This window comes from Halopseudomonas sp., assembly GCF_038130085.1.
Classification (GTDB): domain Bacteria; phylum Pseudomonadota; class Gammaproteobacteria; order Pseudomonadales; family Pseudomonadaceae; genus Halopseudomonas.
The window spans coordinates 1-42,726 of record NZ_JAYPMU010000025.1; the positions used below are offsets into that span (position 1 = coordinate 1).

38 protein-coding genes, 3 tRNA genes and 2 pseudogenes are annotated in these 42,726 nt (G+C 58.5%); 14 read left to right on the top strand and 29 right to left on the bottom strand.

Annotation, left to right across the window (positions count from 1 at the left end):
- Positions 1-62: 62 nt before the first annotated feature.
- Positions 63-149: pseudogene (locus tag AAFM31_RS15170) on the bottom strand (co-regulatory protein PtrA N-terminal domain-containing protein); the annotation flags it as partial.
- A 211-nt stretch (positions 150-360) separates the two neighbouring features.
- Between AAFM31_RS15170 and AAFM31_RS15175 the strand changes: the two are divergent.
- Positions 361-1,038, top strand: coding sequence for a heavy metal response regulator transcription factor (locus AAFM31_RS15175; protein ID WP_341708763.1), 678 nt, complete (start codon positions 361-363; stop codon positions 1,036-1,038).
- 2 nt (positions 1,039-1,040) lie between these two features.
- Positions 1,041-2,417: a heavy metal sensor histidine kinase gene (locus AAFM31_RS15180; protein ID WP_012018612.1), complete on the top strand. Its 1,377-nt coding sequence runs from the start codon at positions 1,041-1,043 to the stop codon at positions 2,415-2,417.
- 399 nt (positions 2,418-2,816) lie between these two features.
- Here the strand turns inward: AAFM31_RS15180 and AAFM31_RS15185 are convergent.
- From AAFM31_RS15185 to uvrB, 11 genes are all read right to left on the bottom strand, one after another.
- A tRNA-Pro gene (locus AAFM31_RS15185) sits at positions 2,817-2,893 on the bottom strand.
- Between the two features lie 77 nt (positions 2,894-2,970).
- Positions 2,971-3,330, bottom strand: a complete 360-nt coding sequence (locus tag AAFM31_RS15190; RefSeq protein ID WP_083727851.1) for a MerR family transcriptional regulator — start codon at positions 3,328-3,330, stop codon at positions 2,971-2,973.
- Positions 3,311-3,613, bottom strand: a complete 303-nt coding sequence (gene ihfA / locus AAFM31_RS15195; protein ID WP_083727852.1) for an integration host factor subunit alpha — start codon at positions 3,611-3,613, stop codon at positions 3,311-3,313. The genes AAFM31_RS15190 and ihfA overlap by 20 nt, the downstream gene beginning before the upstream one ends.
- 5 nt (positions 3,614-3,618) lie before the next feature.
- Complete coding sequence (gene pheT / locus AAFM31_RS15200) at positions 3,619-5,997, bottom strand: phenylalanine--tRNA ligase subunit beta (protein ID WP_341708764.1); 2,379 nt, start codon at positions 5,995-5,997, stop codon at positions 3,619-3,621.
- A 36-nt stretch (positions 5,998-6,033) separates the two neighbouring features.
- Complete coding sequence (gene pheS, locus AAFM31_RS15205) at positions 6,034-7,050, bottom strand: phenylalanine--tRNA ligase subunit alpha (protein WP_341708765.1); 1,017 nt, start codon at positions 7,048-7,050, stop codon at positions 6,034-6,036.
- 107 nt (positions 7,051-7,157) lie between these two features.
- On the bottom strand, positions 7,158-7,514 hold the full coding sequence (gene rplT, locus AAFM31_RS15210) for a 50S ribosomal protein L20 (protein ID WP_341708766.1): 357 nt from the start codon (positions 7,512-7,514) through the stop codon (positions 7,158-7,160).
- A 32-nt stretch (positions 7,515-7,546) separates the two neighbouring features.
- Positions 7,547-7,741: a 50S ribosomal protein L35 gene (gene rpmI / locus AAFM31_RS15215; RefSeq protein WP_083727856.1), complete on the bottom strand. Its 195-nt coding sequence runs from the start codon at positions 7,739-7,741 to the stop codon at positions 7,547-7,549.
- 61 nt (positions 7,742-7,802) lie between these two features.
- Positions 7,803-8,354 carry a translation initiation factor IF-3 gene (infC, locus tag AAFM31_RS15220; RefSeq protein ID WP_341708794.1) on the bottom strand — a complete coding sequence of 184 codons (552 nt, stop codon included), beginning with the start codon at positions 8,352-8,354 and terminating at the stop codon, positions 7,803-7,805.
- Positions 8,351-10,276, bottom strand: a complete 1,926-nt coding sequence (gene thrS / locus AAFM31_RS15225; protein WP_341708767.1) for a threonine--tRNA ligase — start codon at positions 10,274-10,276, stop codon at positions 8,351-8,353. The genes infC and thrS overlap by 4 nt, the downstream gene beginning before the upstream one ends.
- Positions 10,277-10,455: 179 nt before the next feature.
- Positions 10,456-10,532: transfer RNA gene (locus AAFM31_RS15230), tRNA-Val, on the bottom strand.
- A gap of 168 nt (positions 10,533-10,700) precedes the next feature.
- Positions 10,701-12,710 carry an excinuclease ABC subunit UvrB gene (gene uvrB, locus AAFM31_RS15235; RefSeq protein WP_341708768.1) on the bottom strand — a complete coding sequence of 670 codons (2,010 nt, stop codon included), beginning with the start codon at positions 12,708-12,710 and terminating at the stop codon, positions 10,701-10,703.
- Between the two features lie 347 nt (positions 12,711-13,057).
- Between uvrB and AAFM31_RS15240 the strand changes: the two genes are divergently transcribed.
- Positions 13,058-14,260 carry an amino acid aminotransferase gene (locus tag AAFM31_RS15240; RefSeq protein WP_341708769.1) on the top strand — a complete coding sequence of 401 codons (1,203 nt, stop codon included), beginning with the start codon at positions 13,058-13,060 and terminating at the stop codon, positions 14,258-14,260.
- A 76-nt stretch (positions 14,261-14,336) separates the two neighbouring features.
- Positions 14,337-14,412: transfer RNA gene (locus AAFM31_RS15245), tRNA-Asn, on the top strand.
- A gap of 47 nt (positions 14,413-14,459) precedes the next feature.
- On the opposite strand, the gene AAFM31_RS15250 is transcribed toward AAFM31_RS15245, so the two are convergent.
- Both AAFM31_RS15250 and AAFM31_RS15255 read right to left on the bottom strand, forming a co-directional pair.
- Complete coding sequence (locus AAFM31_RS15250; protein WP_341708770.1) at positions 14,460-15,059, bottom strand: FMN-dependent NADH-azoreductase; 600 nt, start codon at positions 15,057-15,059, stop codon at positions 14,460-14,462.
- Positions 15,060-15,162: 103 nt separating this feature from the next.
- Positions 15,163-15,483 (bottom strand): 3-phosphoglycerate kinase, encoded by a 321-nt coding sequence (locus AAFM31_RS15255; RefSeq protein ID WP_341708771.1) that lies wholly within the window; start codon positions 15,481-15,483, stop codon positions 15,163-15,165.
- Between the two features lie 99 nt (positions 15,484-15,582).
- On the opposite strand from AAFM31_RS15255, the gene AAFM31_RS15260 reads away from it, so the two are divergent.
- From AAFM31_RS15260 to AAFM31_RS15270, 3 genes are all read left to right on the top strand, one after another.
- The gene (locus AAFM31_RS15260) at positions 15,583-16,473 is read left to right on the top strand and encodes a LysR family transcriptional regulator (protein ID WP_341708772.1); all 891 of its coding nucleotides are present in this window, start codon (positions 15,583-15,585) and stop codon (positions 16,471-16,473) included.
- Between the two features lie 67 nt (positions 16,474-16,540).
- Entirely contained in the window at positions 16,541-17,380 is an 840-nt protein-coding gene (locus AAFM31_RS15265) for an alpha/beta hydrolase (RefSeq protein WP_341708773.1), read from the top strand.
- Between the two features lie 14 nt (positions 17,381-17,394).
- Positions 17,395-17,961 carry a peptidylprolyl isomerase gene (locus tag AAFM31_RS15270; protein ID WP_341708774.1) on the top strand — a complete coding sequence of 189 codons (567 nt, stop codon included), beginning with the start codon at positions 17,395-17,397 and terminating at the stop codon, positions 17,959-17,961.
- 3 nt (positions 17,962-17,964) lie between these two features.
- On the opposite strand, the gene AAFM31_RS15275 is transcribed toward AAFM31_RS15270, so the two are convergent.
- Positions 17,965-19,089 (bottom strand): GNAT family N-acetyltransferase, encoded by a 1,125-nt coding sequence (locus AAFM31_RS15275; RefSeq protein ID WP_341708775.1) that lies wholly within the window; start codon positions 19,087-19,089, stop codon positions 17,965-17,967.
- Positions 19,090-19,224: 135 nt separating this feature from the next.
- Between AAFM31_RS15275 and ada the strand changes: the two genes are divergently transcribed.
- From ada to AAFM31_RS15300, 5 genes are all read left to right on the top strand, one after another.
- Positions 19,225-20,292: a bifunctional DNA-binding transcriptional regulator/O6-methylguanine-DNA methyltransferase Ada gene (gene ada, locus AAFM31_RS15280; RefSeq protein WP_341708776.1), complete on the top strand. Its 1,068-nt coding sequence runs from the start codon at positions 19,225-19,227 to the stop codon at positions 20,290-20,292.
- A complete protein-coding gene (locus tag AAFM31_RS15285; protein ID WP_341708777.1) occupies positions 20,285-21,196 on the top strand; it encodes an AlkA N-terminal domain-containing protein in 912 nt (303 codons plus the stop codon). The genes ada and AAFM31_RS15285 overlap by 8 nt, the downstream gene beginning before the upstream one ends.
- A gap of 285 nt (positions 21,197-21,481) precedes the next feature.
- Positions 21,482-22,084: a hypothetical protein gene (locus AAFM31_RS15290; RefSeq protein ID WP_341708778.1), complete on the top strand. Its 603-nt coding sequence runs from the start codon at positions 21,482-21,484 to the stop codon at positions 22,082-22,084.
- A gap of 155 nt (positions 22,085-22,239) precedes the next feature.
- Positions 22,240-23,145, top strand: a complete 906-nt coding sequence (locus AAFM31_RS15295; protein WP_341708779.1) for a YihY/virulence factor BrkB family protein — start codon at positions 22,240-22,242, stop codon at positions 23,143-23,145.
- Positions 23,146-23,272: 127 nt separating this feature from the next.
- Positions 23,273-24,469 carry a serine hydrolase gene (locus AAFM31_RS15300; RefSeq protein WP_341708780.1) on the top strand — a complete coding sequence of 399 codons (1,197 nt, stop codon included), beginning with the start codon at positions 23,273-23,275 and terminating at the stop codon, positions 24,467-24,469.
- Between the two features lie 211 nt (positions 24,470-24,680).
- On the opposite strand, the gene AAFM31_RS15305 is transcribed toward AAFM31_RS15300, so the two are convergent.
- The 12 genes from AAFM31_RS15305 to AAFM31_RS15360 form a co-directional block, all read right to left on the bottom strand.
- Positions 24,681-25,391: a DUF2057 family protein gene (locus AAFM31_RS15305; protein WP_341708781.1), complete on the bottom strand. Its 711-nt coding sequence runs from the start codon at positions 25,389-25,391 to the stop codon at positions 24,681-24,683.
- A 167-nt stretch (positions 25,392-25,558) separates the two neighbouring features.
- Complete coding sequence (locus AAFM31_RS15310) at positions 25,559-26,608, bottom strand: porin (protein WP_341708782.1); 1,050 nt, start codon at positions 26,606-26,608, stop codon at positions 25,559-25,561.
- A 255-nt stretch (positions 26,609-26,863) separates the two neighbouring features.
- On the bottom strand, positions 26,864-27,628 hold the full coding sequence (locus tag AAFM31_RS15315; RefSeq protein WP_341708783.1) for a putative DNA-binding domain-containing protein: 765 nt from the start codon (positions 27,626-27,628) through the stop codon (positions 26,864-26,866).
- Positions 27,625-28,461, bottom strand: a complete 837-nt coding sequence (locus AAFM31_RS15320) for a DUF692 domain-containing protein (protein WP_341708784.1) — start codon at positions 28,459-28,461, stop codon at positions 27,625-27,627. Before AAFM31_RS15320 ends, AAFM31_RS15315 begins: the two co-directional genes overlap by 4 nt.
- A 3-nt stretch (positions 28,462-28,464) precedes the next feature.
- The gene (locus AAFM31_RS15325; protein ID WP_341708785.1) at positions 28,465-28,701 is read right to left on the bottom strand and encodes a hypothetical protein; all 237 of its coding nucleotides are present in this window, start codon (positions 28,699-28,701) and stop codon (positions 28,465-28,467) included.
- Between the two features lie 139 nt (positions 28,702-28,840).
- Entirely contained in the window at positions 28,841-29,077 is a 237-nt protein-coding gene (locus AAFM31_RS15330) for a zf-HC2 domain-containing protein (protein WP_341708786.1), read from the bottom strand.
- A complete protein-coding gene (locus tag AAFM31_RS15335; protein WP_341708795.1) occupies positions 29,071-29,682 on the bottom strand; it encodes an RNA polymerase sigma factor in 612 nt (203 codons plus the stop codon). Before AAFM31_RS15335 ends, AAFM31_RS15330 begins: the two co-directional genes overlap by 7 nt.
- On the bottom strand, positions 29,682-30,803 hold the full coding sequence (locus AAFM31_RS15340; RefSeq protein WP_341708787.1) for a beta-ketoacyl-ACP synthase III: 1,122 nt from the start codon (positions 30,801-30,803) through the stop codon (positions 29,682-29,684). Before AAFM31_RS15340 ends, AAFM31_RS15335 begins: the two co-directional genes overlap by 1 nt.
- A gap of 14 nt (positions 30,804-30,817) precedes the next feature.
- The gene (locus AAFM31_RS15345; protein ID WP_341708788.1) at positions 30,818-31,786 is read right to left on the bottom strand and encodes an alpha/beta fold hydrolase; all 969 of its coding nucleotides are present in this window, start codon (positions 31,784-31,786) and stop codon (positions 30,818-30,820) included.
- A gap of 23 nt (positions 31,787-31,809) precedes the next feature.
- The gene (hrpA, locus tag AAFM31_RS15350) at positions 31,810-35,715 is read right to left on the bottom strand and encodes an ATP-dependent RNA helicase HrpA (RefSeq protein ID WP_341708789.1); all 3,906 of its coding nucleotides are present in this window, start codon (positions 35,713-35,715) and stop codon (positions 31,810-31,812) included.
- An 83-nt stretch (positions 35,716-35,798) separates the two neighbouring features.
- A complete protein-coding gene (gene fadD1, locus AAFM31_RS15355; protein WP_341708790.1) occupies positions 35,799-37,487 on the bottom strand; it encodes a long-chain-fatty-acid--CoA ligase FadD1 in 1,689 nt (562 codons plus the stop codon).
- Between the two features lie 259 nt (positions 37,488-37,746).
- Positions 37,747-39,432, bottom strand: coding sequence for a long-chain-fatty-acid--CoA ligase (locus tag AAFM31_RS15360; protein WP_341708791.1), 1,686 nt, complete (start codon positions 39,430-39,432; stop codon positions 37,747-37,749).
- Positions 39,433-39,679: 247 nt separating this feature from the next.
- Between AAFM31_RS15360 and AAFM31_RS15365 the strand changes: the two genes are divergently transcribed.
- Both AAFM31_RS15365 and AAFM31_RS15370 read left to right on the top strand, forming a co-directional pair.
- Positions 39,680-40,636 carry an alpha/beta hydrolase gene (locus tag AAFM31_RS15365; RefSeq protein WP_341708792.1) on the top strand — a complete coding sequence of 319 codons (957 nt, stop codon included), beginning with the start codon at positions 39,680-39,682 and terminating at the stop codon, positions 40,634-40,636.
- On the top strand, positions 40,623-41,093 hold the full coding sequence (locus AAFM31_RS15370; protein ID WP_341708793.1) for a MaoC/PaaZ C-terminal domain-containing protein: 471 nt from the start codon (positions 40,623-40,625) through the stop codon (positions 41,091-41,093). The genes AAFM31_RS15365 and AAFM31_RS15370 overlap by 14 nt, the downstream gene beginning before the upstream one ends.
- Before the next feature lie 71 nt (positions 41,094-41,164).
- Here the strand turns inward: AAFM31_RS15370 and AAFM31_RS15375 are convergent, their stop codons facing one another.
- Together AAFM31_RS15375 and AAFM31_RS15380 are read right to left on the bottom strand one after the other, a co-directional pair.
- The gene (locus AAFM31_RS15375) at positions 41,165-42,343 is read right to left on the bottom strand and encodes a VWA domain-containing protein (protein ID WP_088275120.1); all 1,179 of its coding nucleotides are present in this window, start codon (positions 42,341-42,343) and stop codon (positions 41,165-41,167) included.
- A gap of 14 nt (positions 42,344-42,357) precedes the next feature.
- Positions 42,358-42,726: pseudogene (locus AAFM31_RS15380) on the bottom strand (ATP-binding protein); the annotation flags it as partial.

Genomic DNA, 42,726 nt, shown 5'->3' on the forward strand with positions numbered 1-42,726 from the left:
GGGGCCTTCTCCGCCTGGATCAGCACGGCTTCTGCTTTGTCGCGCATCTGCTGGATGCGCTAGAATACACGGTCGCTGCCCCCTTCGGCCCAAGCCATGGAAGACAGCAGTAGCGAACCAACCAGAAGCAAAGGTTTCAGCGATTTCATGGGCAGTCTCCATCAGTGCAAACTATGGCCGGCACCTCTGCTTTGCTTTTGGTCTGTCGAGGGCCGAGAGCACAACCTAGTACTCATGCTTGCACCCTAGACAAGCCACCCTGTCAGTGAGCTGAAGTCAGAATTACATTTTCGTAAGCTTCTGGTTGGGGCCGCGGTTTGCCTGCAAACTCAGGCCACCCGACTTTTGGAGTCTGCACACATGAAACTACTGGTAGCTGAAGACGAACCCAAAACCGGTACGTACCTCCAGCAAGGTCTCACCGAGGCTGGGTTCAATGTCGACCGGGTTATGACCGGTACAGATGCCCTTCAGCATGCACTTAGCGAAGCCTATGACCTGCTAATTCTGGATGTAATGATGCCTGGGCTGGACGGTTGGGAAGTGCTGCGCATGTTGCGCGCAGCAGGAAAAGACGTCCCCGTACTGTTCTTGACGGCACGCGATGGTGTGGAAGACCGCGTTAAAGGGTTGGAGCTGGGTGCGGACGACTACCTGATCAAGCCATTTGCTTTCTCAGAGCTTCTGGCCAGGGTCAGAACGCTGCTGCGTAGAGGCAATGACTCACCCACGCAAACAACGATGAAAATTGCCGATTTGGAAGTCGATCTGATGAAGCGTCGCGCCATCCGCGGCGGTAAACGAATTGACCTGACCGCGAAGGAGTTTTTACTGCTGGAACTGCTACTGCGCCGGCGCGGCGAGGTGCTCCCGAAGTCGCTGATTGCCTCTCAGGTTTGGGACATGAATTTCGACAGCGACACCAATGTCATTGAGGTTGCGGTACGCCGGCTACGCGCAAAAATCGATGACGATTTCGATCTCAAGCTGATTCATACCGCCCGCGGCATGGGATACATGATGGATGCTCCGGAGTGAATATGAAGCACCTTTCGCTGACCGCACGCATGAGCCTGATGTTCATGTCCGCGGTAATTGCAGTCCTGACGGTAGCAGGGCTGAGTTTCAATATGCTCAGCCAGCACCACTTCAAGATGCTGGATCGGCAGGCCCTGGTGGAGAAACTCGAATCCGCCAAACATATCCTCAACAATGCTCGCGGTGAAGCGAGCCTTTCGGAAGAATTACCGCAGTTGCGAGCTTTGCTGGGAGCCCATCAGGATCTGGCCGCCACTATCCTGGCCAGTGACGGTTCTGTACTGTTTTCCGACCCCAGAGCAGTCGAAGTACCTGAGCGTTTCAGACGTGCAAATGAGCAGAGCATGTGGGAGTGGCAGAACGGCCAACACATGTACCGTGGCATGACGGAGCAAATCTCGGTAGCCGATCAGGCTGAGCCGCTCACTGCGTTGCTGATTCTTGACGTCACCAATCACACACACTTTTTCGACACGCTGCAACGATGGTTTTGGATTGGATTGGTCATCAGCGCCCTGTTCAGTGCCGCACTCGGCTGGGTGGTTGCTCGCAGCGGCCTTAGGCCTCTGCGGCAAGTCACTCATGTGGCCTCCGGGATGTCCGCTCGCTCGTTACAGGAGCGAATCCCTCTCGAACCAGTGCCGCGGGAACTTCAGCAACTGGTTCTCTCCTTCAATGCGATGTTGGCTCGGCTAGAGGATGCCTTCGTTAGGCTCTCCAATTTTTCGGCCGACATTGCCCACGAGCTACGAACTCCAGTCAGCAATCTGATGACCCACACCGAGGTCGTGCTGAGTAAAAAACGCGATATCAATGCCTATGAGGAGAATCTGTACTCCAACCTGGAGGACTTGAAGCGCATGTCTCGGATGATTGATGACATGCTGTTCTTGGCCAAGGCTGATAATGGCCTGATCATCCCCGAGCAGGCCAGGATCGAACTGGCTGACGTAGTCTTCAAGCTGTTTGACTACTACCACCTTCTGGCCGAAGAGCGCGGCATTGAGCTATCGCTCACAGGCAAAGGCCAAGTGCTGGGAGATCGGCTGATGCTTGATCGCGCGCTATCCAACTTGCTGTCCAATGCGCTGCGCTACACGCCGGCGGGACAGACAATTTCGGTTCTGATCCGCGAGACAGAGGACTCCACTACCTTCAGTATCGAGAACCCAGGGGACACAATCAGCTCAGAGCATCTAGAGAAGCTCTTCGACCGCTTTTACCGGGTTGACCCCGCTCGGCGAGAGGGCAGCCCGAGCAACGCCGGGCTCGGGCTTGCAATCACCCGATCCATCATTGAGGCTCACAAAGGCCGCATCTGGTGCACCTCAGCGGCTAGCCTCACGGGCTTTCACATCGAATTGCCCCATCCCAGATAATGCCGGTCTGGCGGTAAGTAGGCTACAGCTAACCGCTAGCCCAACTTGACAGGGTGGGTGCAGGTGCAACTCGACTGAGCGCAGATTGCATTCGCCATCCAGATAGGTAACGAGCGGTGAGCTGACACAAGAGCACCCCATTCGCTCTCGGGTAGCAGCTCATGAAGTTTGGAAACTGCATCCCCCGCGCTTGCCTCGCCAAGCCAAACCAATGCTCGGATGGCGTCCCCCGCTCCAGTAGCGCCAAGCACGTCAGGTTGCCGGAAGCCCTCACAGCCTAGCCAATCTCAATTGGCAACCAATTGGCAACCAGAAAGATAAAAATAGCACTAGCATCAAAAACCTACAGGCATAAAAAAATCCAGTCACCGTTAAGTGGCTGGATTTTCTAGGTTTTTTTGGTCGGGACGGAGTGATTCGAACACTCGACCCCTTGCACCCCATGCAAGTGCGCTACCAGGCTGCGCTACGCCCCGACGATGCTTCGGTTTGTCTGCCGAAGCGGGTCGCATGATACATTAACTCCCTGAAATGAGAAAGTTTTTTTTCCGTATCAGCGAACCCGAAGAACGTTGAGCACTTCCTCCAGCTCGGCGATAGTCTGACGAATCAGCTGCTTGTACTGAGTAAGATCTTCACGGGCTTCTTCACCAGACAGGCGCTGACGCGCACCACCAATTGTGAACCCCTGATCGTACAAAAGCGCCCGAATCTGACGGATCATCAGCACGTCCTGCCGCTGGTAGTAGCGTCGGTTACCACGACGCTTGACCGGCGACAGCTGAGGAAACTCCTGCTCCCAATAACGCAGAACATGGGGTTTTACTGCGCACAACTCGCTGACTTCACCAATAGTGAAGTAGCGTTTACCGGGAATCGCCGGTAGCTCGTCGTTATGGCTGGGTTCCAGCATACGCTTCTACTCGTGCCTTGAGTTTTTGTCCCGGGCGAAAGGTCACTACTCGCCTGGCGGTGATAGGTATTTCTTCACCTGTCTTGGGATTACGGCCGGGGCGCTGACGTTTGTCGCGAAGGTCGAAGTTGCCGAATCCCGACAGCTTGACCTGCTCATTGGTCTCGAGTGCATTACGAATTTCTTCGAAAAACAGTTCGACCAACTCTTTGGCTTCGCGCTTATTGAACCCTAACTCTTCGTACAGCCGCTCAGCCATTTCCGCTTTTGTCAGAGCCCCCATTTCACCTATTTCCTTAGTGTGGCGTTGAACCCTTGCTCCAAGGACTGCAGCACTCTGTCCATGACAGCATTCACCTCGTCATCAGTAAGAGTGCGCGACGAATCCTGTAACGTCAAGCCGATTGCCATACTTTTTCTATGAGGATCAATACCTTTGCCCTCATACACGTCAAACAACCTGAGGTTTTTGAGGTGTTCACCTGCCGCATCGCGGATGGCGGAGAGCAGATCCTGCGCCAATACCTCCCGGTCTACGACCAGGGCAATATCGCGTCTGACCTCAGGGTAGCGGGACAATTCCGCGAAGCGCGGCAGTTCACCCTGGCAGATTTTCGCGACTGCCAACTCGAACACAAAAACCGGGCCATTGAGATCCAGATCGGCTACAAGCTGCGGGTGCAGCGCGCCCATCAAACCGACTTCTTCATCGCCATTAAGAATGCGAGCTGACTGGCCCGGATGCAGTGCCGGGTGCTCAACCGGAGCGAAGCGGAACGTAGTGCCGGCGCCACTCTGCGCCAGAATCGCTTCCACATCAGCCTTCACGTCGAAGAAGTCAATTTTATCAGCCGCGTTGGCCCAGCCTTCCGGCAAGCGACTACCTGCAGCAATACCAGACAGCATGACTTCCTGCTGCAACCCATCAGCGGACGGGATGAAACGCTGACCACTTTCGAACAGGCGAACACGAGCCTGCTGACGATTCTGGTTGTACTGCACGGCCTTGCTCAAACCGGCCCACAGAGTGGTACGCATGACCGCCATGTCGGCAGAGATCGGATTGGCCAATGCCAGCGGCTCAGCGGCCGGGTCGAACAGTTTATTCAAGCCGGGCTCAACAAAACTGTAGGTAATCGCTTCCTGATATCCACGAGCCACCAACAAGCGACGCAACTGCGGCAGTTCACCTTGCGCTTCTGGACGCTGGGTCAGATTAAGTTCAGCCTTGGGCGCACTGACCGGCAAGCGGTTGTAGCCATACAGGCGAGCCAACTCCTCGATTAGGTCAATTTCCAGCTTGATGTCAAAGCGGTGACTCGGCACATCAACCAGCCACTGCCCTTCGCCGACTGCAGTTACAATCATGCCAAGACCGCGCAGATACGCTTCGACCTCTGCTGCCTCCATCGCCATACCCAGCATCTGAGTAATGCGATCAGCACGCAGAGTGACCTTTTCCAGCGATGGCAACGCTGCATCGTCAGCCTGCTCGACGACCGGACCAGCCTCACCGCCGACGATCTCCAGCACCAGAGCGGTGGCCCGCTCCATCGCTTCGCGCTGCAACTGCCAATCAACGCCGCGCTCAAAGCGGTGCGAAGAGTCGGTGTGCAGGCCGTAGTTACGCGCCTTGCCGGCGATCGCAATGGTGTCGAAGAAAGCACTTTCCAGGAACAGATCGGTCGTCTTGTCGCTAACGCCACTGTGCTCGCCACCCATGATGCCGGCCATGGCCAGTGGACGCTCGTGGTCGGCAATCACCAGCGTGTCGGACTTCAGGGTGATTTCCTGACCGTCCAGCAGAACGAGCTTCTCACCCTCTTCTGCCATGCGCACGCGAATGCCGCCCTTGATCTCGGCAAGGTCAAACGCATGCATCGGCTGACCAAGTTCGAGCATCACATAGTTGGTGATATCAACAACCGGATCGATACTGCGGATATCGCTGCGACGCAGACGCTCAACCATCCACAGCGGTGTGGGGCGAGACAGATCAACATTGCGCACAACGCGGCCCAGATAACGCGGGCACGCCTTAGCAGCCAGCAGCTCGACCGGGCGCACGTCGTCGTTGGCGGGCGCAACCGGAGCAACCTGAGGACGTACGACTTCTGCAGCGTAATTGGCTCCGACTTCGCGAGCCAAGCCCGCGATGGACAGACAGTCGCCGCGATTGGGTGTCAGGTCGACCTCAATAATGGCGTCATCCAGGCCAAGGTACTCACGTACGCACTGCCCTACAGGCGCATCAGCGGGCAGCTCAAACAGACCGTCGTGATCTTCCGAGATCTGCAGTTCGGCAGCAGAGCACAGCATACCGAAGGACTCGACACCGCGCAGCTTGGCCTTCTTGATTTTGAAGTCTTCGCCGAGCACGGCGCCGACCATTGCAAAGGGGATCTTGATACCGGCTCGCGCATTAGGCGCACCGCAGACCACCTGAAACTCCTCGCTACCGTTGCTGACCCGGCACACGCGCAGTTTGTCGGCGTCAGGGTGCTGCTCGGCCGCGAGAATCTCGCCGACGACAACACCGCTAAAGTCGCCCGCCGCAGCTGCAACGCTATCGACTTCCAGACCGGTCATGGACAGACGAGCAACCAGCTCATCACGGGTAACCTGCGGATTGACCCAGCTCCGCAGCCACTGTTCACTGAATTTCATTATCTATTCCTGCTATCCGAGGCTGTATGGAGGCGTTCAGCGGAACTGCGCAAGAAAGCGCAGATCGTTGTCGAAGAACAGCCGCAGGTCATTTACGCCATAACGCAACATGGCAAGACGCTCGACACCCATACCGAAGGCGAAGCCCTGATACTTCTCCGGGTCGATACCGGAGGCGCGGAATACATTCGGGTGCACCATGCCGCAACCCATCACTTCCAGCCAGCCTGTCTGCTTGCAAACGCGGCAGCCACTGCCGCTGCACATCACGCACTGGATATCCACTTCCGCGGACGGCTCAGTGAACGGAAAGAACGACGGACGGAAGCGTACTGCCAGTTCCTTCTCGAAGAACACGCGCAGAAACTCTTCGATGGTGCCCTTGAGGTCGGCAAAGCTGACCTCGCGATCGACCAGCAACCCCTCGACCTGATGGAACATCGGTGAGTGGGTCAGGTCGGAGTCGCAACGGTATACGCGGCCTGGGCAGACGATACGAATCGGCGGCTCCTGACTCTCCATGGTGCGCACCTGGACCGGTGAGGTGTGGGTACGCAGCAGCGTATTGGCGTTGAAGTAGAAGGTGTCGTGCATCGCACGCGCCGGGTGGTGACCCGGGATATTGAGCGCCTCGAAGTTGTGGTAGTCGTCCTCAACTTCAGGGCCTTCCGCGACGGCATAACCAACGCGGGTAAAAAAGGATTCGATCCGCTCCATGGTACGAGTGACCGGATGCAGGCCGCCGGTAGTCTGACCACGGCCGGGCAGCGTGACATCAACACGCTCGGCAGCCAGACGGGCGTTCATCGCCGCATTTTCCATCTCGGACTTGCGTCCGTTGAGCACGCTTTGAACCTGCTCTTTGGCCAGGTTGACCAGTGCGCCAACCTTTGGGCGCTCCTCAGCCGGGATGTTGCCCAGGGTCTTCATCACCTGAGTCAGCTCGCCCTTCTTACCAAGGTACTGAACGCGGATATTCTCCAGCGCAGCCACATCTGCAGCCTGTTTGATTGCCTCAAGTGCTTGTGCGACCAGGGCGTCGAGGTTTTCCATCAACACGTACTCCAGAAACAAAAATAGGGGAAGAGCTTTGAGGCTCTTCCCCTATCATTGACGTTGCCAGCCGCGCCCAAGGGCGCGGTGATTGTCGTAACGAGGGCTTAAGCCAGGCTAGCCTTTGCTTTTTCGACAATCGCGGTAAACGCCGCTTTTTCGTTCACGGCCAGATCAGCCAGAACCTTACGATCGATCTCGACGGACGCTTTCTTCAGACCAGCGATCAGGCGGCTGTAGGACATGCCGTTCTGACGAGCACCAGCGTTGATACGAGCGATCCACAGCGCGCGGAACTGACGCTTGCGCTGCTTGCGGTCACGATATGCGTACTGACCAGCTTTGATAACCGCTTGCTTGGCAACGCGGAACACGCGTGAGCGCGCGCCGTAGTAACCTTTAGCCAGCTTGAGAACTTTCTTGTGACGCTTGCGCGCCATGACACCACGTTTTACACGAGCCATTGCTTTCTTCCTCTAACCTGTAACCTTGATGATTAACGCAGACGCAGCATGCGCTCGACTTTTTGGACGTCAGCAGCGTTCAGCTGCGAAGTGCCGCGAAGTTGACGCTTACGCTTTGTGCTCATCTTGGTCAGGATGTGGCTTTTGAAAGCATGCTTGTGCTTGATGCCGTTCCCGGTTTTCTTGAAGCGCTTGGCAGCGCCACTTTTGGTCTTCATTTTTGCCATGTTCAGTTACTCCAAATTGAAGTGCATCAAATAATCGCAAGGCCTGGCGTTGCCCTGGAGATTACTTTTTCTTTTTGGGGGCGATGACCATCATCAGCTGACGACCTTCCATCTTCGGGTGCTGTTCCACGGTGCCGTATTCAATCAGGTCGTTTTCGACCCGCTTCAACAGCTCCATGCCCAGCTCCTGATGGGCCATTTCGCGACCACGGAATCGCAGAGATACCTTGGCCTTGTCCCCGTCAGAGAGGAAACGAATCAGGTTGCGAAGCTTGACCTGATAGTCTCCCTCTTCCGTCCCTGGACGAAACTTGATTTCTTTGATTTGAATCTGTTTCTGATTCTTGCGCGCTGCGGCTTGCTGTTTCTTCTTTTCGAAGATGTGCTTGCCGTAGTCCATGATACGGCACACAGGCGGTGCCGCATCGGGAGAGATTTCAACCAGGTCCAGCTTGACCTCTTCAGCTGCGGTCAGCGCTTCCTGAATGGACACGATACCGATTTGCTCGCCATCGGCGCCAATCAGGCGCACTTCGCGCGCCGTGATGTTTTCGTTAATCGGCGGGCGTTGTGCGGCTCTTTTGTCTTGTCTCATCTCGCGTTTAATCTTTATTGCTCCGAATTCGGGCGGCCTCGTTGTGCCACAGCGCGAGATAGGAATTCAGCGAACTCGGTTACAGTCATTGAACCCAGATCTTTACCCTCTCGCGTGCGCACGGCCACGGTGTGCGACTCGACTTCCCGATCACCTACAACCAGCAGGTAGGGAGTCTTGTGCAAAGTATGCTCGCGGATTTTAAAGCCGATCTTCTCGTTTCTCAAGTCCGCAACGACTCTATACCCCATATCCTTCAGGGATTTCTCAACTTCACTGCAGAATTCGGCCTGATTATCGGTGATATTCAGAACCGCAGCCTGCGTTGGCGCTAGCCATGCCGGGAAGTCACCGGCGTAATGTTCGATCAGAATACCGATGAAGCGCTCGAACGAACCAAGGATTGCGCGGTGCAGCATGACCGGCGTCTTGCGCGCACCATCTTCGGCAACGTACTGGGCACCGAGGCGGCCTGGCAGCATGAAGTCCAGCTGCAGAGTGCCGCACTGCCAGACGCGACCAATACAGTCACGCAGGGAGAATTCGATCTTAGGACCGTAGAAAGCACCCTCGCCCGGTTGCAGATCCCATTTCAGGCCTGCCTCGTTCAGCGCGTCTTCCAGGCCTTTCTCTGCTCGATCCCACAGCGCATCGTCACCAACGCGACTTTCCGGACGAGTGGACAGCTTCAGCTCGACATCATCAAAGCCGAAATCCTTGTAAACCTGCAAGGTCAGCGCAATGAAATCACTGGCTTCTTTCTTGACCTGCTCATCAGTACAGAAAATGTGCGCATCGTCCTGGGTAAAGCCGCGCACGCGCATCAGGCCGTGCAGCGAACCGGACGGCTCGTTACGGTGACAGGAGCCGAACTCAGCCAGGCGCAGCGGCAGCTCGCGGTAGCTCTTCAGCCCCTGATTGAACACCTGAATGTGACACGGGCAGTTCATCGGCTTGACTGCGTAATCGCGACTTTCCGACTCGGTGGTAAACATATTCGCCGCGTAATGTTCCCAGTGACCGGAGCGCTCCCACAGCACGCGATCAACCACCTGAGGCGTCTTGATCTCTTTGTAACCGGCATCCAGCTGCACCTTGCGCATGTACTGCTCAAGCACCTGATAGATGGACCAGCCATTCGGATGCCAGAACACCATGCCTGGCGCTTCTTCCTGGGTGTGGAACAGATCCAGGCGCTTGCCGATCTTACGGTGATCGCGCTTTTCGGCCTCTTCCATACGCTGGATATAGGCAGCCAGCTGCTTCTTATCCGCCCAGGCAGTACCGTAGATACGCTGCAGCTGCTCATTCTTGGCATCGCCACGCCAGTAGGCACCGGAAATGCGCGTCAGCTTGAAGGCTTTCAGGAAACGGGTATTCGGCACGTGCGGACCACGGCACATGTCGACATACTCTTCGTGGTAGTAAAGGCCCATCGCCTTTTCGTCCGGCATATCTTCAACCAGACGCAGCTTGTACTCCTCACCACGGGACTCGAATACCTTAATGACCTCGTCACGCGGGGTCACTTTCTTGATGACGTCGTAGTGGGTGTCGATCAGCTCAGCCATGCGCTTTTCGATGGAAGCCATATCTTCCGGCGTAAACGGGCGCTCGAAGGAGATGTCGTAGTAGAAGCCGTCATCAATAACCGGGCCGATGACCATCTTGGCGCTCGGGTAGAGCTGCTTGACCGCATGACCCACCAGGTGAGCACAGGAGTGGCGAATGATCTCGACCCCGTCCTCATCTTTGGCAGTAATAATTTGCAGCGTCGCGTCTTGCTCGATCAGATCACAGGCGTCTACCAGGCGGCCGTTAACCTTACCGGCGATAGTCGCCTTGGCAAGACCGGCGCCAATGGACTGCGCGACCTCTGCTACGGAAACGGAGTTTTCAAAAACGCGCTGACTGCCGTCAGGAAGAGTAATTACGGGCATGTGCCTCTCCTTCTCAGTGGTGACCCGTACGCAAGGCCACGTGATGGATGAACCGCCCCAGCGACTCGCTGCAGTCAGACCGGCATCACGATTGCCGGCAGCCCTCTCGGACTACTGCAGAAGCACCTGAAGCGGTGCAGAAAGAAAAAAACCCGGCCACAGGGACCGGGTTTCTAATTTGGTAGGCACGATTGGATTCGAACCAACGACCCCCACCATGTCAAGGTGGTGCTCTAACCAACTGAGCTACGTGCCTGCGATGGAGGCGAACTTTACGCATCGCTCCGGACACTGTCAAGCACTAAGTTACTGAAAACCTGAAAAAAGCTTGAGAGACCGGCAGGGCGATCAACAAACAACCAGAAGCTGATTACTCTTTATACAAAGCGCTCAGATAATAACCAAAACCCTCCATCTGAACGGGTCAGACCTGCATCAACTGATCGCGCAGCTTCTGGATCTGATCGCGCAATTGGGCAGCCGATTCAAACTCCAAGTCACGTGCATGCTGGAACATTTTCTCTTCCAGCTCCGCAATCCGCTTAGTGATCTCGCCCGGCGTCCGCGGCGCGGAATACCCGGCCCCCTCTTCTGCCACCTTCTGTTGACGCCGACGTCCGCTGCGACTGCCCGGAACCACTGCGCCCTCAAGGATATCAGCGACGCTCTTGGTGACGCCTCGGGGAATAATGCCATGCTCCTTATTGAAGGTAAGCTGCTTCTCCCGACGCCGCTCGGTTTCGCCAATAGCGCGCTCCATCGACCCGGTAATACGGTCAGCGTAGAGAATCGCCTTGCCATTAAGGTTACGTGCCGCACGACCAATGGTCTGGATCAGCGAGCGCTCAGAGCGCAAGAAGCCTTCTTTATCTGCATCCAGAATGGCGACCAGCGATACCTCCGGCATATCCAGGCCCTCACGCAGCAAGTTGATACCCACCAGCACGTCAAAGGCCCCCGTACGCAAGTCACGAATAATCTCCACCCGCTCAACGGTATCGATATCCGAGTGCAGATAGCGCACCCGCACGCCGTGATCACCCAGGTAGTCCGTCAGATCCTCAGCCATGCGCTTGGTAAGCGTGGTGACCAACACCCGCTCTTCCTTTTCTACGCGCAAGCGAATCTCGGATAGCAGGTCATCAACCTGAGTAGTCGCCGGGCGCACCTCAATCAGCGGATCAACCAATCCTGTCGGCCGGACCACCTGCTCCACCACGCGACCGGCGTGCGCCTCTTCATAAGGACCAGGAGTCGCCGACACGAAGATGGTCTGTGGCGAAATCGCCTCCCACTCGTCAAAACGCATCGGTCGGTTATCAAGCGCTGATGGAAGACGGAAGCCGTACTCGACCAGGGTTTCCTTGCGCGACCGGTCACCCTTGTACATCGCCCCGACCTGCGGCACTGACACGTGAGACTCATCAATGATCAGCAACGCATTCTGCGGCAGGTAATCAAACAGCGTTGGCGGCGGCGCACCCGGTTCGCGACCGGACAGATAGCGCGAATAGTTTTCGATGCCGTTGCAGTAGCCAAGCTCCAGAATCATCTCCAGATCAAAGCGGGTCCGCTGCTCGAGCCGCTGCATTTCAACCAGCTTATTCTGTTCTTTCAGCAGCTCCAGACGCGCATCCAACTCCACCTTGATATGTTCCACAGCCTCAAGCAACTTCTCACGAGGTGTTACATAATGGCTTTTAGGATAAATAGTTACGCGCGGAACCTTACGTAAAACCTCACCCGTAAGTGGATCGAAGAAGCTGATGGTTTCAACCTCATCATCGAAGAGTTCGATACGAATCGCCTCGAGGTCGGATTCGGCGGGAAAGATGTCAATTACATCGCCACGCACCCGGTAGGTCGCACGCGCCAGCTCCATGTCGTTGCGGGTGTATTGCAACTCGGCAAGCCGCCGCAGCAAGGTGCGCTGGTCTACCCTATCGCCACGATCGACGTGCAGTACCATACGCAGATAGGACTCGGGATCGCCCAGACCGTAAATAGCGGAAACCGTTGCCACAATGATCGCATCTGGCCGCTCCATCAGCGCCTTGGTTGCCGACAAGCGCATCTGCTCGATATGGTCATTAATCGATGCGTCCTTCTCGATATAGGTATCGGACGACGGCACATACGCTTCCGGCTGGTAATAGTCGTAATAGGAAACGAAATACTCGACGGAGTTGTTCGGAAAGAACTCCTTGAATTCGCCATACAGCTGCGCGGCGAGGGTCTTGTTCGGCGCCATGATGATGGCCGGCCGCTGCACTTTCTGAATTACGTTGGCTATCGTGAAGGTCTTACCCGACCCGGTCACACCCAGCAGTGTCTGATGCGAAAGGCCCGCCTCAAGCCCCTCAACCAGCTGAGCGATCGCCACCGGCTGATCACCTGCAGGCTGAAAGCGGGTTTGCAGATTGAACTGATCCATCGATCCCGACCTCACACGTTTACGACAATCGATCATCATACCCGACCCGTCCACGTGATGCCCTGCCCCGGCTTGGCTGCCAGCGGTGACGCCAGTGCCATTGCGAACGTCAGCAGTGCAGCTGCAGAGCAAACACGCAAGGATCGCGCGGCAAAAAGACGCGCAGCACACCCGGAACCGGATTGGAGTTATGCGATCAGTTCCTTATAATGAACGGCCGCTAAGATGGCACTGATCGAACCTGTTGGCGGAGCATAGCAACCTCTCCTCGCCAACCCGTCCCTTCAGTGCAGTCCCCTGGCATAGCCCGACACCCTACATTCACCTGTATCGAGTTTGCCCATATCATGAGTTTGTTTTCCCCGGTAGAACTGGCCCCGCGTGATCCTATCCTTGGCTTGAACGAAGCGTTCAACGCCGATACCCGTGCGAACAAAGTGAACCTGGGTGTTGGGGTGTACAGTAACGAAGCTGGCAAGGTGCCGCTGCTGCGCGCAGTTCAGGCCGCCGAAGAGGCCCGCGTTGCTGAGCACGCCGCCCGCGCTTACCTGCCGATTGATGGTCTAGCTCCTTATGATCAGGCAGTTCAGAAACTGCTGTTCGGCGCCGATTCCCCGCTGCTGAGCTCTGGCCGCATCATCACCGCACAGGCACTTGGCGGCACCGGCGCCCTGAAACTCGGCGCCGACTTCCTCTATCGTCTGACCGACAAGCGCACCGTTGCAATCAGCAACCCGAGCTGGGAAAACCACCGCGCTCTTTTCGAAGCGGCCGGTTACGACGTCGTCAACTACGCCTACTTCGACCCGGCAACCAACGGCCTGAACCTGGACGGCATGCTCGCCGACCTGGAAGCCCTGCCGGAAGGCAGCGTGGTCATTCTGCACGCCTGCTGCCACAACCCGACTGGCGTTGATCTGAGCCTGGCCGACTGGGCCAAAGTCATCGACGTCGTTGGCCGTCGCCAGCTCGTGCCATTCCTCGATATCGCCTATCAAGGCTTTGGTGAGAACCTGGAAGACGACGCCGTTGCCGTGCGCCTGTTCGCCGAGTCCGGCTTGCCGTTCCTGGTTGCCAGCTCCTTCTCCAAATCCTTCTCCCTGTATGGCGAGCGCGTTGGCGCACTGACCATGGTTACCGCCGACAAGGAAGAAACAGCTCCGGTTCTGTCGCAGCTCAAGCGCGTCATCCGCACCAACTACTCCAACCCGCCGACTCACGGCGCCAAGGTGGTTGCTGCGGTCCTGACCAACCCCGAGCTGTACGCCCTCTGGGAAGAAGAACTGGCCGAAATGCGCGACCGCATCCGCGACATGCGCGCGGCACTTGTGCAGAAGCTGCAAGAAGCCGGCGTCGAGCAGGATGTTACCTTCATCCAGCGCCAGCGCGGCATGTTCTCCTTCTCTGGTTTGAGCAAGGAACAGGTTGCCCGCCTGGCCGATGAATTTGGCATTTATGCCGTCGGCAGCGGCCGTATCTGCGTCGCCGCGCTGAACAACAGCAACATCGACGCCGTTGCCCAGGCAATGGCCGCGGTCATGAAGGCGTGACTTTCACGCCTGATTGATCAATTGGTTTCAAGGCGTTGACTTTCATCATTTTTTTGGTAAAGTGCGCAGCGTCCATTCCGCGATAGCTCAGTCGGTAGAGCAAATGACTGTTAATCATTGGGTCCCTGGTTCGAGTCCAGGTCGCGGAGCCAAATTAAAAAACCCGGCTATTGCCGGGTTTTTTATTGCCTGCGATTTATCACGCAATCGCGGCCAATACCTCGTCTGCTTCAGCGCGCCCTTTGGCCGCCTCGTCCTCGCCTAGCGCCTGACCTTCAACGTTGATGAACTCAACGTCTTTGATACCGATAAAGCCAAGCAACTGACGCACGTAGGGCTCCTGGAAGTCCAGAGGGGTACCCGAGTAACGACCACCGCGTGCAGTGACCACATATACCTTGCGCTCACCCGCCAGACCAACCGGGCCATTTTCGGTGTACTTGAAGGTACGGCCGGCGCGCAGCACGTGATCAAACCAGCTCTTCAGCGTCGAAGTAATGCCGAAGTTATACATCGAGGAACCGATTACCACGATGTCACTTGCCAGCAGCTCATCAATCAAGACATCAGAGCGTGCAGCCGCGGCCTTTTCTGCGTCAGACTGCTCTTCAGCCGGCTTCATCCAGCCACCCAGCAGGCTGCCGTCCAGGTGCGGCACCGGTTCGGCACCGAGGTCACGGGTAACAACCCAGGATCCAGGGTTGGTGGCTTGAATCTGGTTTACCAGCTGCGCGGTGTACTCACGGGTGAGCGAACCTTCCTGGCGAGCACTGGACTGCACTACGAGGATCTTTTTCATGATTCATCTCCATCTCTCGGTAAAGGATGGAGCCATAATAGAACCAATAAAAAGATAAAAAAGCGCAAAAATACGCTAATACCTATCGATTAAATTGATATATTTAGCTCGCACTGCAACTGATATCGACCCTTACTCTAGTGATCTCGCGCAGAAATGACTGACTGACCACCGTGCGCTCACCCGCGGCAAGCCGCACACGCCGCGGCGCTGGGCGCTCTGGGCCATTGACGAACGTCGCCTCGCACAGCGCGGCGTTCGCCCCCGTATTGCGCAGCGTCACCGTCGCGATGTTGCTGATGTCAGTAGTCTGGGTTTCGATGGAGACGCCATCGAGATGAGCTTCAAGATCAATCGGAAAGGCCTGCGTAACGGCGGGCAGTAACAGACAGGTCAGTGCGCTGGCGGAGGCGAAAGCACGCATCGAAGACTCCTTGCGGCAAACAAATTCACGACAAGTGAAAACGTCGGACGTCGCCGTCAGGGGCGACGCACCAATAACGATACGGCAGAGGATGGCAAGATGAAAGCACCACGTGTAACCCTCGAGCAGTGGCGGACGCTGCAGGCGGTGATCGATCACGGCGGATTTGCTCAGGCGGCAGAAGCCCTGCACCGCTCACAATCCTCGGTCAGCTACACGGTAGCGCGCATGCAGGAACAGCTGGGCGTGCCGCTGCTGGAGATCGAAGGCCGCAAGGCGGTGCTGACTGACGCCGGCGCCGTGCTGCTCAGACGCTCGCGCCAACTGCTCTCACAGGCCAGCCAGCTCGAAATGCTGGCTACCGAGATGGAGTTGGGATGGGAGCCGGAGGTACGCCTAGTGGTTGATGCCGCCTACCCGACCGAACGCCTGGCCAAGGCACTGCGCGCCTTTATGCCGCAAAGCCGTGGCTGCCGGGTGCAGCTGCGCGAAGAGGTGCTGTCTGGCGTAGAGGACCGGTTGCTCGATGGGTCAGCCGACCTTGCCGTTTCCGGCCTGAGCATCGCTGGCTTTCTGCCACAACAGCTCAACTCGGTCGACTTTATCGCCGTGGCCCATCCGGAGCATCCGCTACACCAGCTGCAACGCAGCCTGACCCATGACGACCTTCAGAGCCATCTACAGATCGTTATCCGCGACTCTGGGCAACACAAGCCGCGGGACTCAGGCTGGCTGGGTGCGGAACAGCGCTGGACAGTCGCCAGTCTCGGTACCGCAGCCCGCATGATCGCCAGCGGACTGGGCTTTGCGTGGCTGCCCTGCCACGAGATCCGCCACCTGATCAGTGAAGGCAGCCTGAAACCGTTGCCACTGGAGAAAGGCGCCAACCGCTCCGTACCGCTATTTCTGTACGCCAACAAGGACCGGCCAGTGGGCCCGGCCACCCGCATTCTGGCCGATCTGATCATTGAACATTCAATGACAGAGTGACTCAGGGCTTCAATTGCCGGGAAGTCCGTGCATAGAATGCTGTCTTTACTCGCCAGGGACGCCGTCCATGCCGCAGATTCGACTCAACGACTGCCAGTTCCATTACACCGATCAGGGCGAAGGCCCACCGCTGCTGCTGCTGCACGGCCTGGGCTCAAGTGAACAGGACTGGGAGTACCAGATCCCCGCACTGACCGAACACTACCGCGTCCTCTGTCTGGATATGCGCGGCCACGGCGGCACAGACAAAACCGGCAAAGGTTACTCCATCGCCCTGTTCGCCAAGGATTGCCTGGCGTTCATCGAAGCCATGGACCTGCACAAACCTCATATCGTCGGGCTGTCGATGGGCGGCATGATCGCCTTTCAACTGGCTACCGACGCCCCCGACGTGCCAGCCAGCCTGACCATCGTCAACAGTGCGCCCGAGGTTATTCCCCGTCGCCCGGCCGAGTACTGGATGGCTGGCAAGCGGCTGTTTTTCGCCCACATCCTGCCGATGCCGACCATTGCCAAGGGCCTCTCCAAGCTGCTGTTTCCGAAGCCAGAGCAGGAGCAACATCGCCAGACCTTCACCGAACGCTGGTGCGCCAACGACCGCAAGAGCTACCTCGCGTCACTGAGGGCCATTGTCGGCTGGGGCGTGAGCAACCATCTGGACCGCATCAGTTGCCCGGTCCTTGTCGTCAGCGCCGACCGCGACTACACCCCGGTGGAACTCAAACGCGAATATGTCAGTCGCATGGGTGACGCGCGACTTGAGGTCATCGAGGATTCCCGGCACGCTACGCCAGTCGATCAGCCCGAGGCATTCAACGACGTGCTGCTGGGCTTTCTGGCGCAGGTCGACAGCAACCGCGCCATACCAACAATAGAGCCTGCAGAAGCAGGACTTTCTACCCACTGACCACGGAGTCAACCATGCTGAAACACCTGATTGGTGCCGCCACCCTTGCTCTGCTCAGCACTGCCGCGCTGGCCGAAAACCCACGTGTTCAACTGACCACCAACCTGGGTGACATCGTCATCGAGCTGAACGAAGAACAGGCACCCATCAGCGCAGCCAACTTTCTGCGCTACGTTGAGGCTGGACACTACGACGGCGTGATCTTCCACCGCGTCATCCCGGGCTTCATGATCCAAACCGGCGGTTTCGACAGCAACATGCGTCAGCGCGAAACTGGCCGCCCGATCAAGAACGAAGCCGACAACGGTCTGCGTAATCTGCGTTACACCATCGCCATGGCGCGCACGGGTGTAGTCGACAGCGCCACCAGCCAGTTCTTCATCAACCTGGATAACAACGACTTCCTCGACCATGGCTCACGCGACTTTGGTTACGCGGTATTCGGTAAGGTCGTCAGTGGTGAAAACGTTGTGGAGACCATCGGCAAGGTGCAGACCACCAGCCGCGCCGGCCATCAGAACGTGCCGGTCAACCCGGTCACCATCATCAGCGCCAGCCGCCTGGAAGAAGCCGCGGAGTAAGCCCTACTCAGCTACCTGCCGAAATGGCAGGTAGCTGATCGCATCCTGCCGGTACGCCTCTACCCCCACCCTTTCACGCTGCAAAAAATCCGCTACAGCCTCATGCAAACCCGGCTGCAACTTGTGCCATGACTGCGTCAGCACCGGCTCAAACCCGCGTACCAACTTGTGTTCGCCCTGCGCCCCGGCATCAAAACGCTGTAACCCTTCAGCGATGCAGCGCTCCATGCCCTGATAGAAACAGGTCTCGAAGTGCAGGCGGTCGTACTCTTCCAGACAGCCCCAGTAACGGCCGTATAACGTATCGCCGCCGACCAGAAACAGCGCGCCCGCCACCGGCCGCTCGCCCTGCACGGCAAACAGCAGCCGAACATTCGCCCGGCAATAACGGTTCAGCAGAGTAAAGAACGCAGGCGGAAGGTAGGGCTCCTGCCCGCGCTTGTAGTAGGTCGCTGCATAGAAGGGATAGAACTGCTGCCAGGCCGCATCATCCAACTGCTCACCAGTCAGCCAGCGGAACTCAATCCCCTGATCACGAATAACCTGCCGCTCCTTACGGAAGTTCTTGCGTTTGCGCGAGCTGCAGGCGGCCAGAAAATCGTCAAAGCACTGATAGTCACGGTTGTGCCAGTGAAACTGGCATCCAAGGCGCTGCACCCAGCCGTGCTCAAGCAGCCAGTCATTCTCTGCCCCGACGTTAAACAGCAGATGCAGGCCGGATACGGCGCCCAGCTGCAACTCCGCATCCAATCCAGCAAGCAACACCCGGGCAGAGGCTCCGTCACGCGCGATCAAACGCGGTCCTTGCACAGGAGAAAACGGCGCCGCGCTGAGGTATTTGGGGTAGTAACGCTGCCCTGCCCGTTCCCAGGCGTCGGCCCACTGCCAATCAAATACGTACTCACCCCAGGAATGGCTTTTTTGATACAGCGGCATCAAGGCCAGCAGCTCGCCATCCTGTTCCACCACCCGATGCGCGGGCAACCAGCCGGACTCGGTGCACACCGCGCCGCTGTCTTCCAGCGCGCGCAGAAAGCCGTGACGCAGGAAGGGATAATCCGCCGCGAGCAGTCCATCCCAACTGGCGGCGTCGACATCATTGATGGAACTGAGCTGTTTCGGCACCATGGAGCAAAACCCATCCGGAAAATGACACGTCAGCAGCCGATGATGACCGGCTGCCGATTCAGTAGCAAGATACCGGATGCAGCCCCGATCTACCGCAGGCACTATCGATAGCAGACACCTCGGCGAGACACGGCAATGACCCAGACGACAACTGACCGCCTGAACCAGCAGCGCTGGCAACAGGTCCAGCAACGCGATGCAACGGCGGACGGCAGCTTTATTTATGCCGTTATCACCACCGGCGTGTATTGCCGCCCCAGCTGTCCGTCTCGTCACGCAAAAGCCGAAAACCTGCGTTTCTTCGACAACGCCTCAGACGCACGCGCCGCCGGGTTTCGTCCCTGCCTGCGCTGCAAACCCGATGAACATCCGCACGCCGCACGGCAGGCGCGCATCACCCGACTCTGTCGCCTGATTGAACAGGCCGAGCAGACGCCAACCCTGCAGCAACTCGCTGATATCTCAGGGCTGAGCCGCTGGCACCTTCAGCGCGAGTTCCAGCGCGAAACCGGCCTGACCCCGCGAGAATACGCCCGCGCCGTGCGGCAGCAGCGCCTGCAGCAACAACTCAGCCAAGCCAGCACCGCAACAAACGCCGCGTTTGCCGCGGGCTTCGGCTCAACCAGCCACTTCTATGCAGAGGTGGCCAGCGAACTCGGCATGCCCGCGGCAGACTTTCGCCAGGGTGGGAACAAACAGCAGATCGGTTTTGCCATCGGCCCCTGCCCACTCGGGCGCGTGCTGGTCGCCCGCAGCGAGCTGGGTATCTGCTCGATCCTGTTGGGCGATGACGACCAATTGCTGGAGGCTGACCTGCGCACGCGCTTTCCAAAGGCCCAATGCACGCCAGATAGCGGCCTCGGCCAGCAGCTTAACGCGGTGGTCGCATTGATCGAGTCCCCACACACCACGCAGCAGCTGCCGCTGGACATTCGCGGCACCGCCTTCCAGCGCCGCGTCTGGCAGGCACTGCGCGCCATCCCCCCAGGCCAGACTCGCAGCTACGCCGAGCTGGCCGAGGCCATGGGGTCACCCAGCGCCGCGCGCGCGGTCGCCGGTGCCTGTGCTGCGAACCCGTTAGCCATCGCGGTACCCTGCCACCGCATCGTGCGTAGCGATGGCAGCCTGTCCGGTTACCGCTGGGGTGTCGAACGTAAACGCGCGTTATTGCAGCGCGAGGCACAGGATCCGCCAGATGAATAACCCCGGCGCGGTACTCACACTCCCGCTACCCGCCGACTTTCGTCATGCGGATGTGCTGCGTTTCTATGCCAGAGACCGCGAGCAGGTGTCCGAACGCACAGCAGGCCAATGCATCGAAAAGGCCCTGCACTGGCAAGGCCAACCCGCCCTGCTGCAGCTGGATTTCAGCAAGCCCGGCAGCGTGGTGGCCCAACTGTCGGCCGAAGCACCCAACACGTCTGCGCTCCTGCATTACCTGCGCAACCTGCTAGGCCTCAATCAGGATATCGACGGCCTGCGCATCGCCCACGGCGAGCATCCCGAGATTGCCCGACTGCTCAAGCAAACGCCCGGCCTGCGCATGCCCCAAAGAGCGAGCCCGTTTGAAGCGGCGTGCTGGGCCGTCATCGGCCAGATGATCAGCGTCGAAGCTGCTATCTCTGTCCGTCGCCGCGTTATCCGCACACTCGGCACGCCCCTGCCAAACGGCATGGTCTGCCATCCCGAACCCGCTGCGCTGTTGGGTGCTTCAGCAGACGAACTGCGCAGCTGCGGCCTGTCCGCCAGCAAAGCCGCCACCCTGAAACGCCTGGCCGACGCCGTAGACAGCGACCTGCTGCCATTGGACGCTTGGGCCGCTACCATCCCGCCACCCGCCGCAGCGATAGCCGCAGGCCTCGCCCAGATCAAAGGCATTGGCCCCTGGACTCAGGGCTATATTCTGCTGCGCGGCTACGGCATGCTCGATGGTTCCATGCACGGCGACGTGGTAGTCCGCAAACGCCTCGGCACCCTGCTCAATCTGCCAGAAGCGCCAGATCAGCCCTTTACTGAACAGTGGCTAGCTCGGTTCGGCGAGTGGAAAGCATTGGTTGCGGCACACTTGTGGGCAATGCCTGCAGACACACCAGCAAAGGACTATTGACCCAGAAAACGACGGCCCGCGGCCGACTAATCGAGATATTGATTAAAAACCAGCGATGCTGGAACCAGCCCTGACAAAAATCAGTCCAAACGACAGGTCAGCACGGACCACCACATTCTCGTAATCGACTGCACGCTACAGAATCACCATTGAAAGTGAGATCAACATCCAGCCCCATAAAACAGGCGCGACGTCATCCGGGGGCTGCTCGAACGCGCACGCAGCGTCTCCATTGCACGCCGTCTGAACAGCACCTACAGCCTTGTCAGCCAGTAGAGAGCCTCTATGGAAGTCATCCTCATCCTCTGTCTGACCCTGTTACTGGGCTCAGCACTGTTTTTTTCACTGAGGCTTATCAAGTGGATTCTGCGCAGCAAAAGGCGAACCCAACTGGTTAGCGGGTTCTTGGCGGTATGCGTCCTTGCCATAGTCATAGATCACACGCTCTTCCGACATATGCAACTCATACAGTCTGCGGTGTACCCAAACCTCTATCTGGTGAAATACCCGGAAGACAATCAAGAGGCGCTCAAGCAGGCAATCAGAAATGCAGTCACAGCGCACCTTCGCGTCGACTGGCCAAACGGAAAAAAGCTGGCGTACCAAAAGGAAAACGCGATTTTCTTTTACGCCTATTACAAAGCCCTTCCTTTTAGCATTTTTCAAGACGAGGGCACGGCGTACTTTCTGGACAGCGAGGAAGACCTGGGTGGCCTGATCACCGAAGAGCTAGGCATGTACGAGAGGTATAAACTTGCAGACTTTCACTATGCCCCCTGCGCCTCTAATACAGCGCTGCGCTGCGGCGAACTGCGCTTCTTCAACGCACAAGGGTTAGTGGACTCCGAGAGACGTGGCAATCTCCCGTCACCGAGAAACACGCAATAAAGACAAAGAGTTAAGCAACGCGCATTAGCCGCCGCGCGACCCGAAGGTACTGGCCTCCCCCCGCCGCGCATGTCTACAATGCCCCTGCCCCATACAATAACAGCGATACAAGGCTTTCTTGAAATGGCTTTCGGTTTCCACGGCGGTAGCGCCCTATGATCAAGCACTGGTTCGACATTTTCCGCGCTGCGGTGCAGAACTGGCTGGAAAGTCAGGCCTTTATCTATGCCGCTGCTCTAGCATTTTTCACGGTGTTTTCCATCGCGCCGGTGCTGGTTGTGGTGGTGGCGCTGGTAGGGTTTGTGCTGGGTGAGAGCGCTGTAGAGGGGCAGCTGTTCGCCCAGCTGGAAGGCACCATCGGACCTGAAGCGGCGGGTGTAATTCAAACGGCGGTAGCCAATTCTCAGATTGATCAGAGCGGGATCTGGCCGGCGTTGATCGGGATCTTTGCCACTATTGTTGGTGCGACCACGGTATTCGCCAAGATGCAGCAGTCGCTTAATCAGATCTGGAGCGTCGCGCCGCGCCCTGCTCGCAACAACCTCTGGGCGCTAATCAAAAGTCGTCTGCTATCGCTGACCCTGATTCTGGCCATCGGTTTTATTCTGCTGGTGTCGCTGATGCTGTCCGTAGCGTTTGGCGCGGTAATGGCGTTTGCTGACAGCTGGCTGCCGATACCGGGCCAAGCCATGCTGGCCATGGAATTTGCCCTGTCGCTGACGCTGACCACCCTGCTGTTTGCAGCGATGTTCAAGATTCTGCCGGATGTTGTGCTTTCATGGCGTGACGTTGTGGTTGGCGCCTTTATCACCGCCGTACTGTTTGCGGCGGGCCGGTTCCTGATTGCGCTTTACCTGACCTACTCGGCGACCTCTTCAGCCTACGGCGCAGCTGGCTCCTTGGCTATTTTGCTGCTGTGGGTAAACTACTCCTCAATGATTCTGCTGTTTGGCGCTGCCTTTACCCGAGCGCACCTGGAAGCACGGGGCAAGCACGTCATCCCCAAAAGCACCGCCGTGCGCGTGCAACGTGAACTGTTGGCCCAGGCGCCACAGCACTAGCTCCCGCTCTCATATTTAGCAATCGACTGCCACGCGATCACCCCTGCTTATATCTCTGTTGCCGCCCCCTTTCGGGGTGGCAACTCCAGTAAGTTAGCCGCACAACAATAAAAGATGGAGTACACGCATGAAGAAAGGGATCGTCTCGATCATATTGCTGCTGGCGGTAGCCTGCGGCGTGTTCTGGGCAACGGCCGACAAGGAAATGCGCCGAGTGGTGCTTAACCTGCCGACCAGTACCAACGTGCTGTTCTGGACCAGCGATCAGCGCGATGCCGGCTTTCGCGCGCTGGACCGCCTGCCGATCCTGAGCAAGTCACGCGTCATTGAGGCCGGCGATTCCGTCTACCCGCTGCCAGAAGGCACGCCACTGGATGTCGGTGTGGATATCGACGCGTACATGGCCTCACAGCACGCCGCGGCACTGATCATTGTGCACAACGGCAACGTACGCCTGGAGCAGTACGGACTGGACTTTGGCCCGGACGGTCGCTGGACCAGTTTCTCGGTAGCCAAGTCGTTCACCTCTACGCTGGTCGGTGCCGCTATTAAGGATGGTTACATCAAGAGCATCGACGACATGGTCTCGGACTACATCCCTGACCTCAAAGGCTCCGCGTACGACAACGTGACCATTCAACAGCTGCTTACCATGACCTCGGGCGTCGCCTGGAACGAGGACTATGCCGACCCGCAGTCTGACGTCGCACGCTTCAACTCGCACACCGCCGAGCCCGGTGTGGACGTAACGGTGAGCTACATGCGCCAGCTGCCCGCTGAAGCCGAGCCCGGTACCAAATGGGTGTACAAGACCGGTGAAACCAACCTGATCGGCGTGCTGGCTAGTTCAGCCGCCAACAAACCGCTGGCGGAGTACCTGTCAGAGAAAATCTGGAAACCGTTTGGCATGCAGCAGGACGCCACCTGGCTGCTCGGCTCCACCGGCCATGAAATCAGCGGCTGCTGTGTTCAAGCCGCGACCCGCGACTTTGCTCGTTTCGGCCTGTTCATGCTTGGCGGCGGAATCGCCGGCGGCGAGCAGGTGGTGCCCGACGACTGGATTGCGCAGGCCACAACCAAGCAGGTTGAAATCGGTCGCCCCGGCAGTGGCTACGGTTACCAATGGTGGACGCTGGACGATGGCGCATACATCGCGCAGGGCATCTTCGGCCAGGGCATCTTTATCGACCCCAAACGCCAACTGGTAATCGCCTCGAACGGCAACTGGCCACAGGCAACAGACTATCAGGGCGGCACCCAGGGCAAAGAACGTTTGGCCTTCTACCGTCAGGTTCAGCAAGCCATTGATGCCGAGGCTCAATAACCACGAAGAACGCCTAGCACTTCACCACCCTGCGGTCAGCGCTTAACGAGTGACCTGCAGGGTGGTGAAAGCCGCGACGCCTTCACCAGTAGCGCCGAAACCCGCAAAACAGATGGGTGGCGCTGCGGCCTTCCGGATGGCACCCCCCCAAAAAAATCCCCGCCGAAGCGGGGAATAAGGTGCAGCACACAAGCCTACGGGTGTTACTCGATTACTGCGCAGCCCATTCGAGGAAAGCTTCACGGCTTTCCGGGCTGAGCATCAGGTAAATCTGCTTCAGCGTTGCCAGAGTTGATGCATCGTGCGGCAGAGTCTGCGCCGGAGCGGCAGCCTGCGACGGTGACGGCACGGCCATCGGCATCTGGGCACTGGCCTGAGGAGCGGCGCCGATCGGGGCGATACCGTGATCCTGAGTAGCAACCATGGTGCCGGAACCGAACATTTCACCCAGCAGCGAGACATAACGCGGGCCCGGTTCGCTGGCGACGCGCTCGCCGGTACGGGTGTTCACCGCATAGCCTTCGAAGTTGTCTTCCATTTCCTGAGCCTGTTTCAGGTTGCTCGGCTCATCAAACTCAAGACGCCATACATCACCTGCCTGACCGTCAACGGTGAAGGTAGCACTGCGAGTACGGACGATTTCGTGGCTCAGACCACCACCGACGTCGTAGCCGTTCTCAAAGTAGGCGTTGATACGGTACTTGCCCGGTTGCAGCTCGAGCTTGCGCAGGTTGTTGCCGACCATACGGTTGGCTTCCGGCGCTGGCTGGCCATTGATATTCAACACCTCAAGGGTGTTGGGCATTTCAACAACCAGGACCTGCGAAGCCGGCTGTTCAGCGCCTGAGTACAGTTTTACGGGAGCCTGCTGGGCGCAAGCGGACAGCAGCGCGGCGGCGGCGAGACAGAGCAGTTGACGCATGGGATAGAACTCCTGGCACAAGTGAACATTGAGATCCGTTCGTGATCACACTTCATGACCACTTGGCGACGAGATTAAGACTGTGGGGTTTCACTTTAATGACAAAGCCGGACTGTTTATGAAAACAGTCCGGCTTTGGGGTACTTCAATCCTGTCGGGTGACGGGATTAGAAGTCGTAACGCAGGCCTACGGAGAAGCCAGTCGCTTCTTCGCCAGCAGCACCAGCCGGGTTGGCGGTACGAGCCTGGCTCCAGGGAGTCAGAGCAACGTTGTCGTCGTTATCAACCATGGCGTAGTTGGCGTATACACGGACAGACTTGTCCAACTTGTGCTCGATGCCCACAGCCAGCATGTCGCTGTCGAAGTTGTCGGCGTCAGCATCGCGGCTCATCCACATGGCTTTCAGAGCAGTAGCAGAACCGACTTTCAATTCGCCACCCAGGCCGTAGGTGTCAGAAGTCAGAGCGTCCTGCACTGCTTCGGTAACTGCCGGGTTGGTGTAATCAACAGTCTGGTAGAAACCAACCAGCTTGAAGCCGTCGGTGATCTTGAACGCTGCAGCAGCGCGGATACCGTCACGCTCGCCACGGCCGGTGTCTTCGTCAGCAGACTCATAAGCCAGAGCTGCTTCCAGAGCGTCGCCAGCGTAGTTCAGGGAGCCGCTGATTACGCTTTCATCGGTGTCGTCTTCGTTAACAGTGCCTTCCTGAACGGAGTAGCCCAGCTTGGCGAAGAAGCCACCCATGTCCGGAGTGGTGTATTCCAGCGTGTTGTCATAACGCTCGTCGAAACGGGCGTTGCCAACGCGGGTCAGGTTACGCATGTCGCCGACTTGGTCGCCGAACAGGTTAGCCGGGCCACGAGCGGCTTTGAAGGGGCTGTCGAAACGACCCATGCGCGCAGAACCGAAGCCGCCTTTCAGGCCAACGAAGGTATCGCGAGTGTTGAAAGAGCTACCGTTGTCGGTACCGAAGTCGATCTGCTGCTCGATCTGGAAGAAAGCAGTCAGGTTCGGGTTGATCTCGTGGTCACCCTTGAAGCCCAGGCGGGAAGAGTTGCTGGACAGGTTGGTTTCGGAGTAATCGGCACCGTCATCCAGGAAATCTACGGATACGTGGGCGCGGCCGTAGATGCTTACGTCGGCCATGGCGACAGCCGGGATGGCAGCAGCCAGTGCAGTAACAGCGAATCCAGCGATGTGCTTGCGCAGAGTCATTGAGTCTTCCCTCAGTAGTATTTTGCGTTGACAGTGAAACAACACACTTTTGGGCCCGCGCTATGGGGCGGCGCCCGGTGTTGGAGGGAATACTGGCAGTGCCATATTTCAGATCAGTTGCGCGAAGATGAACATTCGGTGACAGGGGAACTTTTCCCTCAGCCATCTGATCGTCTCAGCGGGCGGGAAAAGCTTTATTTGAAAATCAGAGAGATAGCTGCGATTTCAAGAAGTGCTGCGAGAACAGCTTCGGGCTTAAGCTGAATCAGCGTCACTGGCGGCAGCCCCGAGAACGCCGACAGCGGCCCAGTCACGAATCAGCCGGAGGCTGCCGTCACGCAGAGCGACATCGTCCACCAAACCGCAGCTCGCAGCGACCGCCGGCAAGCGCTCAGCCAAGCTACCGCCTAATTCGCTCAGGGCGCAGGCGAGCTGCCAGGCGAACGGTGTCAGTTGCATGAAGCGCACCGTATCAGCACGATCACGCCAGACCATCAGCACAGTCGGCTGCGCTGGCGGCACCGTCTCGCTGTAACCCTCGCCTATCAACTGCACCGGCCATTGATAGGCCAGCGGCCAAGCTACGTCGGACCAGATCAGCGGCGTGTCTAACTCGATGGTCGAACCAGGCTCCGGCGGCGGTTCCTGCTCGGCGATATCCAGTGCCAATTCCACCCATTCGTAATGCGCCAGTTCCAGCAAGAAACTCGGATCATCAGGCTCAGGAACGTAGCCTTGCTGCAGCCATTGAATAAACTGCAGGCCGATTTCATGGAAATACGGCGACTCGCAGGCATGACCACTGACAAACTGCGCAGCGAGCTGCGCCCAGCGTTGCTCGGGGATGATGCGATGAAGCACCGGGAAGCTGCCACGCAGAAAACCCGCGATGTTGTTGTGTACCAGGCGCTCGTACACCGCAACGCGCTGCGCTGGCAACGCGTCAGGTGGTGGAAAATTGCCGCGATGCCGCACCCGCTCGGTAAAACGCTTTTGCGTGACATCAAATAGGCTGCTCATGCTGCTGTCCTGCTCGCTTGCATCACACGTATCCGCTGCAGCTCCGGCAGCAGCTCGCTCAACGCCGGAATGTTGAAATCACGCTCCAGTAGTGTCGGGCGTACACCATGCGATTGATAACTTCCCTCAAGCAGCTCCCAGACCGGATCAGCCACAGCCGCGCCATGGCTATCGATTTTCAAGCCTGGCTCCGCGTCAAAGTGACCTGCCATATGCAGATAGGCAACGCGCTCCGACGGCATCGCCTGAATGAACTCCAGCGGGTCGCCCCCAAGGTTGACGCTGTTCACGTAGGCGTTGTTAACGTCGAGCAGCAGCTTACAATCGGCCTCCTGCAACACTGCGCAGACAAACTCCGCTTCGCTCATCTGCCCAGGCAACGTCAGGTAAGCCGAGACATTCTCGATGATCAAAGGACGTTGCAACGCATCCTCAACCTGTTGAATGCGCCCGGCGATGCGCCTGACATTCTCATCAGTAAAGGGCACAGGTAGCAGATCGTATAGCTGCGCATGATCGCCACAGGCGCTGAGGTGTTCGCTGTAGGCGGCGACATTGTGCTCATCAAGAAAACGCCGCACATCCGCAAGCAGACGCTGACTCAAGGGGGCGCTGCCCGCGAGGTTGAGTGACAAACCATGGCAGACCAGCGGGTAGCGTTCGGTCAGGGCACGCAACCTGCGCCCCAACCGTCCGCCGACGCCGACCCAGTTCTCAGGTGCCAGTTCTAGAAAGTCAGCAACAACAGACTCGCTTTCCAGCAACTCGGGCAGCAGGCTGCGACGCAGCCCGAGCCCTGTTCCTGATGGAATGCCGGATCTGAGCACCGTCATGACTCAGCTGCCGCAGGTGCCTTCGCCACACTTGCCTTCGCGCTCACTCTTCTCCTCCTCATCACCGCAGGAGCCCTCACCACACTTGCCTTCCATATCGTCGGCGCCGTGATTGTCAGCAAGGCTGTAGCCGCTCTGCAGTTCCTGCACCGCGAATGGGTTCTCCGTCGCCTGCGCGACGACACTGGCACCCAGTAAAGTTGCCCCCAGAGTGATTACGACAGTGTTGATCTTGTTCATGCGTACTCTCCTGCGTTATTGGTCAAGCGAGCGCAGCGACATTGCCACCCTCTGGAAACTAGACGAGTGCGCAACGGCCCTGTTACAGCGGCAAGAAGAAATAATGCATTTTGTCCCTGAGAACGGGACAGAGGGGGAGTCAGTCGTCGTCCCGCTGACGCTGGGTTTGCATCGCGTGCAGCAGCGCTTCCAGTTCGGGCACATCGGCATCTGGCAGTTGGCGAATAACCCGCTGACTGACCCGCAGCTGACGGATAAAGCGGCGACAGCGCACACACATCGCCAGATGCGCTCGCACGGCCAGCCGTTGTTTCAGGCTCAGTTCACCATCCAGCAGATCACTGGACAGCCCTACCAGCCCCTTGCAGCTCAACATTCGCCGGTCACCTCAAAATGCTCCAGGGTCGCAAACACGCTCAGTCGGGCACGATGCAGCAGCACCCTTACATTGGAGTGCGAGATGTCCAGAAGATTACAAATGTCGGTCAACTCCAGTCCCTGACGCTCGCGCAGCGTCAGCACACTGCGTTGCAATTCCGACAATGAGCTGAGGGTGTGTTCAAGGCAATCACGCAACGCCTGCTCGCTGAGCAACGCCTCAGGCGAATCGCTGTGCCACAGGGCAGGTTCGTGCGTCCAATGGCCATCCGAGGCAAAGCGGCCGTCATCAACCGTACCGTGCGGCCCGACGATGTCTTCCAGCAGCACTTCGCGGCGCTGCTTGCGCAGCCGGGATTTGGCGGTGTTGGCGGTAATAGTCAGAAGCCAGGTCTTGAGGCTGGAGCGCCCGGCAAAGCCTGCGAGGTTGCGAACGACCGCAAGCCAGCTTTCCTGCACAACTTCATCGGTATTGGAGATACCAACGATAGCCGTCGCTACCGCCCGCATGGCGCCTTGATAGGTCGTCACCAATTGGCGGTAGGCGGCTTGATCACCGGCGAGCAGGCGCTGGATCAGTTCCTGCTCGTCGGTCACGCGTATCAGCCCTTGCGGACGATGACGCTGCCGATGGAGTAACCGGCACCGAAGGAGCAGATTACGCCGTGGCTGCCTACCGGCAGGTCTTCCTGGTTCTGGTGGAAGGCAATGATCGAACCAGCGGAACTGGTGTTGGCGTACTTGTCGAGAACCACCGGCGCTTCTTCAACGCTCGGGTCACGACCCAGCAATTTGCGGGCGATCAGCATGTTCATGTTCAGGTTGGCCTGGTGCAGCCAGAAGCGCTTGACGTCAGCGACGCCCAGACCGGTTTCGGTCAGGTGCTCGCCGATCAGCTCTGCCACCATCGGGCAAACGTCACGGAATACTTTGCGGCCGTTCTGCATGAACAGCTTGTCCCGTGCGCCAACACCGGATTCGTCACAACGGTTGAGGAAACCGAAGTTGTTGCGGATGTTGTTGGAGAACTTGGTCAGCAGCTTGGTACCGAGGATCTCGTAAGGGTGCTCACATACCGCGTCTTCAGCGCGCTCGATGACCACGGCCGTGCAGGCGTCGCCGAAGATAAAGTGGCTGTCGCGATCGCGGAAGCTCATGTGGCCGGTACAGACTTCCGGGTTGACCATCAGTACTGCGCGGGCCTGACCCAGCGCAACGGTGTTGGCTGCGTTCTGAATACCGAAGGTGGCAGAGGAACAGGCAACGTTCATGTCGAAGCCAAAACCGTCAATGCCCAGCGCCTCTTGAACCTCAACCGCCAGCGCCGGATAGCCGCGCGGCAGATTGGAGCAGGCAACGATCACACCGTCGATATCAGCAGGTGTGCGGCCGGCAGCCTCAAGCGCCTGATGAGCAGCTTTGACGGCCATCTCGCACAGCAGCGACTGCTCGTCATCACTGCGCTCGGGAATGGAGGGAACCATGCGATCAACATCAAGAATGCCGCTCTTGTTGATCACGTAGCGGGCCTTGATGCCAGAGGCCTTTTCAATGAACTCGGTACTGGAGCCAGCCAGCGGCTCAACAGTTCCCGCTTCAATTTCGGCGGCATGTTCGGCGTTGAACTTTTCTACGTAGGCATTGTAGCTAGCAACCAGCTCTTCGTTGCTGATGCTCTCGGATGGGGTAAACAAACCTGTTCCGCTGATCACGACTTTGTGCACGGTCGGTCCTCTTCTCATGTTATGTACGCTGCTTCCTTAACGTCCGATGCGTTACCGCAAGGAAACAGCTCTTGTGTGTGCGAATCCTGCCGACGCTGGGCCAGCCAGTCGGCAATCAGCGGGAAATGATCCTGCTCTGCCTGCGGGTGGGTGAGCAGATCGGAATGCCCGTAATGTCGCGAGCAGCCCCGACCCTTTTCCAGCAAGATTACCTGTGCATCGTGTCTGCCCAGCTCGCGGGCAAACCGTCTGACGTCATCAATGTGCCCCAATACGCGATCACGATCTCCAGCCAAATACAGGCTGGGGGGCCACGCCAGACCATTCAAGGCGCTAGCATAGTCGAATCCATCCTCAAGATCACGCCATTCGCCACGCTCCCAGGCCAGATTAGCGGCATGAATTGCACGGGCTTCGTCCTGGCTACCCAGCCCCAAGGCGCGGGCCGGCACTCGGCCCTTCAAACGGCCGGATAACGACGCCAGCGAGCCCCAGAGAGTGCGCCGAACAAACCGCACCCAGCGCCCGCCTGCGAGCGCTCTGCGCCGTACCCCCAGCTGCACCAGACCGCTGATACGAGGCAGCAGCTGTGGCTGACGGATCAGCGCACTGGCCAGCCAGACACCTCCCCAACCATGACTCAGCACAAACAGGCGCTGACGCGCGTGGCGCTCAACCAGCGTATTCAGCAGCGCCGGGATATCACGCAAAATCAGATCGCCGCTGCAGATCGAGGGCTGCTGCTCAAGCGTCGGCTGACTGGCACCGTGGCCGCGCAGATCAGCCAGGTAAACACAGTAGCCCTGCTCCGCCAGAAAGCCCGCAAGCCCGCACTGTGCAGCCAGATACAGACGGCTATCAGCCATCGCACCGTGCAGCAGCAGAATGACCGGCGCGGTCGCGCTGTCGGTGCCGAGCCTCTGTATCTGCAGAACCCCGCCCTCGTCACTAGCCACCTGAATCTGCTCTGTAACTACACTCACGCTTTTGCTCCGTTAACTGCCGGTCAGGCAGTGATCTCGCGCCACAGCTTTGCCAGTCGCTTACTGGACACCGGCATACGGGTACCCAGTTGCTGGGCAAACAGCGACACCCGGTACTCTTCCAGCATCCAGCGCCACTCATCCAGCCTTGTATCCCAACGACCCTCGCGCTGGAAGCGTTCACTCAGGGCCTTGTATTGCTGCCAGAAACCCTGCAGCTCATCGGTCCAGGCGCGATCGCGGGGCACCTGCCCCGGTAGCTTGTCGAGTCGCTGCTCAATGGCGCTGAGGTAACGCGGGTACTGACTCAGCCACTCGCCCGACACCTGACGAGCAAAGCCCGGGAAGACCAGTTCAGACAGTTGCTCACGGACATCGTTCATGGCCAAAGCGTGGGCCAAATCTACCTTGCCTTTAAAGCGTTTGCGCAAGCCATGCCACTGCTTGAGCACCGCCAACACCTGTTGCGCCAACTGCTCGCAGGCAGGCACCCAATCGCCGCGGCCTGCCTCAATCAGCGCCGCCAGGGTTTCTGCATCACGCGGTAGAGGCGCATCACTTGGCAGAAATACCCGGTCTATCGCACCGAGCAATACGTCATCGGTCAGCTGCTTCTGCGTGCCGAGATCACGATAGTAGATGGCCGCATCCTTGAGCGTGGTCAGCTTCTGCCGCAGGTAACGCGCCTGTTCATTCAGTTGCGGGCTCTGCAGCAGTAGGCGCTGCACCCCCAGGCGATGTGCGCGCAGCGCAACCTGTGGCACGTCAAACAGCTGCTCGACCACCTCCTCGCCCTGCTCCACCCACGCCGGATGGAAGTTGACAGCGATACCGGCCTGCTTGCGCACCAGCGTTTCGGGCAACGGGTAGCTGCCCGGCGCTTGGGCGGGTGCGGCCGACTTCTGCTCCGCTACCGGTGCTTCGGCCTGCAGCGGTAGTCCATCAATTTCGGCGCAGAGCGCGCTGTAATCGCGGCCGGAGCAAATTGGCTTACCTGCCGCATCAACGACCTCGATACGCATGCGCAGATGGTCCTCCAGCTCAACATCAGCCCAGGCATCATCGTCCAACCGCACACCTGTCATGCGCGTCAGCTCACGGCCCAGCGCCTGGGTCAGGCTGCCATCAGCAAAGGGCATACGCTCCAGCGCAGCCCGGACGAAATCGGGTACCGGTACGAAGTTCTTGCGAATCGCCTTCGGCAGGCCGCGCACCAACGCCACGCACTTGTCGAACAACAACCCCGGCACCAGCCAGTCGAGCCGCTGCGGATCAATTCGGCGCAACAGCGAGGCCGGAATGCGCACAGTGACGCCGTCTGCCGGATGCCCGGGTTCAAACTGATAACTGAGCGGCAGCGCCACGCTATCCCAACGCAGCAGGTCCGGGTACAAATCGGCACTGACATCATTGGCCTCGCGCTGCAGCAGATCATCGCGGGTCATGTGCAGCAGTTTGGGCTCCGTCTCGCTGCTGCGCTTGAGCCAGCGCTCGAAGCTGGCCAACTGATAGATATTTTCCGGAATGCGCTGATCAAAGAAGCGGAACAGCGTCTCCTCGTCGACCACGATGTCGCGCTTCCGCGCCTTGGCTTCCAGCTCATCGAGCTGACTGAGCAGTTGCTGATTAGCCTTGTTGAACGCGGCGCGGCCGTGCCACTCACCAGCCACCAGCGCCTGACGAATGAACAGTTCGCGCGAGACCACTGGATCGATCGGACCGAAGTGCACTTTGCGCTTTGGCACGATGATCAGGCCGTATAAGGACACCTGCTCAAATGCCACAACCTGACCACGTTTCTTCTCCCAATGCGGCTCACTGTGGCTGGTCTTCACCAGATGCGCGGCCAGAGGCTCAACCCAGGCGGGGTCAATCTTCGCGGCCAGCCGGCCATACAGACGGCGCGTCTCGGTCAACTCGGCGACCATCACCCAGGCCGGCTTCTTCTTCGCCAGACCGGACGACGGATGCAGCAGAAAGCGGCGTTGCCGCGCGCCCATATAGTCGCCCTCGTCGGTTTTGTTGCCGAGATGGCTGAGCAAGCCTGCAAGCAGCGCCTTGTGAACCGGTTCGCCGGAGGCAGGCTGCTTATTTTCTTCCAGCCCCATATCGCGGCAGGTAAGGCGAATCTGCCGGTGCGTTTCGCGCCACTCACGCAGGCGCAGGTAGTTGAGGAAATTGCGTCGGCACCAGCTGCGCAGCTGGCTTTGGGTCAGCGCCTGACGCTGCGCCTCAAACCCGTTCCACAGGTTGAGGAACGCGGCAAAATCGGAGCCCTCCTCGTTCCACTGTGCATGGGCCTGATCCGCTGCCTGCTGCTTTTCCAGCGGCCGCTCACGCGGGTCCTGCACGGCTAGTGCGCTGGCGATAATCGCCATTTCTGCCAGACAGCCCTGACGAGCCCCTTCCAGCAGCATCCGGCCGATGCGAGGATCGACCGGCAAGCGCGCGAGCTGACGACCGATGTCCGTCATTGCACCACTGCGGTCAACCGCACTCAGCTCCTGCAACAGGGTGAAGCCGTCGCTGATCGCACGGCCATCCGGCGGCTCGATAAACGGGAAGTCTTCGATGCGGCCGAGGCGCAGATGCAACATCTGCAGGATGACCGATGCCAGGTTGGTGCGGCGAATCTCCGGGTCGGTAAACTCCGGACGACCGATGAAATCCTCTTCGCTGAACAGTCGTACACAAATACCGGGGGCGACCCGGCCACAACGCCCCTTGCGCTGGTTCGCGCTGGCCTGGGAGATGGCCTCCACCGGCAAACGCTGGACCTTCGAGCGTGGACTGTAACGGCTGATACGTGCCTCACCCGGGTCGATCACGTAAACGATGCCAGGCACCGTCAAAGAGGTCTCCGCGACGTTGGTTGCCAGTACCACGCGCCGCCCGGCATGGGAGGAAAAGATCTTCTGCTGCTCGGCGGCCGACAGCCGCGCGTACAGCGGCAGAATCTCGGTGTGCTTGAGATTGGCCTTGCGCAGGTATTCGGCGGTATCGCGAATCTCCCGCTCACCCGGCAAAAACACCAGCACATCACCCGGTGTCTTGCCCTGACTGCGCTCAAACTGCTGAATCTCGGTCAGCGCCGCGACGATGCCCTGATCAATACTCAGGTCTTCCTCGACCGTGTTGCCCTCTTCATCCCGCTCGGCGCTGAGCGGGCGGTACCAGACATCCACCGGGTAAGTCCGCCCCGACACCTCAATCACCGGCGCGTTGTTGAAGTGCGCTGAGAAGCGCTCAAGATCAATGGTCGCCGAGGTAATGATTACCTTCAGGTCCGGGCGCTTGGCCAGAATGGTTTTCAGGTATCCGAGCAGGAAGTCGATGTTGAGGCTGCGCTCGTGCGCCTCGTCGATAATCAAGGTGTCGTAGCGGTTGAGGTAACGGTCATTCTGGGTTTCGGCCAACAGAATACCGTCGGTCATCAGCTTGATCAGCGAGCGCTCCGAGGTCTGATCGGTAAAGCGCACCTGATAGCCGACCAGCTCGCCCAGCGGCGTGCTCAGCTCTTCGGCGATCCGCGATGCCACACTGCGCGCGGCCAATCGGCGCGGCTGGGTGTGACCGATCAAACCGTGGGTGCCGCGCCCCAGCTCCAGGCAAATTTTCGGTAACTGGGTCGTCTTGCCAGAGCCGGTTTCACCGGCAATCACCACCACCTGGTTGTCGGCGATAGCCGCCTTGATCTGCTCGCGCTTATCGGCAATCGGCAGCGCGTCCGGGTAAATGATCTTCGGGATCAGCCGCTCGCGTTCGCTCACCCGCTCGCAGGAAGCATTGAAGCGCTCCAGCCAGGCTGCCGCGGCCGCGGCCGCGCCCTGATCATCCTTGGGCAAGCGGTGAAACTGCTGCTGCAGACGATGGCGATCACTGGCCATGACCTGGGAGAAATCGGGCGCGTTGGAGTGCTTGGCTGACATGGTTGATCCTTGGCATTAAAAAACCCCGCCCGGCAATGCCGGGCGGGGCTCTATTGTCGCAAAATCGAGGCGACCGGTGCAGCTTACTGCTTGGCGAGTTTCTTCAGTTCCTCGTCACGCAGCTCACGACGCAGAATCTTGCCAACGTTGGTAGTCGGCAGCGCATCGCGGAACTCAACGTGCTTGGGCACCTTGTAGGCAGTCAGGCTGCTGCGCATGTGCGTGATCACGCCTTTCTCTGTCAGCGTCGAATCGGCTGTCTTGACCAGGAAGACCTTGATCGCTTCACCCGACTTCTCGTCCGGAACGCCGATAGCCGCGCACTGAACCACACCTGGCAGGGTCGCCATGACGTCTTCCAGCTCGTTCGGATAGACGTTGAAGCCGGAGACCAGAATCATGTCCTTTTTGCGGTCAACGATACGCAGGAAGCCGTCTTCCTGGATGATCGCGATGTCACCGGTTTTCAGCCAGCCTTCGGCGTCCAGAATTTCATCGGTCGCTTCCTGACGCTGCCAGTAACCCTTCATGACCTGCGGGCCCTTGACGCACAGCTCGCCACGCTCGCCAAGCGGCAGCTCGTTGCCGTCTTCGTCGATCACCTTGCACAGGGTCGAAGGCACCGGAATACCAATGGTACCCAGTTGGATGTTGCTGATCGGGTTTACGGTTGCAACCGGGCTGGTTTCAGTCATACCGAAGCCCTCGCAAATGTCGCAACCGGTAACCTGCTTCCAGCGCTCGGCGGTAGCCAACTGTAGCGCCATGCCGCCAGACAGGGTGACCTTGAACTTGCTGAAATCCAGTGAACGGAAAGCGGCATCGTTCGCCAGCGCTACAAACAGCGTGTTCAGGCCGACAAAGCAGGTGAACTTGTATTGGGACAGCTCTTTCACGAACGACGGAACGTCGCGCGGGTTAGTGATCAGTACGTTGTGGTTACCGCTGACCATCATTGCCATGCAATGGAAGGTAAACGCATAGATGTGATACAGCGGCAGCGGGCAGATGACGACTTCTTCGCCATCAACCATATTCGAGCCCATCAGCGCCTTGGCTTGCAGCATGTTGGCAACCAGGTTGCGGTGGGTCAGCATCGCGCCCTTGGCAACGCCAGTAGTGCCGCCGGTGTACTGCAGCACGGCGATGTCGCCACCGGCCGGATTGGCTTCGGTCAGCGTCAGGCTGCGGCCCTTGGCCATCGCGTCGTTGAAACGGACCATGCCCGGAATGTTGTAGGCCGGGACCATCTTCTTCAAATACTTCACGGCAGCGTTGATCAGCAGACGCTTGAGCGGCGGCAGCATGTCGCCCAGCTCGGTCACAATCACGTGCTTGACGCCGGTCTTCGGCACAACTTCTTCTGCCATGTGCGCCATATTGGCCAGACAGATCAGCGCCTTGGCACCGGAGTCATTGAACTGGTGTTCCATTTCCCGTGGGGTGTACAGCGGGTTGGTGTTGACCACCACGTAACCAGCGCGCATCGCGCCGAAAACAGCGATCGGGTATTGCAGCACGTTGGGCATCTGGATAGCGATGCGGTCACCGGCTTGCAGGCCACTGTGTTTTTGCAGGTAGGCGGCAAACTGGCCGGACAGGGTATACAGCTCACCGTAGGTCAGGGTCTTGCCCAGATTGGTGAAGGCAGGCTTGTTGGCAAAGCGCTGGCAGGAGTCTTTAAGGACCGCAAGTACGTTGGGGTACTGGTCGGGATCGATCTCGGAGGAAACACCCGCTGGATATTTGTCTTTCCAGAAATTTTCAAGCATGAAGGCCCGCTCCTGAACTGGTATCGCTGCTGTCTTATAGTGTGTTCGGTCGTCGTATGGTGCTTGCAGCACTCTTTTAATGACGCGCAATCTGGCCCTCAAAAGCGTCGATTTGACGCACCCAAGGGGCCAAAGAGCCCGAAGACTAGCAGCTTTTCAGCAGGCAGACCAGCACCCTGGAATGGGCGCCCAGAGTGCGTGTGGCTTGGCTTTGCGAGCCCTCCGGGGTGACCCGCGAGTCACCCCGGAGGGCAAAAGATTACTGGTCGCGCAGCTCGCGACGCAGAATCTTGCCTACCGCCGACATCGGCAGCGACTCGCGGATCTCGTAGTGTTTGGGCACTTTGTAGCCGGTGAAGTTGGCACGGCAATACGCCTTGAGCTCGTCGATAGTCAGGCTCTTGTCGCTGGGCACGACAAACAGCTTGACTGCCTCGCCGGATTTTTCATCCTCGACGCCGATCGCCGCTGCGTTGGCAACCTTCGGATGCGCTGCAACCACATCCTCGATCTCGTTCGGGTAGACGTTGAAGCCGGAGACGATAATCAGATCCTTGATTCGATCAACAATTGATACAAATCCGTCTTCGTCGATGATGGCCACGTCACCAGTGCGGAACCAACCCTCTGCATCGAGCACTTCAGCGGTTGCTTCGGGGCGATTCCAGTAGCCTTTCATCACCTGCGGGCCCTTGACGCACAGCTCACCGCGCTCGCCGATCGGCAGCTCGTTACCGTCTTCATCGATGACCTTAAGCGCTGTACCCGGCGCTGGCAGACCTACCGAGCCAAGACGCGCCAGACCGTCACCGGGGCTGGACGTGACTACCGGGGAGCATTCGGTCAGGCCGTAGCCCTCACCAATCACGCATCCGGTTTTCTTCTGCCAGCGCTCGGCAGTCGCCTTCACCAGTGCGGTGCCGCCAGAGCCTGTGCTTTTCAGGCGCGAGAAATCGAGATTTTCAAAATCGGGGTGATCCATCAGCGCTACAAACAGGGTGTTGAGGCCGACAATCGAGGAGAACTGCCACTTCTTCAACTCGGCCACAAAGCCGGGAATATCACGCGGGTTGGTGATCAGCACGTTGTGGTGGCCGGCGATCATCATGCACATGCAATTAACGGTAAACGCGAAGATGTGGTAGAGCGGCAGCGGCGCAATGATCACCTCGCCCGGCTCACCGTTGATCTTCTGGCCATTGCTGTCGAGCTGCTGCATGTTGGCGTACACCTGCAGCATGTTTGCCACCAGGTTGCCGTGGGTCAGCATCGCGCCTTTTGCTACCCCAGTGGTGCCACCGGTGTACTGCAGAACGGCTACATCGTCGAGAGTACGCACCACCGCCTTGGGACGCTGCCCCTTGCTGCGTTTGAGCGCCGCCTTGAACGAGACAGCCTGCGGCAGGGAGTAATCCGGAATCAGCTTCTTGACGTGCTTGACCGCGGCATTGACCAGCGTGCCCTTGAGTCCGGGCAGCATGTCACCCATGCGCGCTTCAAACAGGTACTTGATCTCGGTGTCAGGCAGCACTTCCTGCACCAGATGACCAAACATGTTCATATAGATCAGCGCCTTGGCGCCGGAATCCTGGAACTGGTGGCGCATTTCCCGGGCGGTATAAAGCGGGTTGGTGTTGACCACTACGAGGCCGGCGCGCAGCGCACCGAATACAGCCACCGGGAACTGCAGCACGTTAGGCATCTGCACGGCAATGCGGTCGCCTGGCTGCAGGTCAGTGTGCTGCTGGAGATAACTGGCAAACGCCGCGGACAGGCGATCCAGATCCGCGTAGCTCAACGTGACACCCATGTTGCTGAACGCAGAAAGCTGAGCGTGCTTGACGCAGGCCTGATCAAACACATCAATGATCGAGCTGTACTGAGTCAGATCGATATCGTTGGGAATCCCAGCCGGCCGTTTGTCAGCCCAGAAGGACGCATCCATTGTTATTCTCCTATTCCCCGTTGGTGCAGTTTCTTATATTGACTGAGACCATTCATTGGCCTCGTGAGAGCATTGAAGCTCACTATGCTGCTGCTAAAGTGGCTCAAACCTAACAGGGCTGAGCGCAAATACAAAATGCTGGTGTGTTTCATTTGATTTGTGAATATCGCGCCTCCAGCCCAGACTGACGCAGCGCCGCAATGGCTATCGGAAACAATAAAAATAAACACAAAGGGACGCCGTATCCATGACCTACTCCACCCTGACCCTCGCCGCGAATGACAATGCTCGCCTGGCAGTCCACCACTGGCCGAGCGCCCTGCCTGCCCGCGCCAGCGTCGTCATCTGCCACGGCATGGCCGAGCACGGCGCTCGCTACCAGCCACTGGCAGCTCAGATGAATACCAGAGGCCTTAACGTTTGGGCGCTGGATCTTCGGGGCCACGGTGCAAGTACTCCGGAGCTGCCTCGCGGCCAACTCGCAAATGGCGCGGACTGGAGCTCGCTGGTTGCCGATCTGCTGCTGGTCATCAAACACGCGCGCGAAAGCGCACCTGAATTGCCGTTAGTCCTGCTTGGCCACAGCATGGGGACCTTTGTGGTCCTGAGCTTGCTGCTGGATCATTCAGATGCAGTAGACGTCGCGGTGCTCAGCGGCAGCAACGCCAACCCTGCCCCGCTCTGCCGGATCGGCCGCCAGCTCGCCCGACTGGAAAGCCTGCTACGCGGCCGTGATGCGCCCGCCCTGACCATGAACACCCTGTCGTTTGGCCGCTTCAATCGCGCCTTCGGTGAGGCACGCACCGAGTTCGACTGGCTTAGTCGCGATCCGGCGCAAGTGGACTTGTATGTCGAAGATCCGCTGTGCGGCTTTGTGCTCAGCGGGCATTACTGGCAGTGCCTGTTCGGCGCGTTGACGAAGATTGCTGATGCGGGCCAGCTGCGCCGCATTCGCGCTGACCTTCCGGTGCTGATTCTCGGCGGTGACAGTGATCCAGTCAGCGCTGGCAACGGCCTGCCGAAACTGCAGCAACGCTTGCGCTCAGCTGGACTATCGCAGGTAGAATTGCGGCTTTATCCGGGCGCTCGCCACGAAGCCTTCAATGAAACCAATCGGGATGAGGTCGTCGCTGACCTGCTTGACTGGCTGGAGGCGCGCCTGACCACCACCCCGCAACGGAGCAGCAGCCATGCAGAAGCTTGAAAACCGCATCTACGACGAACTCAATGTTGGCGACAAGGCCAGCCTGGCCCATCAGGTACAGGAAAGCGATCTGCTGCTGTTTGCCGCGGTTTCCGGTGACGTGAACCCCGTTCACCTCGATGAAGAATTTGCCGCGGCCACCCCATTCAAAGGCCGTATTGCCCACGGCATGTTCTCCGGCGCGCTAATCTCCGCGGCCATCGCCTGCGAGCTACCGGGGCCAGGCAGCATCTACATCGGCCAGGAACTGAGCTTCCTGCGTCCGGTACGTCTGGGCGACAACATCACTATCGAACTGGAAGTGTTGGAAAAGCTGCCGAAGAACCGCGTAAAAATCGCCACCCGGGTGATCAACCAGGATGGCAAGCAGGTCGTCGACGGCGTTGCCACCGTGATGGCGCCGACCGAGAAGGTCAGCATCGAGCGCCCGCAAGCCCCAGCAGTACAATTGGGCTGAAAACAGCAAGGCGGCAAACGATTGCTCGTTTGCCGCCTTGTGCTTTCCTGCTCTGGCAAAGCAACCTCGGGCTACTTGCTCAGATACTTCATCCCGTCTTCCAGACCCTGCAGAGTCAACGGATACATCTTGTCCTCGACCAGCTCGCGAATCAGCTTGGTTGAAGACGTGTACTCCCATGCATCCTTGGGATACGGATTAATCCAGATAAGCTTCTTGTACTTCTCCATGAAGCGCTGAATCCAGACGTAACCCGCCTCTTCGTTCCAGTGTTCTACGCTGCCACCCGGCTGAGTAATCTCGTAGGGCGCCATCGCCGCGTCACCGACAAACACAACCTTGTAGTCCGGGCCGTACTTGTGCAGCAAATCCAGCGTCGAGGTGCGCTCACTGGTGCGACGCATGTTGTTCTTCCACACCGACTCGTAAACGCAGTTGTGGAAGTAGTAGTACTCCAGATGCTTGAACTCGGTACGGCAAGCAGAGAACAGCTCTTCGCACACTTTGATGTGCGCATCCATCGAGCCACCGATGTCGAACAACAGCAGCAGCTTGACCGCGTTACGCCGCTCCGGGCGCATCTGAATGTTCAGCAGACCCGCATCCTTGGCGGTGTGGTCGATGGTGCCGTCGATATCCAGCTCGTCAGCAGCACCCTGGCGCGCAAACTTGCGCAGGCGACGCAGCGCGACCTTGATATTACGCGTACCCAGTTCGACCTGATCATCGAGGTTCTTGTACTCGCGCTGATCCCAAACCTTGACCGCCTTACCCTGGCGCTTGCCAGCGTCGCCGACACGAATGCCCTCGGGGTTGAAGCCGCCGGAGCCAAATGGACTGGTGCCACCGGTACCGACCCACTTATTACCGCCCTCGTGGCGCTCTTTCTGCTCTTCGAGGCGTTTCTTGAACTCCTCGATCAGCTTGTCGAGACCACCAAGGGTCTGGATCTTGGCCTTTTCTTCCTCGGTCAGCATGCGCTCGAACTCCTTGCGCAGCCAATCGTCCGGAATCATGGCCTCGATCAGTTGGTCGAGGTTTTCCAGCCCCTTGAAATAGGCGCCGAAGGCACGGTCGAACTTGTCGAAGTGCCGCTCGTCCTTGACCATGACCGTACGCGCCAGATAGTAGAACTCGTCCATATCGGCGAACACCACATGGTGTTTCAGCGCGTTGATCAGGTCGAGCAGCTCACGTACCGACACCGGTACCTTGGCTGCCCGCATTTCATTGAACAGGCCCAGTAACATCGGGCACCTCCCTCTTAACGGTTCTGACGACGCGTCATAAAGGCGAGGCGCTCCAGCAACTGGACATCCTGCTCGTTCTTGACCAGCGCACCATACAGCGGCGGAATCGCCTTGGTCGGATCACGATCACGCAGCACAGCCTCAGGAATCTGGTCAGCCATCAGCAGCTTCAGCCAGTCAACCAGCTCGGAGGTAGAGGGCTTCTTCTTGATACCCGGCACCTTGCGCACGTCGAAGAAGATGTCCATGGCTTCGGACAACAGAGCCTGCTCGATCTTCGGGAAGTGGACTTCCACGATCTTCTTCATGGTCTCGCGATCCGGGAAGGCGATGTAGTGGAAGAAGCAGCGGCGCAGGAAGGCGTCCGGCAGCTCCTTCTCGTT

Coding starts and splice junctions, on each gene's coding strand:
- AAFM31_RS15315 (WP_341708783.1), bottom strand. CDS start 27,628: ATGAGCAGCCTATTTGATGTCACGCAAAAGCGTTTTACCGAGCGGGTG.
- pheS (WP_341708765.1), bottom strand. CDS start 7,050: ATGGAAAACCTCGACGCCCTGGTCGCACAAGCACTTGAGGCAATCAAA.
- AAFM31_RS15180 (WP_012018612.1), top strand. CDS start 1,041: ATGAAGCACCTTTCGCTGACCGCACGCATGAGCCTGATGTTCATGTCC.
- fadD1 (WP_341708790.1), bottom strand. CDS start 37,487: ATGCTTGAAAATTTCTGGAAAGACAAATATCCAGCGGGTGTTTCCTCC.
- AAFM31_RS15275 (WP_341708775.1), bottom strand. CDS start 19,089: ATGGTGCCGAAACAGCTCAGTTCCATCAATGATGTCGACGCCGCCAGT.
- AAFM31_RS15370 (WP_341708793.1), top strand. CDS start 40,623: ATGCAGAAGCTTGAAAACCGCATCTACGACGAACTCAATGTTGGCGAC.
- AAFM31_RS15290 (WP_341708778.1), top strand. CDS start 21,482: ATGGAAGTCATCCTCATCCTCTGTCTGACCCTGTTACTGGGCTCAGCA.
- AAFM31_RS15260 (WP_341708772.1), top strand. CDS start 15,583: ATGAAAGCACCACGTGTAACCCTCGAGCAGTGGCGGACGCTGCAGGCG.
- AAFM31_RS15305 (WP_341708781.1), bottom strand. CDS start 25,391: ATGCGTCAACTGCTCTGTCTCGCCGCCGCCGCGCTGCTGTCCGCTTGC.
- AAFM31_RS15295 (WP_341708779.1), top strand. CDS start 22,240: ATGATCAAGCACTGGTTCGACATTTTCCGCGCTGCGGTGCAGAACTGG.
- AAFM31_RS15250 (WP_341708770.1), bottom strand. CDS start 15,059: ATGAAAAAGATCCTCGTAGTGCAGTCCAGTGCTCGCCAGGAAGGTTCG.
- AAFM31_RS15190 (WP_083727851.1), bottom strand. CDS start 3,330: ATGCTGGAACCCAGCCATAACGACGAGCTACCGGCGATTCCCGGTAAA.
- AAFM31_RS15365 (WP_341708792.1), top strand. CDS start 39,680: ATGACCTACTCCACCCTGACCCTCGCCGCGAATGACAATGCTCGCCTG.
- AAFM31_RS15360 (WP_341708791.1), bottom strand. CDS start 39,432: ATGGATGCGTCCTTCTGGGCTGACAAACGGCCGGCTGGGATTCCCAAC.
- hrpA (WP_341708789.1), bottom strand. CDS start 35,715: ATGTCAGCCAAGCACTCCAACGCGCCCGATTTCTCCCAGGTCATGGCC.
- uvrB (WP_341708768.1), bottom strand. CDS start 12,710: ATGGATCAGTTCAATCTGCAAACCCGCTTTCAGCCTGCAGGTGATCAG.
- ada (WP_341708776.1), top strand. CDS start 19,225: ATGACCCAGACGACAACTGACCGCCTGAACCAGCAGCGCTGGCAACAG.
- AAFM31_RS15240 (WP_341708769.1), top strand. CDS start 13,058: ATGAGTTTGTTTTCCCCGGTAGAACTGGCCCCGCGTGATCCTATCCTT.
- AAFM31_RS15300 (WP_341708780.1), top strand. CDS start 23,273: ATGAAGAAAGGGATCGTCTCGATCATATTGCTGCTGGCGGTAGCCTGC.
- AAFM31_RS15320 (WP_341708784.1), bottom strand. CDS start 28,461: ATGACGGTGCTCAGATCCGGCATTCCATCAGGAACAGGGCTCGGGCTG.
- thrS (WP_341708767.1), bottom strand. CDS start 10,276: ATGCCCGTAATTACTCTTCCTGACGGCAGTCAGCGCGTTTTTGAAAAC.
- AAFM31_RS15325 (WP_341708785.1), bottom strand. CDS start 28,701: ATGAACAAGATCAACACTGTCGTAATCACTCTGGGGGCAACTTTACTG.
- rpmI (WP_083727856.1), bottom strand. CDS start 7,741: ATGGCAAAAATGAAGACCAAAAGTGGCGCTGCCAAGCGCTTCAAGAAA.
- AAFM31_RS15265 (WP_341708773.1), top strand. CDS start 16,541: ATGCCGCAGATTCGACTCAACGACTGCCAGTTCCATTACACCGATCAG.
- pheT (WP_341708764.1), bottom strand. CDS start 5,997: ATGAAATTCAGTGAACAGTGGCTGCGGAGCTGGGTCAATCCGCAGGTT.
- rplT (WP_341708766.1), bottom strand. CDS start 7,514: ATGGCTCGTGTAAAACGTGGTGTCATGGCGCGCAAGCGTCACAAGAAA.
- AAFM31_RS15330 (WP_341708786.1), bottom strand. CDS start 29,077: ATGTTGAGCTGCAAGGGGCTGGTAGGGCTGTCCAGTGATCTGCTGGAT.
- AAFM31_RS15375 (WP_088275120.1), bottom strand. CDS start 42,343: ATGTTACTGGGCCTGTTCAATGAAATGCGGGCAGCCAAGGTACCGGTG.
- AAFM31_RS15285 (WP_341708777.1), top strand. CDS start 20,285: ATGAATAACCCCGGCGCGGTACTCACACTCCCGCTACCCGCCGACTTT.
- AAFM31_RS15255 (WP_341708771.1), bottom strand. CDS start 15,483: ATGCGTGCTTTCGCCTCCGCCAGCGCACTGACCTGTCTGTTACTGCCC.
- ihfA (WP_083727852.1), bottom strand. CDS start 3,613: ATGGGGGCTCTGACAAAAGCGGAAATGGCTGAGCGGCTGTACGAAGAG.
- AAFM31_RS15310 (WP_341708782.1), bottom strand. CDS start 26,608: ATGACTCTGCGCAAGCACATCGCTGGATTCGCTGTTACTGCACTGGCT.
- AAFM31_RS15270 (WP_341708774.1), top strand. CDS start 17,395: ATGCTGAAACACCTGATTGGTGCCGCCACCCTTGCTCTGCTCAGCACT.
- AAFM31_RS15175 (WP_341708763.1), top strand. CDS start 361: ATGAAACTACTGGTAGCTGAAGACGAACCCAAAACCGGTACGTACCTC.